Consider the following 57,671-nt stretch of genomic DNA (forward strand, 5'->3'; position numbering starts at 1 on the left):
ACGGCCCAGGCCGGGTTTCGGCCGTCCCACTTTGCCGGCTCCGTGCCGTGCCCGGTCGTCGAGAACCGCGACGTCCGGCGCTGCGAACGTCGCGGTTCTCGACCCGATCAGGAGACCGAGCTCGTGGTGCTCGACGTCGGCGGGCTCGTCGTGCTCGTCGAGGACGACGGCGGCGGTGTCGACGACGTGGTGGGCGGCGGCGTCGAGCTCGGGGTCGGGCTCGGCGTCGTCGTGGTGGTCGGCGGCGGGGTGGTCGTCGTGGGAGCCGGCGGGACCGTCGTCGGGGACGGCTCCGGCCGCGGGCGCTCGTGCGACGGCGGGCCGCAGTGCCAGTCGTAGTGCTCCCACGGCCGGTCGTGCCCGTTGCTGTGCCCGTTTCCGTGGCCATGACCGTGCCCATGACCGGGCGGCCACGGCGGTTCGCCGGTGTGGCCCGGCGGCCACCACGGCGGGCAGTCCGGCCGGGTGCTGGTCGTCGGCGGCGTCGTGCTCGTGGTCGGCGGCGGGGTCGGCTCCTCCGAGGGCTTCGGCGGCCACCACGGGAACCACGTGCGCAGCAGAACGGCCTGCTCGTCGCTCGCCTCGCCCAACCTCGCGGAGATCGGCACCCACACGTCGTGCTGCTTGCGGCCGTCGACCACCGCGGCCTCCGGGTCCTGCGTCGGCCACCACGGCCAACCCGGGTGGTGGTCGTGGTCGCTGGAGACCCACACCTCCCGGTAGAAGCCCTCGTTCGGCGCGAGGCTGTCGTCCGAGCAGGTCACGGCGTTGCCCGTGGCGGTGCAGCCGGCGGGCACGGCGTCGGCCTCGACGCCCTCCGGCAGGTGGGCCACGACCTCGGCGCGACCCGTGCTGGTGCCGGTGTTGCGCACGCCGATCGCGATCCGGCTGATGTCCATCCACGGCTGGTCCCAGGCCCAGGCGTGGAGATCGATGTCGTCGACCGGCTTCGGCGGTTCCGGTGGCCTCGGCGGTTCGGGTTCCGGCGCGGGCTGCACGATCACCGGCACGGCGGGCAGCCGCAGGGCGATCTGGGCGCCAGCGCTGATGTTCACGGTGATCTCACCGCCGGTCGCCGACTCGTCGGCCTGCACCAGGTAGCCGAAGACCATCGACTCGCCGGGGTTGAGGCCGCGGTCGGTGGTGCAGGTGACGGTGCCAGTCTGCCCGCTGCAGCGGACCCCCGGGGCACCGACGGCCTGCGTCCGCAGCGACCTCGGCGAAGCCGACGCGGGCGAGGTGCTCGCGGGCGCGGTCGAGGCCGACTGCGGGGTGGTGCTCGCCGGACCGGACGCCGCGCCCGGGAGCTGTGCGGTGACGCCGGGCGGCAGCGCCATCGTCGAGGTGATCGGCACGGACGGGCCGGTGCCGCTGTTGGTCAACCGGATCGGCACCGACACCGGCGGCCCCCCGGCGACCAGCTGCAACGGCTGCGACGGACCGGTGGCGTTGAGCGCGGGCGCCACGGCGGGAGGCGGCGCGGGAGCGGGTGCGGCCGGGGGCGCTGGAGCGGCGGGCGGAGCCGCAGGCGGTGCGGCGGGCGGCGCTGACGGAGGCGCCGGCGGCGCCGGTGGCGGCGCGGGAGCCGGTGCGGGCGCGGGCGGCGGCGCGGCCGGCGGAGTGGCGGGCGGAGTGGCCGGTGGCGCGGCGGGCTGCTGCGCGACCGGGATGGACCGGTCGGTTCCCGAGGTCATGGCCACCGCGATCGCGGCGGCGAGCACGGCGGTCGCGATACCCGCGGTCACCGCCTGGCGGGGACCGGAGCTGGCCGCGTCCCCGGCGGCGCCCGCGGCGCCGGCACCACCCGCCGCGCTGCCGGCGACCAGTGCTCCGGCGGCGGTGCCGGAGGAGGTGGCGGCGAGGTAACCGGTGGCGGTGGCGCCCAGGACCAGCGGCGCGATGATGACGCGCAGCGCACCGTTGACGTCGGCGAGCTCGGCGGCCAGCGCCCGGCAGCGGTCGCAGGTGTCCAGGTGCGTTTCGACCTGCGCGGTCTCCCGCTTGGACAGGCCCCCGCGAGTCCACGCGCCCAGGCGGTCGGCGGTGGCCCGGCACTGCTCCACACCGGGCCCGGCGGCCTCCAGCTGTCCGAGGTGGACCTGCAGGAAGGCCTGGCGGAGCCCTTCGCGGGCGCGGTAGGCCAGCGCGGACACGCCGTTGGGCGTCAGGCCGAGCAGCGGCGCGACGTCGGCGGGCGTCTGCCCCTCGATCTCGATGTGCCACAGCACGGTCTGCCAGCGCTCCGGCAGCCGGGAGAACGCCTGCGCGGCGAGGGTGCGCTCTAACCCGGCGACGGCGGTGTCGGTGAAGGGCACGCTGACGTCGGCACCGGAGACCTCGGCGACGTCGTCGGCCAGCTGCAGCTTGCGCTCGCGCCGCGTCCGGTCGTAGGCGGTGTGCCGCAGCGCGGTCAGCAGGTAGGCGCGGAACGCGGTGGTCGGACCCCGTCCTTCGCGCAGCGTGTCGAGGACTTTGGCGAACGCCTCGGAGACGAGGTCATCGGCCTCTGCCGCTGACTTGGCGACCTGGCGGGCCATGTTGTAGGCCGCGCTCACGTGCCGCTCGTAGAGCTGGGCGTACGCCTGCGACGAACCGCTGCGCACTTCTTCCAGCAGTTCACCGTCGCTGGGGCCCTGAACTTCTGCCGGGACAGTTGCCACGCCGCACCTTCCTCCCCGCAGGGGGCATGTCCTTGTCAGTCCTACCTGGGAGCTTTGGTCGGCGAAAACCACCCGAGGCGGATTCCGACGACAATTGTGATCCGAATCGTATTGGCAAAGCCAGCGAGTCCACCGTCATGGGCGACCACTTGCTACGTCTCGCTCACGAGTAGGCCCATCGGGGAGGGACGTTGAGCATGCGGGACTGGCCACTTAGGTGCGACACGTCGATAGCGCGGACGCTGCAGCGAGCGGTCCGTTTGCGCTGGCGAACGGCCAGCCTAGCAGCGGGGTGGCCGTTTCCCGGAGATTGGGAGGTGCCGGCCGTGGACGCCGTGTGCGCGGCCGTGGTGTCGGGGGCGGACTTGTCCGACCCGCTGGCCGAGCTGGGCGCGTCGCGCGCCGAAGCGGGAGTGGGTCTGGCGGGAACCCTGCACGACCTCGCCGCGCTGCACGCGGTGTCCGGCGAGGACTCCGACGGGTTGGTCTCGGCCGACCCGGACGCGGTGCCCGCCTCCTTGATCCGGATCACCGCGCTGGGCTGGGCGGACGCGGTCAGCGGGATGGCGGTCGGGCGCGAGGTCGAGGACCCGCTGACCGGGCTGAACACCGCCGACTACCTGCGCACCCGGCTGCACGAGATCTACCGGGAGTCCAGTTCCCGGGGGTCGACGGCCGACGAGGATTACGCGCTGATCACCGTGGCGCTGGGGGTGTCCACCGACGGCTACCCGCGGATGGTCGCGATGGTGCTCATCGCCGACGTGCTGCGCACGGTGTTCAGCGCCGGTGAGACCACGGCGCTGCTGCGCGCGGCCACGGCGGCCGTGCTGGCGCCCCGCGAGCCGGAGCTGCAGACCCGGTGCCTGCAGGCGCGCTGGATGATCGAGCACCGGCTGGCGGCCGATCCCGCGCTGCGCGATTGCGGACAGATCCGGTTCCAGGAGGAGCGGCTGCCGCGCGACCACGCGGGGGCGTGCGAGCTGCTGGCCGCCTTGTGATCGACAGCTGTGAACCAGGTCGCGTTGGTCCCTCCCGGTGCAGGTGTGAGGCGTGCGCAGCCTTAGGCTGAGCGGGTGGACCAGCGCACCGGAACCCCAGTCGTCGGCATGATCGGCGGTGGCCAGCTCGCCCGGATGACCCACCAGGCGGCCATTCCGCTCGGGCAGTCGTTGAAGGTGCTGGCGAACTCGGCTGACGAGTCCGCCGCGCTCGTGGCGTCGAACGTCGAGTTCGGGCACCACACCGATCTCGAGGCGTTGAAGACCTTCGCGCAGGGCTGCGACGTGGTCACCTTCGACCACGAGCACGTGCCCGGCGAGCACCTGCGCGCGCTGCAGGCCGCCGGGGTGTCGGTGCAGCCGGGCCCGGACGCCCTGCTGCACGCCCAGGACAAGCTGGTGATGCGCCGCAAGCTGGCCGAGCTGGGACTGCCGGTGCCGCCGTTCGCCGAGATCACCTCGGTCGACGACGTGCTCGCCTTCGGCGCCGAGCACGGTTTCCCGTGCGTGCTCAAGACCGCGCGCGGCGGCTACGACGGTCGCGGCGTGTGGATGCTCGACTCCGCCGAGGACGCCGAGCGCACCGTGGCCGAACTGCTGGACGGCGGCGTCCCGCTGCTGGCCGAGCAGCGGGTTCCGCTGCGCCGCGAGCTGGCCGCGCTGGTCGCGCGTTCGCCGTTCGGGCAGGGCGCGGTGTGGCCGCTGGTGGAGACCGTGCAGCAGGACGGCATCTGCGTGCAGGTGCTGGCCCCGGCCCCGGACGCTTCGCCGGAGCTGATCGAGCAGGCCCAGGACATCGCCCTCAACGTCGCCGAATCGCTGGGCGTGACGGGCGTTCTGGCGGTGGAGCTGTTCGAGACGGCCGACGGCCTGGTGATCAACGAGCTGGCGATGCGCCCGCACAACTCCGGGCACTGGACCATCGAGGGGTCCCGCACCTCGCAGTTCGAGCAGCACCTGCGCTCGGTGCTGGACTACCCGCTGGGCAGCACCGAGCTGACCGCGCCCGCCGTGGTGATGGCGAACCTGCTGGGCGCCGACGTCGAGCCGGAGATGGGCGTCGACGAGCGGCTGCACCACCTGTTCGCCCGCTACCCGCACGCCAAGGTGCACCTCTACGGCAAGAGCGAGCGCCCGGGCCGCAAGCTGGGGCACATCACCGTCCTCGGCGACGACCTCGCCGAGGTCCGCGAGCAGGCGAGGCTGGCCGCGCACTGGCTCTCGACCGGCGTGTGGCTCGACGGCCACGAAATTCACTGAAGTCCAGCAGGTTTCGAGATTTCTGGGAGGTTCTCCGCGTGAGTGAGCAGCCGCTCGTCGGAGTGATCATGGGCAGCGATTCCGACTGGCCGGTGATGCAGGCCGCCGGTGACGCCCTCACCGAGTTCGACGTCCCGTTCGAGGTCGGCGTCTACTCGGCGCACCGCACTCCGCAGCGGATGCTGGACTACGCGCGCGAGGCCGCCGACCGCGGGATCCGCGTGATCATCGCCGGCGCGGGCGGCGCCGCCCACCTGCCGGGCATGGTCGCCTCGGCCACCGTTCTGCCGGTGATCGGCGTCCCGGTGCCGCTGAAGCACCTCGACGGCATGGACTCGCTGCTCTCCATCGTCCAGATGCCCGCCGGTGTCCCGGTGGCCACGGTCTCGGTCGGCGGAGCCCGCAACGCGGGACTCCTCGCGGTCCGCACCCTCGCGACCGACTCCGGCGACCTCGGCACCCGTCTCCGCACCCGGATGGCCGAGTTCCAAGCCGACTTGGAATCGATGGTCCACGACAAGCACGAAGCCCTCCAGGCCAAGGCCAATCAGGGCTGAACCTCCCCGGGTGAACCAGGCCCCACCAACCCTCGCACCTCAGGTAACCGGATTACCGCAGTTTTCAGGCCCCGGATTACGGCGGTATTCAGGCCCCGGATTACGGCAGTTTTCAGGAGTCTGATTGCGGCGGTATTCGGGAGTCTGATTGCGGCGGTATTCAGGTCCCTGATTGCGGCGGTATTCGGTCGCTCCGTGTGGGGCCGAGGTGGGGACGTTGTCCTCGGTGCGGGTCAGCCGAGTTGGTTGACCATGACTGCTTCTTGGGCTGTGCCGATGCGGCCTTCGGTGTCGTAGAGGTCGGCGTGGGCCGTGCCGATCCCGGTGGGTTGGACGTCTCGGCGCATCTCCAGACCGAGCCACTCGCCTCGCATCTCGCGGTGCAGGTGGAGCGAGACGTCGGTGTTGATCCACGGGCCGAACAGCTCGCCGATCGGGCTGGCGGCGCTGATCGCGTCGGCGAGGATCGCCACGTGCGAGAGCGGGCTGAGGCGCTCGCCCGGCAGCAGCGGCAGCGGCATCCGCATCCACGCCCGGCTGGTGCCGGTGGCCGACTGGTCGGCGATCCACCGGACCTGCATCACGTCGTGCACGCCCCAGCGCAGGCCGAGCTCCGGTGGCAGCAGCGTGCGGTCCTCGATGCCCTCGGGTCCTGCGAACGGCACTCCGGCGTCGGGGCCCGGGCCGTCCAGGTCGGAGCGTCGCAGCAGGTGGGCGGTGGCGTTGGTGTGCAGCTTGCCGTCGATGTGCAGGCCGGCCTGGACGACCTGGAGCCGCTTGCCGGTGCGCAGCGGGCGCACCTCGATCGACAGCGGGACGCGCGGCACCGGTCGCATCAGGTCCACGGTGAGCCGGGCGACGATCAGGTCCGGATCGTCGTTGGCGGCCTCGATGGCGCGCGCGATCAGCCCCGCGACCGGGCCGCCGCCGGTCAGCTCGCCCCAGGGGTTCCCGGACGCCTCGTTGGGCACCAAGAACTCGCCCTCGACGCGGAACAGGGACTCGGCAGCACGCATGCCCTGAGGCTACCCGCGAGTAGGTAGGCGTTGCGGGTGGTTTGTGAGGGTGCTCTCAGAGGCCGAGCTCGACCGTCGTGCGCTCGTCGGCGCGGCGCTTGTCCAGGCGGGAGACGTCCGGGTTCGTGCAGTGCACCAGCGCGGCCTCCGCGGCGAGCACCGCGAGCAGCCCGTCCACGACACCGCCGGGCAGGGTCCAGTCCAAGGTGGACAGAACCCGGTCGTCGCGGCCGATGCCCAGCTCACCCGCGCGGCGCCGGGCGCGCTCGACCACCTCGTCCACCGACATCCCCAGCAGCGCGGGAGAACCGCCGGCGACCGGTGAGATCGGGCTGAAGTCGTCGCCGTGCACGCGGATGTCGGAGACGTAGTCGACGACACCGGTGGGCAGCTCGCGCAGCGGAGCTCCCAGCGGGTCCAGGCCCACCGCCGCGACGGTGTGCGCGCCCTCGCCGCGCGCGAGATCAGCCGCGGGCGCGAACGCCACCTCCGCGCCGCCGGCCTCGTCGGTCACGTGCGCACCGGCCCACCAGGAGCCCAGCAGCACGCCGACGGTCTGCCAGTGCGCGGGCAGCGACACCGCGACCGGCGCCCCCGGCTCCAGGTCCACCTCGTCCACCAGCCAGTTCGCCGTCTTGGCCGCCCAGTTCGCGGTGGTCGCGCGGGAGAGCTCGATGCGCGCGCCCGTGGCGTCGTCGTAGTGCGTGATCAACGGCTTGGGCGCGCCGCTGGCCAGCAGCGGGCCGAGGAGGGCCTGGGTGATGCTCATGCCCGCAGGCTAGTTCACGCAGGGGACGTCGCCGTCGGAGGTGATGGGTTGCCGCTTCGCGGTCCCGTCCAGCCGCAGACCCGGCTTGGGGGCCATGCCCGGCGGGTTGGCCGACAGTCCCGCGAAGAACCGCCGCACCGCCTCCCGGTCGATGGCCACGATGCTCTGACCGCGCTCGTCGCGCGCGCCCGCGCTGAGCACCGGCATCGTCACGAAGCTGACCCGCCCCGCGGCGAGCTGCTGCATCTGCTGCACGAAACCCAGCGCGTCCCAGGCCTCGTCGAGCTCCACGGTGCGCTGGGTGGCCGCGACCAGGTCGTTGACCACCGCCGGATCGGTGAGCGTGCCGGTGGACAGGACCTTGTTGGCCAGCCCCGCCATGAACACCTGCTGCCGCACGATGCGGTCCAGGTCGCCGCGCGGCAGGCCGTGCCGCTGGCGGACGAACGACAGGGCGTCGCCGCCGGTGACGGTCTGCCGCCCGGCGCTGAAGTCGGCGCCGGAGTCCTTGTCGCTGGTCGCGTTGTTCAGGCACACCTCGACACCGCCCACGGCATCGGTGAGCTCGAAGAACCCGAGCAGGTTGATCTCGGCGTAGTGGTCGATCCGCATGCCGGTCAGCGCCTGCACGGTCTGCACCAGCGCCCGCTGCCCGGCGACCTTCGCGCGGTGCTCGACCTCCGCTGCGGGCAGGTTCTCGCCCTCCAGCTCACCGGAGGTGGCCTTCTTGGTGAGCCCGTACACGGCGTTGATCTTGTCGGGTCGACCCGAAGGCGTCTCGGTGTAGGTGTCGCGCGGGATCGACACGGCCGTGGGCGGCGCGCCGCTGTGCGGGATGCGGATGAGCACCAGGCTGTCGGTGTTGAGGCCGCCGGTGGCTTCGGTGCGCAGCTGCTTGAGCACCCGCAGCGGCAGGGGGTTGCCCTGCGCGTCGGTGCGGCTGTCACTGCCGACCAGCAGCACGTCGGTGGCTCCGTCGTCCGGCGGGGGAGCGTCGGGCAGTTCGGCGAGCACCTTCGCGGAGCTGACCTCGCTGAGCCGGTTGGTCACGAACCAGCCGACGGCGCTGAGCCCCAGCACGACGACCGAGGCCAGCGCGACCGCGCTCCGGCCGACGATCCGGGCGGCGGAGCGGCGCCGGACGGGGGCGTTGCTGGTGCCGTCCGGTTCGGGGAGCTCCTGCCCCTGGTCCGGTTCGTCCACCACGCCCTCCCCCGAGTTGTGCGTCGATGATCCACGTTAACCGCCGCGGATCGGCCGCGAGGACGGAGGACGGGAACCTTTCTCTCATTTGTGATGCCCGGAACACGACGAAGCCCGCGCCGGCCGACCGGTGCGGGCTTCGCGGGTGCGGGTCAGGTCAGAACAGGACGCCCTGGGACGAGGGCTGCAAGGTGCCGACCTGGAGGCGCTTGAGCGGGATCTCGGTGACCGGCTCGTTGTTCAGGCCGTTGACCGGGGCGTTGACCGTGCCGCTCATGTCCGCGGGCGTGGCTGCGAAACCGCTGGTGACGTAGGTGTTCGGGTCGCCCTTGTCGCCCAGCTCGGCGTGCACGCCGGCGAAGGCGGTCCGGCCCGGCTCGAGGGTGATGTCCTGCGGGCCGCCGGGGATCTCGACGTTGCTGCTGGGGACTTCCTCGATCGGCTCGTCGGCCATGTTGGTGGGGGTCAGGTTCACCCAGCCGCCGAGCTCGCAGGCCTCGTCGGAGGTGTTGGTCATGGTCAGCAGGTACTGGCTCGGGTCGGGCTGGGCCTGCAGCTCGATCTCGAAGTCGGTCGCCGAGCAGTGGGACGCGGAGACGTCGTCGCCCTGCGCCGAGCCGACCCCGGCGGCGTTGGTCAGCGACGCGGCCTGGCCGCTGCACCCGGCGATCAGCAGCGTCCCGCCGAGCAGAGCGGTCGCGGCGCCGATGGTCCGAATTCGCTTCAACATCATGGATTCCTTTCCCCCAGAGCTGTGAGAACGGGCTTTCCCACCCGCTTTTGACCCGTAAGACGTGCCGGTGCACCACCGGTTGCTCCGAGTTGGGAAAGAATTTTGAGCAAGTCCGTGAACTGCGGAAACCGCGGTCGGGAGGAACGGGGGAAAGGGCGGGGAATCCCCTGGGGGATGTCCCCCGTTTTTCGCGCGTTCGGCGGCGGAAACGCGTTGGGGAACTGAGGAATCGAGGAACCGGGGAATTCGGGGAATGCGATTCGGACGTGGGAACCTCCCCGCCGCACGAGTGGCGGGGAGGTTCCCACGTGCCTCAGTCGATGCAGGGCACTCCGTCGGCGGTGATCGGGGCGTTGCCCGTGTCCGCCTGGGTGCGCAGCGGGGCGGCCTTGTTCAGGCCGTCGAGGCGGACGGTGGGCGCGCCGGCGAAGTTCTGCTTGCCGGGGCCCTTGTAGTCCTTGCCGATGTAGACCTCGGTGCTGCCCGCGGTGAGGTTGGGGCTGACCTCGGTGGGCAGGCCGCCGAGGGATTCGGCGACCATCTTGCCGACGTCCTCCTCGCCCTTGGCGTAGTAGACCACCGAGGAGCTGCGGGTCTCGGAGTTGGAGCTGCTGCCCTCCTGGAAGCCCTGGCTCGTCAGCTCCTCCAGCACGTTGGCGGCCAGACCGCTGATGCCGGAGGCGTTGTAGACGCTGGTGGTGATCTTCGTGGGCGACTTCAGCGTCGCGAGCTTCTGCGCGCGCTGCTGCGGCGGTAGCAGCAGATCGGCCGCGAACTGCTTGCTCTCGGCGATGTTGAGCGTGACGTCCTCCTGGCCGGAGTCGCCGACAAGGTGCACCGGGGCGCTGTAGAACTGCACGTTTCCACCGGCGATGCCCTGCATCTGCTCGGCGAAGCCGAGGATGTCGTTGGCCAGCGCCGGGTCCAGGGTGACGGACTTGTTGATCGCGTCGATCAGCGCGCTGAGCTTGCCCGGGTTGGCCAGCGTGCCCGAGGACAGGATCCGGTGGGCCAGCGCGGACATGAACACCTGCTGGCGCTTGCCGCGGGAGAGCTCGTTGAGCAGTCCGTGCCGCTGCCGGACGAAGGCGAGCGCGTCGGCGCCCTGGATCGTCTGCACGCCCTTCTTGAAGTTCGCGCCGGAGTAGCTGTCCTTGGTGGCCTCGTTGAGGCAGACCTCGACGCCGCCGACGGCCTTGGTGATCTCGTAGAAGCCGAGCAGGTTGACCTCGGCGTAGTGGTCGATGCTGACGCCGGTGAGCTTCTCCATGGTCTGCAGCAGCGCCTGCTTGCCGGCCAGCCGCGACTTGTCCTCGAGCTCCTTGGGGTCGGAGACCCCTTCTTCCTGCAGCTTGGAGCGCTCGGCGTCCTTGCCGCGGTTCATGGTCTCGGTGAGCTTGTGCTTGCCGTCGCCGAACCCGCTGTCGACCATCGTGTCGCGCGGGAAGGACATCGCGCTGGCGCTGTGCCCGCCGTTGGGGATGCGCACCAGGATCATCGCGTCGGTGAGGTCGCCGCCCTCCTGCGTGGTGTGCAGCTCTTGCAGGATCTGCTTGGGCAGCGGATTGCCCTGCGCGTCGGTGCGGCTGTCGTTGCCGATCAGCAGGATGTCGGTGGCGCCGTCGGGCGCGCTGAAGCCGTTGCCGATGACGTCGGCGGTGCCGGTGCCGCCCGCGCCGGGCCGGAACATCGCCCAGGCGAAGCCGGTGACGCACAGGACGATCACCGACAGCAGGGCGGTCAGCGTGCGGGCGCCGTTGCGGGCGGCCGTGCGCTGCCAGAACCCGCCCCGGCTCCAGACGTCGTCAGGAGGTAAGCCGGCATCACCGGATCGGGCGGAGTTTCTCGCCGGGTCCTTACGCTGAGCAGCGACGGGAGCGCTCTTCGCGGCACCTGCCGCACCGGCTTTCGCGGTGCCGGGGGCGCCGGTGCTACGGGCGCCCTGCGGCCGTCCGGCCGCAGCGCCGGAGCGGGCCGATCCGCCGCCCGATCCACGGGGCGGAACACCTCTGCCGGGCCGCCCATCAGGGCTCCCGGGCCGCCTCGGCCGGTCGTCCACGCGTTTCCTCCTCGGGGGCTGCGGGGGCGAGCGTTACACCTTCAGGAGTGATGTTGCCCGACTTCCTGAAGAAGGCTAACGGTGATCGACTCGGACCATGACGGGTCCCTCGGGATCCGGTGACATCACTCATAAGGGTGACGCACTCCTATAACTGTACGTAACGCGGGAGTCGATTCGGGCGGGCATCGGCGCATGTCAGACTGCCCTCGGCGGGTGGGCGCCTACTGCCCGCGCAGGACGAGGAAGAGGCGGAATGCGGATTCTGGTCACCGGTGGGGCCGGCTTCATCGGCTCGCACTACGTCAGGCAGCTGCTCGGCGGGGCGTATCCCGCGTTCAGCGGCGCCGAAGTGGTCGTGCTGGACAAGCTCACCTACGCCGGCAACGAGGCGAACCTGGCCGAGGTGGCCGACGATCCGCGACTGCGGCTGGTGCGCGGCGACATCTGCGACCGGGAGCTGCTCGCGGACGTGATGACCAGCGTCGACGTCGTGGTGCACTTCGCCGCCGAAACGCACGTGGACCGCTCCATCACCGGCTCGGACGCCTTCGTGATGACCAACGTGGTGGGCACCAACGCGCTGCTGCAGGCGGCGATGGAGGCCGGTGTCGGCAAGTTCGTCCACGTCTCGACCGACGAGGTCTACGGCACGATCGATACCGGTTCGTGGCCGGAAGATCATCTCCTCGAACCCAACTCGCCCTATTCGGCGGCCAAGGCCGGCTCGGACCTGATCGCCCGCGCCTACCACCGCACGCACGGGCTGCCGGTGTGCATCACGCGGTGCTCGAACAACTACGGCCCGTACCAGTTCCCCGAGAAGGTGCTGCCGCTGTTCATCACGAACCTGATGGACGGGCGCAAGGTCCCGCTCTACGGCGACGGCATGAACGTGCGCGACTGGCTGCACGTCGACGACCACTGCCGGGGCATCCAGCTGGTCGCCGAATCCGGTACGCCGGGCGAGATCTACAACATCGGCGGCGGCACCGAGCTGACCAACCGGGAGCTCACCGAGCGGCTGCTGGCCGAGTTCGGCACCGACTTCTCGATGGTCGAGCAGGTCGAGGACCGCAAGGGCCACGACCGCCGCTACTCGGTCGACCACACCAAGATCACCGAACAGCTCGGCTACGTCCCGCGGGTCGACTTCGAGACCGGGCTGCGCGAGACCATCGCCTGGTACCGGCAGAACCGCTCGTGGTGGGAGGCGCTGAAGGAGCGCGCGGCGGTGGCCCGGTGACCCGGCTGGCCGCGCTGGTCCCCGGCGGCAAGGGGCAGGTCGGCTCGGAGCTGTCGGCGATCCTGCGCTCCCGGCGCGGAACCCTGGTGCACGCACCGGGTTCGGCCGAGCTCGACATCACCGACGTCGAAGCGGTGCGCGATGCGGTCGAGGCCTTCGCCGAAGCGGCCCGCGACGCCGAACTGCGGCCCGTGGTGATCAACACCGCCGCCTACACCGCGGTCGACGCGGCCGAATCCGACCCCGACGGCGCCCACCAGGTCAACGTCGCGGGACCCGCCGCGCTGGCCGAGGCGTGCCGGGACGGCGACCTGCCGCTGCTGCAGGTCTCCACCGACTACGTCTTCCCCGGCGACGCCGACCGCCCGTACGAGCCCACCGACGGCACCGGGCCGCGCACGGTCTACGGCCGCACCAAGCTCGAAGGCGAGCGGGCGGTGCTGGAATCCGGTGCGCGCGCCTGGATCGTCCGCACCGCCTGGGTCTACGGCGCGCACGGCGGCAACTTCGTCAAGACCATGGCCCGGCTGGCCGCCCAGCGCGACGAGCTGTCCGTTGTGGACGATCAGATCGGCTCGCCCACCTGGGCCGCCGACCTGGCCGCCGGACTGCTGGAACTGGCCGAACCGGTCGCCGCCGGAGCCGGCCCGCAGCAGCGAGTGCTGCACTGCACCAACACCGGGAGCACCAGCTGGTTCGAGTTCGCCCGCGCGATCTTCAGCGAACTCGGCCTCGACCCGCAGCGGGTGAACCCCTGCACCAGCGCGGAGTACCCGACCAAGACCCCGCGCCCGGCCTACTCGGTGCTGTCCGAGAACGCCTGGCGAGAAGCGGGGCTGACCCCGCTGCGGCCCTGGCGCGACGCCCTGCGCCAGGCCTTCACCACCAACGCCGAAGCGTTCCGCCACCAGCGGTGACCCGAACTCCCATCATGCGATGGCGCGGAGGTAGGCGGCGTGGGTTCGGTTCGCGCAGCGCTGCCAGGTGAAGGACTTCGCGTGCGCCCGCCCCGCCTGCGGATCCGGGGGCGAGGCCAGGGCCTGGCGCAGCGCTTCGCGCAGTGCGAGCGGGTCCTCGGCCGGGGCGAAGGTCGCGTGACCGTCCGCGACCTCCCGCAGCGCGGGGAGGTCCGAGCACACCACCAGAACCCCGCAGGCCAGCGCCTCCAGCACCGGCAGCCCGAAGCCCTCCTCCCGCGACGGCAGCACCAGCGCACTCGCCCCGGCCACCACGCCGCGCAGCCGCTCGTCGGAGAGGTAACCGGTGCGGATCACGCCGTCGGCCTCGCGCGCGGCACCCGGGCCCGCGATGACCAGCGGCGGGAGGTCCGGCGCGAGCGCCGCGCGCAGGACGTCCAGCCCCTTGCGCGGCCCCTCCGCGCCGACGAACAGCAGGTACTCCGGCGGGATCCGGCCGTCGCGGACCGGCGCCGCCGAGAACCACTCCGGGTCCAGCCCCAGCGGCGTGACCGCGATCTTCTCCGGCGAGACGGCGAGGCGCTCGGCGACCTGATCGGCCACCGCCGCGGTCGGCGTGCACACCACCCGGGCCCGCTGCGCCGAAAGCCGCACCAGCGCGGGCAGATCCGGCTCGGCCAGCGACGGATCGTCCAGGAACGCCAGGTCGTGGATCGTCACCACACCGGCGGCGCGCACCGACGGGGGCAGCACGAAGTTCGTCCCGTGCACCACCTCGACGGGCCCGGACAGCATCTCGACCGGCGGAAAGCGCCCGCCGCGCCACAACATCCGCAATGCGCGCGCCGGGATCGGCGGCCCCACCACGTGCGTCCCGGCGGGTGCTTCGGTGCGCAACCGCCACCAGCCCCTGGTGCTGAAACCGATCAGCCGCACGTCCACATCGGACGCCAGCGCCGCCACCAGGGACGCGGTGTAGCGGCCGATCCCGGTGCGCGGGCCCAGCAGCGGCGTGGCGTCCAGCAGGACGCGCAGGTCAGCGGCCACCGAACCGTTCCCCGGCGATGCGCCGCAACCGGCCGGTCGCCCGCTTGGCCACCTCCGCGGGACCACCGGCGTCGAGGTACTCCCGGAGCAGCGCCAGGTCCCGGCGCGCCGACTCGACCCGGCCCGGCCGCGCGCTGCGCACCAGCGGCGCGGCGGCGGGGAGCCGGTCGGCGGCCGGGCGCGGATCGCGGCAGAACGCGGTCAGCGGCGCGAGCACCGACTCCCACGTGAACCGCTCCCGCACCGGCTCCATCCGGCGACGGCACTCGGCGGCGAACTCGGTGTCGTAGAGGACCTTCTCCAGCGCGTCGGCCAGCGCCTCCGGGTCCTCGGCGGGCACCACCACGCCGATCCCCTCAGCGCGCACCAGGTCGGCGAACGCATCGCCGTCGGTGGTGATCACCGGCAGCCCCGACCACAGGTAGTCCAGCACCCGGGTGCGGAAGGCGAACGTGGTCTCGACGTGCTCGAAGTGGGTGGTGACACCGCAGTCGGCGTCCAGCAGGAAGTTCTGCCGCTCCTGGTAGGGAACCCACGTCTCGTTGAAGAACACGAACTTGTCGGTCAGCCCCAGCCGCTGCGCCAGCGCCCGGGTCCGCTCCGCCATGCCCATCTCCGGCACGTCCGGGTTCGGGTGCTTCATGCCGAGGAAGAACAACCGCACGTCGCTGCGCCGCTGCGAGAGCCGGTCCACCGCGCGCAGCAGCGTCAACGGGTCGAACCAGCTGTAGACGCCCCCAGCCCACAGCACCACCTTGTCGTCGGCCGAAATCCCCGGCCTGGCGCCCTTGATCGCGGGCGCGGTGCGTTGCGGCGCCACCGACGGCAGCCCGAACGGCACCACCGACAGCAGCGAGCGCACCGTCGGGTCGTTGTCGTAGAGCCCGGGCGTCAACCGGCCGAGCGAGGCGAGGTGACCGAGCCAGAAGTGCCGCTGGCGCTCCGAGGCGCACAGGAAGAAGTCGCCGCGCTCCAACTGGGTGTTGAGCACGTCGGTGATCCCGGCGAGGTCCTTCGCACGGCGCTCGTCGTCGGTTTCCCGGCCCTGCTCCAGCAGTTCCAGGTGCATCGGGTCGTAGACGTCGCAGACCACGACCTTGGTGGAGTCGACGCGCTTGAGCGCGGGCACCATCTCCAGCACGTGGCCCTGCAGCACCACGACGTCGGCCCGCTCGACGTGCTCGGCCAGCTCGCGCGGCTTGGCCGCGAACACCTCGAACTCCGATTCCGGCGGATCCACCCGGGCGTTGACGCTGACCAGCCGGACCACGTGCTCGGCGGCCAGCACCTCGGCCATGTGCCAGGCGCGGATCGCCGGACCCGCCATCCGCTCGGTGACCGCGTCGCCGGTGATCACCACGATCTTGCGGGGGCGGCCGAACACCTCGTCCAGCTCGAAGGCCTCCACCAGCGCGTCGTGCGCGGCCAGGTAGCGGGGCAGCGGGTAGGCGGGCTCCATCGCCTTGCGCATCAGCGGCAGCAGGTCGGCGTCGGTGCGCACCCGCGCCCGCTGCTCCTGCTCGCGCGAGACCTTCAGCGACGGCAGCAGTTCCACGAACTGGTCGATCGCCAGCATCCCGGCCAGCGCGGAGCGGTCGACGGGAACCGGCGAGTCGTCGTCGGTCTCGCCGCGACGGGTGATCTCCAGCTGCGTCGGGTCGATCTCGCCACGCGCGGTGGCCCGCCGCACCGCCAGCGCCATCGCCGCCGGAAGCGCCTTGCCCAGCGTCTCCTCGGAGACGTTCTTGTACAGCGCGGCCAGCGCGTTGCGCTCCAGCAGGTAGTGCTCGCGCGACGAGGACACCTCGGCCATCGAGGCGTGGTGGCGGTGGAAGGTCAGCGACCTCGGCTCGTAGCGGACCCGCCAGCCGCGCAGGTTCAGCCGCCAGCCCAGGTCCACGTCCTCGTAGAACATGAAGAAGCGCTCGTCGAAGCCCTCCAGCGCCGCGAACAGCTCGGAGCGCACGAACAGCGCCGACCCGGTGCCGAACAGCACGTCGCGGGCCGCGTCGTGCGACCCGTCGTCGAGCTCACCGGCGTGCCGCTTGTAGCCCATGCCGAACCAGGTGAGGCCGCCGTCGACGAAGTCGATGCGCTTGCCGTCCCAGTCCAGGACCTTGCTCGCCACCGCGCCCACGGTCGGCTCGGCGCGCAGCACCTCCACGGCCGCGCGCACCCAGCTGCGGTCCGGGCGGGCGTCGTTGTTGAGGAACGCCAGGACCTGCCCGGACGCCTCGCGCGCGGCCAGGTTGCAGCCGCCCGCGAAACCGGTGTTGGTGGCGGACTCGATCAGCCGGGCCTCGGGCACGGCCTCGCGGATGCGCTGCGCGGAACCGTCACCGGAGGCGTTGTCGACGCACAGCACCTCCAGCTTGTCCGCCGGGTAGTCCAGCTCGTCGCGCACCGCGCGCAGGCAGGTGATGGTGTCGTCCGCGCCGCGGTAGTTGACGACGATCACGGAGACGACGGGCAGGTTCGCTTCGACCACGCCCCAAGCCTGCACCATCCCGTCTCCGCGCCGCCCGGGTGTTCGGTCAATTCGGTCGCCGGGTGCCCCTCCGCGGTCCTCGTCGAGCGCCGCGGGCGCGCCACCGGTCCGAGCGCCCGTCACCGAGGGCCGTCGGCGAGCAGCTCCCGCAGCCTCGGCGTGTAGAGGGCCGTGATGTCCTTGGCGCCCGCGAACGCGTCGAAGTAGATCGACGTCAGCTCCGGGTCCTGCTGAACCGCGCGCAGCAGGGCCAGGCGGTGCGCGTTCGGCGGCGCCATCCGCGCCACGGACAGTGTCGCCTCGTAGCCCGGGAGCAGGGCGCCGTCGCGCTCGGCGGCGAAGCGGCGCAGCGCCGCGTCCAGCCGCGACGGCGAGTCGAGCTCGCCGATGATGTGCCTGGCCAGCGACTCCGCCTGGGTGAACGCGTCGGTGATGCCGCGCGCGGTGATCGAATCCTTGTGGTGGCCGGCATCGCCCACCAGGGCCCAGCCCGCCCCGGCCGCCTCGCGGAAGAAGTTCTGCTGATCACCGCTGCCGCGCAACCGCTCCACCTGCTCCCCGCACCGCAACCGCTCGTGCAGCTGCGGCGCCGTCTCGCGAACCCGGTCGAGGTGGGCGCGCTGCGCGTCGGCGCGCACCGCGCGGAAGCGGGACTGCGGGAAGTAGGTCAGCACCAGCGTCGCGTGCCCGTGCGTCGGCGTGGCCGCCACCCAGCTGCCCGGCGTCTCGTAGATCTCCAGATCAGCGGGCACACCCGTCCAGTACGAGTAGTAGGCGCAGGTCAGCCGCTCGTCCCAGGTCGTGCACCCGGCACCGGCGTGCGCGGCCACCGAGGAGCGCATCCCGTCCGCGCCGATCACCAGCGCAGCCCGCTCGGTGAACGCCACTCCCCGGTGCTCGCCGCGCACCCCCACCACGCGGCCGCTGCCGTCGCGCAGCAGCCCGGTGACCCTGCACTTCTCCCGCAGCTCCGCGCCCGCGGCCACCGCCGCCCGAGCCAGCAGGTCGTCGAGCACGAACCGGCGCGGCGCGTAACCGGCCCGCTGACCGGCCACGCCCCGGCCGCACCCGGTCAGCTGCACGTCGGCGACCCGGTAGCGGACCTGCCGCAGCGGCGGGCACCCGGTGGCGCGCAACTCCTCCAGCAAACCCCACCGCGCGAGCGCCGCCACGCCGGGCTGGTGGATCACGTGCGTGGAGATCGTGTCGGACGGGAACTCGCCCCGGTCCAGCAGCAGCACCCGATGCCCCGCCCGGGCCAGCAGCATTGCGGTGGGCGAACCCGCGCAGCGGGCCCCCACGACGATCGCGTCGAACATCATCGCCTCACAGGTCGAGTTCGGTGCGCAACGCCCGGCGGTCCAGCTTGCCGTTGGCGTTGAGCGGGAGCCGGTCCAGCACCGTGATCCGGCGCGGCAGCATGTACGGCGGCAACCGGTCGCGCAGCCCGGCGTGCAGCGCGTCCGGTTCGCAGTCGCCCCCGACCGCGGCCGCCAGTTCCGGTTCGCCGTCGGTGGGCGCCGCCAGCACGATCGCGTCGCTCACCCCGGGCAGCGCCCGCAGCGCGGCCTCGATCTCGCCCAGCTCGATGCGGTGGCCGCGCACCTTCACCTGCTGATCGGTGCGTCCCAGGTGCAGCAGCAACCCGTCCTCGACCGTCACCAGGTCACCGGTGCGGTACCAGCCGCCCGGCGCGAAACGCCCCGCGTCGTCGGCCGCGTCGAGGTACCCGGCGAACCGCTGCGGCCCCCGCACGCACAGCTCGCCGCGCTCCGCCGGCCTGCCACCGGGATCCAGCAGCCGGAAATCCAGCGAGGGGAAGCACTCGCCGATCGGCGCGATCCCGTTCGGCGTGCCCGGCCACTCGGCTTCCTCGTCCGGCAGCCGGTATGCGGTGCAGGCGACGGTGAGCTCCGTCGGCCCGTAGAGGACTTCGACGTCGCTGTTCGGCGCCGCCCGCTTCCAGCTGCGCAGCGCCTCCAGCGGCACCGCCTCACCGCCGAAGATGCTGCACCGCAACGACGGCATCGCCCCCGGTCGGAGCGTGCCGAGCCGATCGGCGAAGGAGATCAGCGACGGCACCGAGAACCAGTGCGTCAACCGGAGCGCGTTGACCGCGCGCACCGGCGACAGCAGCGCTGCCTCCCGCGGCACCACCAGGGTCCCGCCCTGGCCGAGGGTGACGAAGATGTCGTGCACCGAACCGTCGAAGGTGAGCTCGAAGTTCCCCGAAACCCGGCTGCCGGGGCCGATCCCGTACCACGCGGCGACCTCGGTCAGGTACGCGTCGAGGTTGCCGTGCGAGATCGGCACCGCCTTCGGCGTTCCCGTCGACCCCGAGGTGCAGATGACGTAGGCGATGTCGCCCGGGTCCGCGGGAACCTCCCGCGCCCGGCCGAAGGGCTCGTCCGCGCCGGCGCGCAGCACGGGAACCTCCCACTCGCCTCCGGTGCAGGACTCCTCGGCCAGCAGCAGCTCGACCCCGGCCTCGGCCACCAGCTCCCGGATCCGCTCCGGCGGGTGCGCGGGGTTGAGGGGAACCACCGCCGCACCGGATCGCAGCACCGCCAGGTAACCGGCGTAGGCCAGCACCGAGCGGCTCGCCAGCAGCCCGACCCGCCGCGGCGCGCCCGCCGCGTGCAACCGCGCGGCCAGCCGCTCGACGAGTTCGCGCAGCTCCGCATAGGTGAGAGTGGTGGCGTCGACTTCCAGGGCGGGCTGATCGGGGAACCGGGCCGCGGCCCGCTCGAACCAGGCGTGCACGTTCATCGGGGCACCTCCGTCAGGTCTCGCGCCCAGCGGCACAGGTCCCGCACGGTGCGCAGCGACGCGAGCTCCTCGGGATCGACCTCGCGCCCCGTGCGCTGCTGCAGCTCCACCAGCAGCTGCAGCTTCGCCAGCGAATCGATGCCGATGTCGGAGAGCGTCGAGTCCTGGTCGAACCCGGTGCGCGCGTGCTTGCCCAGCAACCACTCCGCCGTGTCACCCCCGTCGGGCTCGTCGCCGGGCCAGTAGCGGCGCGTCTGCCACGGGTAGGTCGGCAGCGGCACATGCCTTCCCCGGCCGAACAGCCCGTCCCGGTCCACCGATTCGGAACCGAGGAAGCGGTCCAGCTCCGGAGTGCTGCCGGTGCTCAGCGCCTCGATGAGCTCTTGGTGCGTCGCCCCGATCGCCACCGCCCGGTGCTCGAAGCGGGTGCGCCGCAGCGCCGCGCTGCGGCAGATGTCGCGCACCGGCACCGCAGCGCCCGGACCGGCGAGGTGGTCGACGTAGGTCCGGGAGAGCTCGGCCAGCGCCTCCGGAGTGCGCGCCGACAGCACCAGCGGCCAGCGCGTCCCGTCATCGGGAACGCGCGGCTCGGGGTCGGCGCTGCGCAGCACCACGTGCGCGTTGAGCGCCGACGACCCCTGCGCCGACACCCCGGCGATCGCGCGGTCGGGGATGTCGGTGAGCTCCTGCGGGATCGACAACCCCGCCCAGTCCACGTCCGAGCGCGGCACCCCGGCGTGCAGGCTCGCCGGGACCTGCGAGTGCTCCAGGCACAACGCGGCCTTGATCAGCCCCACCAGGCCACCGGCGGCCTCCGCGTGCCCGAGGTTGGACTTCACCGAGCCGACCAGCAGCGGCCGCTGCGGTGGACGGGAGGCTCCCAGGACGCGGCCCAGCGCGGTCAGCTCCAGCGGATCCAGCAGCGGCGACCCGGCACCGTGCGCCTCCACGAAGTCCACGGCGGACGGGTCCACGCCCGCGTCCTGGTAGGCCCAGCGCAGCACGTCCACCTGGCCCTCCAGCGACGGGTTGAGCACCGCACCGCTGCTGCGACCGTCGTTGCCGACCGCGCTGCCCGCGATCACCGCGCGCACCCGATCCCCGTCGGCCAGCGCCGCCTCCAGCGGCTTGAGCACCACCACCGCCACCGCGTCGGACGGGGCGTGACCGTCGGCGTCGGCGCCGCCGAACCGGCTGCGGCCGTCCGCCGACATCGCACCGGCCTGCGACATCATCACGCCCTCGTCCGGGCGCAGCGGCAGGTTCACGCCCGCCACCAGCGCGACCGGGATCTCCCCGGACCGCAAGCAGCGCACCGCCTGGTGCACCGCCGTCAACGCCGACGAGCACGCCGTGTCGACCACCAGGCTCGGCCCGCGCAGGTCGAAGAAGTGCGACAACCGCGCGGGCAGCAGTGAGCGGACGTTTCCCAGCTGCGCCGCCGTCGCCGAGGAAAGGCCCCGCTGGAGCGCGGTTTCGAGGAAATCCGCTCGGGAATTGCCCACGAACACGCCGGTTCGGGTTCCGCGCAACCGCTCCGGCACGATCCCGGCGTCCTCGAGACCCTCCCACGCGCACATCAGCAGCAGCCGCTGCTGCGGATCGAGCGCGGTCGCCTCGGCCGCCGACATGCCGAAGAAACCCGCGTCGAAATCCGCAATGCCGTCGACGTACCCCGCCCGCGACCCGGCCAGCCCGCCCGGACCGCTGGTGCGCAGCGCCGCCGCGTCGTAGCGCTCCGCGGGGGTATCCGCGGTCGCGTCGACACCGGCGCGCAGCAGCTCCCACAGCCGGCCGGGATCGGTGGCCCCGGGAAGCCGGCAGGACATGCCCACGACGGCGACCGAACGCTGGTGAACTCCACTCGTAGTCATGCTCACGAAGTGTGTGCAGGTCGCTTACAACCCACTTGCACCGCGCTGACGCCCGGTCAGCGCCCCGCCCAGGCCGCCCACACCTCGCGACGGGAAACCCTCGCCGCACGCCCGATCCGCCACCGGGCCCGCAGCGCCGCGGGCAGCAGCAGGGCGACCTTCACCAGAACCCGCAGCCGCAGGGCGGCGCGCAGGTTCGGCGGCGGATGGGGCAGTTTCCGCCACGGCAGCAGCACCGTGATGGCCGCGAACCTCGCCAGCTCGCGCACCGCCACCCCCGCCGGCGCGCAGCGCAGCAGGGTGAGCAGGCGGTTCCCCTCGTTCCAGCGGTGGAACAGCGCAGAACCGGGCCGGGTGCTCGCCCCGTGCAGGTGCGTGCTGGTCGCCTCCGTGCGCACCACGTCGAAACCGGCCAGCCGCAACCGCCACGCGGTGTCGGTGTCCTCGTAGTAGCAGAAGAACTCGGCCGGAACGCCTCCCACCTCGCGCAGCACCTCGGTGCGCAGCAGCGCGGCCCCGCCGCAGAACCCGAAGACCGCGCCGGTCCCGGTGGCGTCGGCCCCGTGCCCGTCGGCGGTCAACCGCACACCGGTCGACTGCACCTCGCCGTCCGGCGTCAGCAGCACCGACGTGGCCGCCGCCGCGGTCGGAGTGCGCGAGAGGTTCCCCTCCACCACTTCCAGCCAGTCGGGGGCGGGCGCGGCGTCGTCGTTGAGCCAGGCCACGAAAGGCGTGGCCACCTCGGGCAGCGCGGCGGCCAGACCGCCCGCGTAGCCGACGTTGCGGGGCAGCCGCAGCACCTCGACATCGGGGTGGGCGGCGAGCAGTGGGGCGGTGCCGTCGTCGGAGGCGTTGTCGACCACCAGCGTGCGGTGCGGACGCGACTGGGCCGACAACGCCGCCAAGCAAGCGTCGATGTGCGCACGTCCGCGCCACGTGATCACGATGACCGTGGTGCGCACCTCGTCTGAAGCCACGGGGGAAACCTAGCGCCACGCGCTCGCGGCGTTCCAGCACGTGCGAAGCTGAGCGGGTGCCCGAGCTGGTTGCCATCGCCGAGCAGCTGCTTGCCCCGGTCCCCGGCGGCACCGGCCGCTACACCCGGGAACTGCTGCGCGCCCTCGCGGCCACGACCCCCGACGGCTGGACGGTGACCAGCGTCGTCAGCCGCAGCGGCGATCCGGAGCAGGCCCGTGTGCCGGGCGTCGGAGGACCTCGCGTGCTGCCGCTGCCGCGCCGCGCGCTGATCGCCGCGTGGGAACGCGGCCTCCCGCTGCGGCCAGGCGGTGACTCGGTGCACGCGATGACCCCGCTCGCCCCGCCGCGCAGGCGCGGACGCGGCCTGGTCGTCACCGTGCACGACACCGTCCCCTGGACCCACCCGGAAACCCTCACCCCGCGCGGAGTCAGCTGGCACCGGCGCATGATCACCAGAGCCGCCCGCAACGCCGACGCCCTGGTGGTGCCGACCCGAGCGGTGGCCGACGACCTGTCAGGGCGGATCGCGCTCACCACCCGCCCCCAGGTGATCTCCGAGGGCGTGAGCCCCGAGCTGTTGGCCGAGCCCCCCGCCTCCCGCCCCGGTCTGCCGGACCGATACCTGCTGGCCATCGGCACCATCGAGCCCCGCAAGGGCTTCCAGCACCTCATCCGCGCCCTCGCCGAACCGAACGCCCCCGACATCCCGCTGCTCGTCGTGGGCCGCCCCGGCTGGGGCGATCTCGACCTGCCCGCGCTCGCCGCCGACAGCGGCTACCGCCACCTCCGGCTGCTCACCGACATCACCGACGCGGAACTGTCCGGCCTGCTGCGCGGCGCCACGGCCCTGGTCGTCCCGAGCCTCGCCGAAGGCTTCGGCCTCCCGCTGCTGGAAGCCATGTCCCTCGGCGTCCCCGTCGTCCACTCCGACGCCCCGGCCCTGACCGAGGTCGCGGGCGGAGCAGGCGTCGAAGTCCCCAGAGCTGACCCGCCCGCCCTGGCGGCGGCGCTCCGCCGCCTCGTCGACGACCCCCAGCACCGCACCCACCTGGCCACCGCCGGAACCCGCCGGGCAGCGCAGTTCAGCTGGGAAGAATCCGCCCATCAGATCTGGCAGCTGCACCGCACCCTCGCCAACGCCTGACCCTCCCCGCGCCGAGAACCGCGGTTCTCGCACCCGGACCGCCGTGGCCGGGAGTGACAGGAAGGTTCCCTTGCTCACAGGGGCGTGGTGTCAAGGGCACCTTTTTCACGTACTGGGCACGGCGGCGGGAACGTTCGCCGTACTCTTTCCTGGTGCACAGAGGCGAACCGCACATCCTCATCGACGCCACCGCGGTGCCCGCGGACCGAGGCGGCGTCGGACGGTATGTCGATTCCCTGCTCGCGGCCCTGGATTCGGACGGCGCGCGGGTCACCGCGGCGTGCCAGCCGCGCGACGCCGCGCTGTACGCGAAGCTCGCGCCGAACGCGCGGATCATCCCTGCCGCCGAAGCCGTGGCGACCCGCACCGCGCGGTTGACCTGGGAGCAGACCACGCTGCCGGTGCTGGTCAAGAGGCTCGGCGCGGACGTGCTGCACTCGCCGCACTACACGACGCCGCTGGCCAACCCCGCCGCCTCCGTGGTGACGCTGCACGACGCGACCTTCTTCACCAACCGCCGCGTGCACTCACCGGTCAAGGCCGGTTTCTTCCGGGCCTGGACGCGGACCGCGCTGCGCCGCGCCGAGATCTGCGTGGTCCCCAGCCAGGCCACCGCCGCCGAGCTCGCGCGCACCGTCGGGGCCGACCGCAACCGGATGGCCGTCAGCTACCACGGCGTCGACCCCGACCGCTTCCACCCGCCGACGCCCGAGGAGATCGAGGCCGTCCGCGACCGGCTGAACCTCTTCGACCAGCCCTACGTCGCCTTCCTCGGGGCCCTCGAACCGCGCAAGAACGTTCCCGCGCTCATCCGCGGCTTCACCCAGGCCTGCCAGGGGCGTCGCGGTGACGCACCCGCCCTGGTGCTGGCCGGGCAGCCCGGCTGGGACACCAAGGTCGAGCGCGCCCTGGAATCGGTGCCGCACCGGATCCGGGTGATCAGGGCCGGGTACCTGCCGTTCGACCAGCTCGCCGGGTTCCTCGGCGGCGCGCGGCTGGTCGCCTACCCGAGCCTCGGCGAAGGCTTCGGGCTGCCGGTCCTGGAAGCGATGGCCTGCGGGGCGCCGGTGCTGACCACCCGCCGGTTGAGCCTGCCCGAGGTCGGTGGCGACGCCGTCGCCTACTGCGGAGTGCGGCCCACCGACATCGCCGCCGGCCTGCGGGAACTCCTCGACGACCCGGCCCGCCGGTCGGCCCTGGCCGCCGCCGCGCAACTGCGGGCCAAGGAGTTCACCTGGGGCGCCTGCGCGACCCAGCACCGCGAGGCCTACGACCGAGCTCACCACGCCCGCACCCGATGACCCTTCGGCGAGCGCGTTGCAGCAGAATGTGACGGCGTGACCAACCCGCGCACCTACGGCGACGAGCTCGCCGTCGTCACCGTGACCTACTCGCCCGGCGAGACGCTGCAGCGCTTCATCGACACCCTCGACAAGGCGACCCAGCGGCCGGTTCGCGTGATCCTCGCCGACAACGGTTCGCAGGACGGTGCGCCGCAGCGGGCGGCGCAGCAGCACGACCACGTCGAATTCGTGCCCACCGGCGGCAACCTCGGCTACGGCGGCGGCGCCAACCGGGGGGTCGCCGCGCTCGGGTCCGAGCACGGCTGGGTGGTCATCGCCAACCCCGACCTGGAGTGGGGTGCGGGTTCCCTCGACGAGCTGATCGCCGCGGCCGGGCGCTGGCCGCGCGGTGGTGCTTTCGGCCCGCTGATCACCGAACCCAACGGCGAGGTCTACCCCTCGGCGCGGCTGCTGCCGTCGATCGGACGTGGCGTCGGACACGCCGCTTTCGTCAAGATCTGGCCCGGCAACCCCTGGACGCGCGCCTACCGGCAGTCCGAGTCGGGGCGCAGCGAGCGCACCGCCGGCTGGCTGTCGGGATCCTGCCTGCTGATGCGGCGGGAGGCGTTCGACTCCGTCGACGGGTTCGACCCGCGCTACTTCATGTACTTCGAGGACGTCGACCTCGGCGACCGGCTGGGCAAGGCGGGCTGGCTCAACGTTTACGTGCCCAGCGCCGAGATCATGCACATCGGCGGCGCCTCGACGTCCAAGGCGTCCAAGCGGATGCTCACCGAGCACCACCGATCCGCCTACCGCTACCTCGCCGACCGCTACCAGGGCCTCAAGTGGGCCCCGCTGCGCCTCGCGCTGAAGATCGGCCTGACCCTGCGCGCCAAGATCCAGGCGCGCTGATCGTCTCAGGCTGTTCCTGGTCGCTTTGCGTGGCGGTGCGGGTGGCGGAAACCCCCGAACGGGAAAGACCAGCGGCTTCGTGGACTCCGTGCGCCGCTCCTTGAGTATGCCGATACGCGGCGTCCCGGCGCACTCGCCACGAAGCCGCTCAGAAATCCCCCGCAGGGGAGGGCACCGCGGTGCCGGCTGCCAGGGTGGTGAAAGAGGATGCGGCTCCGCCGCATCAACGGGCTCTAGTACTGCTGCGGGTACTGCTGCTGGACCGGCTGCGAGCCCAGCGGCCCGAACTCGTTCGGGTTGCGCTGCGCCTGGTAGGGGTTCGGCGGCAGGGCCTGCTGCTGTTGCCCGTAGTCCTCGGTCGGCCACCCGGTGTGCGGATCGACCGTGGGGAACTGCGGCTGCTGCTGGTTCTGCTGGGGCGGCATCGACTGGCCGGCCGCGGGCAGCATGTTCGTGTCCGTGTCGGCGGCGGCGCTGTTGACGACGTCGCGCGGGATCCGCACGGTGTTCGCCGCATCCATCGGCGAGGTGGCGTTGTCCGGTGTGACGACGAACGCGCCGCGTGCCCGCGCGCGAGCAAGTGCTTCGTCGGCTCGGAGGCGCGGGTCCATGTGGATGCCCTCTCAGTCGTTCGCAGTCGGTGGTGCCGAGCCCGGCGAAGAACCGGGTGTGGCGTTGAACCGGGCACGGCCATCGGGCACGGGCCCAGTGTCATTATGCCGGTGCCACTGCCAGAGTATTCCCCCCCAATGGGTTTTCGTCATCGATCTAGGTCAGGTAGGGAGGACGACGCCGATGTCCGCGGATGCGCAGACCCCGGCCGAGCCGCGCCAGAACGCGGAAGCGGTCGTGCTGGTGGGCGGGCGGGGGGTTCGGCTCCGGCCTCTGACCCTGTCCGCGCCGAAGCCGATGTTGCCGACCGCCGGCGTGCCGTTCCTGGCCCACCTGCTGTCCCGCATCCGCGCGATCGGCATCGAGCACGTGGTGCTCGGCACCTCCTACAAGGCCGAGGTCTTCGAGGAGCACTTCGGTGACGGATCCGACCTGGGCCTGCACATAGAGTACGTCGTGGAGTCCGAGCCGCTGGACACCGCGGGAGCCATCCGCAACGTCGCCGACCGGCTCAGCGCCGACGACGTGCTGGTGTTCAACGGCGACATCCTCTCCGGCGTGAACCTCGCCGAACTCCTCGACACCCACCGCGAGACCGCGGCCGACGTCACCCTGCACCTGGTGAAGGTCGACGATCCGCGCCGCTTCGGCTGCGTTCCCACCGACGCCGACGGGCGGGTCACCGACTTCCTGGAGAAGACCGAGAACCCGCCGGTCGACCAGATCAACGCGGGCTGCTACGTCTTCCGCAGAGAGGTGATCAACAGCATCCCCGCGGGCAGACCGGTGTCGGTCGAGCGCGAGACCTTCCCGGGACTGCTGGCCGGCGGTGCCCGCGTGCAGGGCCACGTCGACTCGTCGTACTGGCTGGACATGGGAACCCCTGCCGCGTTCGTGCGCGGCAGCGTCGACCTCGTCCTGGGCAACGCCCCCTCCGGCGCGCTGCCCGGCCCGACCGGTCGGGCGCTGGTGCTCACCGGCGCGGCGGTCGCCGAGGACGCGGTGGTCGACGGCGGCAGCACCGCCGGCGCGCGGTGCGAGATCGGTTCCCGCGCCCAGGTCAGCGCCTCGGTGCTCTTCGACGGCGTGGTGGTCGAGGACGGCGCGATCATTGAGCGCTGCGTGGTGGGAACCGGAGCCCGGGTGGGCGCCGGTGCTGTGCTGCGGGACGCGGTGATCGGCGACGGAGCGGTGATCGGCGCAGGCTGCGAGCTGGTCGAGGGGATCCGGATCTGGCCGGGCGTCGAGCTGCCGCCGAGCGGAGTACGGTTCTCGGCGGATTGAGCGACATGGACCAACCCCTCACCCGCGACTGGCACCACGACTACCCGCTCGACCTGCTGCGGGTCCTGTCCCCGCTGCGCCGCGGCAACGGCGACCCGACAACCCGCGTCGAGCAGGGCGAGCTGTGGTGGGCCAGCACCACCGCGCACGGCCCGGCGACGTTGCGCCTGCGCCGCGCGACCGGGAGGACCGTTCGCGCATCGGCCTGGGGACCGGGCGCGGAAGCGGTGCTGGCGGGAGTCCCCGACCTGCTGGGCGCCTCCGACGACGACAGCGGCTTCGCCCCCGCCCACGACGTCGTCACGCGCGGCGTGCGGGCGGCCTCGGGGATGCGCCTGTGCTCGTCGGGGCGGGTGTGGGACGTCCTCGTCGCCGCGATCCTGGAGCAGAAGGTCACCAACCGGGAGGCTTGGCGCTCGTGGCGGGAGCTGTGCCGCCGCTTCGGCCACCCGGCACCGGGGCCGGTGGAGAAGCTGTGGACCGCGCCTGACCCGCAGCAGGTCCGGCAGATCCGGGACTGGGAGTGGCACCGCGCGGGCACCGACGGAGCCCGCCGCCGCACCCTGCTCGCCGCGGCCTCGTCGGCGCGCAGCCTGGAGAAGGCGGTCGCGCTGCGCGGCGAGGCGGGCCGGGACCTCCTGCAGAAGATCCCCGGCATCGGCCCCTGGACGGCGGCCGAGGTCGCGCAGCGGGCCTGGGGCGACCCCGACGCGGTCAGCGTCGGCGACTTCCACCTGCCCACGATCGTCGGCACCGCCCTGGTCGGCCACCCCCTCGACGACGAGGGGATGCTCCAAGCCCTCAGCCCCTACGAAGGCCACCGCCACCGGGCCGTCCGCTACCTCGCCGCAGCAGGCGTCAACCGCCCCCGCCACGCCCCACGCCTGCCCGTGCGCAACTACCGGTCCTTCTGAGCGGGCGCTTTCGCTCTTGCGCCACTACGGAAGCCATGACATGCCCGAGGTCATGGAGTCAGGGCACTGGGAGGACGAACCGGTAGAGCCCGACCCGATGATCACCACGTCACTGCGCTTGCCGAAATCGCTGCTGGATCAGGTTCGCGAACGAGCCGCAGCCGAGGACGTGAAGCCGACGGCGTGGATCAGAGGGCTGATCGAGTCCGCGCTGGAGCGCTCCGAGCCGAATGGTGTCGAAGCACGGCTCCGGCGCCTGGAGGACGCCGTCTTCAACGAAACGGCCTGAGCCGGTCAGGCCAGCGCCGCGGTGAACAGCGGGCCCAGGTCCGTGTTCTCCGGGGGAGTGGTCAGCGGCCACCAGCGCAGGTCGAGGGACTCGTCGCTGCGGGTGGGTTCGGCGTCGGCCGGGGCGCGGACCACGTAGCGGACGTCGAAGTGACGGGTCGGCTTGCCCAGCGAGCAGGTGATCGGGTGGACGTCCAGGTGCACCGGCTCCGGATCCACCACCAGGTCCGTCATCCCGGACTCCTCGGTGGCCTCGCGCAGCGCCGCACCGGCGAGCGTGTCGTCCTCGGGTTCGCAGTGCCCGCCCAGCTGCAGCCACCGGCCGACCCGTGGGTGCAGCGTGAGCAGCACGTTGTCGCCCGCCGCGTCCAGCAGCACCGCCGAGGCCGTGACGTGGCCCGGCTCGCAGGCGCGCAGGCACGCGTCGTCGCGGGCGTCGAGCAGCGTCAGGAACGCCTGGCGCAGCGCCTCCTGCTGCGGGTCCACCGGGCGCCAGTCGCCCAGCACCCGGGTCGCGTCGGCGTGCGGTCCGCTCACAGCTCCACCAATCCGTCGTCGAGATCGCGCGGCGGTCGCGGGCCTTCGGCCGGGGTGGCCGGGTGCCCGACCGCCACGGCACCGAGGGGTTCCCAGTTCTCCGGCAGGTCCAGGGCCGCGCGCACCACGCCGGGGCAGAACATCGTCGAGGACACCCAGCACGAGCCGAGCTCCTCGGCCGCCAGCGACACCAGCAGTCCCTGCACCGCGGCACCGCCCGCGACGGTGAACATCTGCCGTTCCGCGTCCGAGCGGGCCTCGTCCGGGTAGTCGTGGGCGCCGTCGTGCACCAGGAACGGCAGCACCACCTCGGGCGCCGCGTACAGCAGGTCGCCTCGGGTGACGCGGCGTCGCGCGGCCTGCTCGGACAGCCCGTCGCCGCGCAGGTCCTCCAGCCACGCGGTGCGCATCGCGTCGAGCAGCTTGATCCGCAGCGCGCGATCGCGCAGCCACACGAACCGCACCGGGCGCGTGTGGTGCGGGGCCGGAGCCGTCAGCGCCGCGCCGACCGCGCGCCGCACCGCTGCCTCGTCCACCGGGGTGTCGGCGAACTCGCGCACCGACCGGCGCACCAGCACCGCCTCACGGCGGCCCTGCGCGATCGCCTCGGCGGTCCCCAGGTGGAACAGGTCCTCCTCGACCGGGCGGGCGAGGTCTCGCGCCGTCGAACCGTCGTCCACAGTGGTCAGTCCGCGCACCACGGCGACCGGGACGCCGCCGAGCTTGCCCTTCACCAGGTCCGCGGCACCGGCGATCTCGTCGGCGATCGCGACCTCGGTGACGGCGAGCTCGTTGCCCTGCGAGTCCGTGCTGCCCGCGTAGCGGTGCAGCACCGGCAGCCCGGCGGAGCCGATGGCCGCATCGGTCTGGCCGACCCGCCAGGCCCGGCCCATCGTGTCGGTCACCACCACCGCGACCCGCACGCCCAGCCGCTCGGCGATGCCCTCCCGCAGCCTCCTCGCCGAGGAGTCCGGGTCTTCCGGCAGCAACGCGATCTGGTCCTGCGCGACGTTCGAGGCGTCCACCCCGGACGCGGCCTGCACGATGCCGAGCTTGTTCTGCGTGATCAGCGTCCGGCCCTTGCGGGCCAGCACCGACATCGCCTCCGACAGCACGAGCTCCCGGCGCAGCGCGTCGCGCTGCTCGGGGTCCGCGGGCGCGGTGACCATCCGGCCCTCGACCTTGGACACGATCTTGCTGGTGACGACCAGGACGTCACCATCGCTCAACCACGGGGCCGCAGCCGAGATCGACGCCGCCAGATCGTCCCCCTCGACGAACTCCGGCAACCCCTGCACGGCGAACAGCTGAAGCCCCCCGGCAGCCGCGTGGTCCTGAGGCCGGTTCTCGCTCATGCCACCTCCGCAACTCGCGGGACACCCGCACCCGGTCGGCGGACATGAGCGGGGGCAAGCCGATTCTCGCTCATGCCACCTCCGAAGCCACGTCGAACGCCGCCTCGGCCATCGCCGCGGTGGCGTCCACATCGGACATCAGCAGCGGCACCGACCGCACCTTCACGCCCGGCACGTCAGCGGTGTCGTCGCTGTGCACCAGCCAGCCGTCCAGGATTCCTCCCGCGTCGCCGCGCGCGCCGTAGTGGCGGCCGACCGCCTCCGCCGAGGTCTCCACGCCGATCGCGCTCAGGCACGCGTCGGCCATGCCGCGCAGCGGCTTGCCGCCGATGATCGGGGACAGGCCCACCACAGCGGCCTTCGTCTCGCGCAGCGCGTTGCGGAAACCGGGCACCGCCAGCAGCGTTCCGATGCTCACCACGGGGTTCGACGGGGCCAGCAGCACCACGTCGGCCTGCGCGATGGAGTCCAGCACCTCGGCCGTCGGCTTGGCCTCGTCGGCGCCGACCGGCACGATCGCGTGCGCCTTCGGCTCCGCGCGGTACCGCACCCACCACTCCTGGAAGTGCACCGCGCGGCTCTCGCCGGACTCCGGGTCGTCGATCGCCACGTGCGTCTCGACCCGGTCGTCGGTCACCGGCAGCAGCCGAACCCCGGGCTGCCAGCGGTCGCACAGCGCCTCGGTGACCGCCGACAGCGAGTAGCCGGCGCGCAGCATCCGGGACCGCACCAGGTGGGTCGCGATGTCGCGGTCACCCAGGCCGAACCACGTCGGCTCGGCGCCGTAGGCCGCGAGCTCCTCCTTGACCGACCAGGTCTCGTCGACCCGGCCCCAGCCCTTCGCGGTGTCGATGCCGTCGGCGAGCGTGTACATGCAGGTGTCGAGGTCCGGGCAGACCCGCAACCCGTGCATCCACACGTCGTCGCCCACGTTGACCACCGCGGTGACCTCGTGCTCGGAACTGTCCGCCGCACCGATGGCGGGCAGCCCGAGCGCCGCCTTGACTCCGAGCAGGAAACGGGCGCCACCGACGCCGCCGACCAGAACTACGACCTTCACAACACCGATCCTCGCACGCCCGGGGGAACCCGGACCTGTGAACCCGGACGCTCCCGACCCGTGGACTCACAGCCCGCCGAAGATGCTCCGGAACAGGCTCTGGCCGAGGGAGGTCATGGCCGAGTCGCCGCCGACGAGGTCGAACACGAAGTAGGCGAGCTCGAAGAACCAGCTGCCGACCAGCGGCACACCGATCAGCAGCAGGAACAGCACCAGCGGAGCCCACGGCCGCGCCTTCTCGCCGAACCGCCGGGCCGGGGCTGACAGCCACGGTTCGATCGCGCCGTAACCGTCGAGCCCGGGCACCGGCAGGATGTTCAGCACGAACGCGATCACCTGCAGGAACGCCAGGTAGGACAGTCCGGCCGTCAGCCCGATCGGCATCGGGACGAGTGCGATCACCGCCGTGAGGATCATCCCCAGCACGAGGTTCGTCAGTGGTCCCGCCAGCGAGACCATCGACTCGACGCGGCGGCCGCGCAGCGCGGCGTGGTTGATCCACACCGCACCGCCGGGCAGCGGGATACCGCCGATGGCCACGAAGATCAGCGGCAGGATGATGCTCAGCACTGGATCGGTGTAGCGGCGCGGGTCCAGCGTCAGGTAGCCCTTCGCGCGCACCGACCAGTCGCCACCCCGGTAGGCCGTCGCCGCGTGCCCGAACTCGTGCAGGCACAGCGAAGTGGCCCAGCCACCCAGCACGAGCAGGATCACGCCGCCGGTCAGGGCCGCGGTGTTGGTGAAGGTCGTCAGCACGCCACCGAGCGCGGTGACCGCGACGATGCCGAGGAACAGCGGGCTGACCCGCACGGCGGAGGTAGTCACGCCGCAAGTCTCCACGACCCGCCGCTGGCGTGTTGATCGGATTCGGCAGGCGCTGATCGACGCGGGGTGATATTAATGATCTTGGCGCAGCACGATGCGCCGTACGGAGCACAAGCGCTGTGCCGAACGCGCAGAGCCGATTGGCGCGGCCGGGCCTGGGATTCCGAAGATCCGGATGTCCCTCTACGGATGGTCTCGGCTTGACCGCAAGGAGCTACACGGGTGTAATCACAGCAGTGTCATTCGCTGCTGAAATTCGAACGCCTCGCTGCGGCAGGCGGTCACGGCGGCGTTCGGTCGGGTGCGGGAGAACCCGGTCGGACACGAGGTCGATCGGCACTTCGTCGGCGGTGAGAGGGCGACGAGGTGAACGGTCGGCGACGGCGCCGCCGTCGATGCGTTCTGGTCCCGCCAGCGGGACCGAAGACCTGCGAGCAGGAGTGCGTCCTGTTCCGGTCCTGGGGAGGACCGGTGGGATAAACGGGGAGATATCGGGGGAGTCATGTGGGAATCAGGAGATAGCCGTCTCGCGGAGCGCGGGGACGCCACCACCGCGCTCGCGGAGTTCGACGCGCTGGCCGAGCTCTTCGAGATGGAAGAGGAGCAGGAGTGGCAGGAGCGCGCGCTGTGCGCTCAAACCGATCCGGAAGCCTTCTTCCCGGAGAAGGGCGGATCCACTCGCGAGGCCAAGCGCATCTGCTCCGGCTGCGAAGTCCGTTCCGAGTGCCTGGAATACGCGTTGCAGCACGACGAGCGCTTCGGCATCTGGGGAGGTCTCTCCGAGCGCGAGCGCCGCAAGCTCAAACGCCGCGCGGTCTGACGGACCACGCCGCTCGTGCTGTCGGTACCGCTGGGGAGGCGGTCCGCGCGGTTTCCCGAGCGGGCTGACGTCGCCGCTTCGCCGCTGGGCTTTCCGCGTGCATTACCGTTCGGGCCGTAGGGGTTCGGACGAGCGGGAGGACCAGCGCGGGTGGACGAGCCGTCGAAGTCGCGGTTTCAGGGCTTGAAGTCGTTGCGCCGCATCGCCTTCCAGCGAAGCGGCCAGAACGGGCAGCCGACGCCCTCACCGCGCGAGTCGTCGGAGGACCCGGGCGCCGCGGAGGTTCCGGAGCCGGAGAGCCGCTCGTCGCGCGCCCGCGCGCTGGACGTGCTGCGTTCGCCCGGGACCGCGATGGTCGCCGCGCTCGTGGTTTTCGCGCTCGTCAGCGCACTGGTCACCGGTCGTCTCGGCGGAGCGCTGGCGGGCGGTCGGCTGCTGCCGACCGCTGATCTGGCCACCACCTGGGGCGACTACCTCAACGCCTGGCACGCCGTCAGCGGCGGCACGGGATCGCCCGCGTCGCCCTCGCTGGCCGTGCTGGCGCTGCTCGGCTCCGTCCTAGGTGGACCGTCGGTGGTCGTCGGCGCGCTGCTGCTGTTCGGGGTTCCGCTCGCCGGGCTGAGCACCTACCTCGCCGCCCGCGCGCTCGACGTCACCCCGCTGCGCCGCGCCCTGGTCGCCGGCGCCTACGCGCTGCTGCCGGTGGCCGCGATCTCGGCCGGGCAGGGGCGCCTCGACGTCGTCGTCGTGCACGTCCTCGTCCCGCCGCTGCTGGCCGGGATCGCCGCGGTGATCCGGCGTTCCGACGGCCAGTGGCTCGGCACCGCCTGCCTCACCGCGTTCGGGCTGGCCGTGCTCGGCGCGTTCGCCCCGCTGGTGCAGCTGGCGCTGATCGTGCTCGCGCTGCTCGCCCACGTCCTGGTGCCCGGCAACGGGCTGCGCGGACGGCGCCGGGCCGCCGGGCTGGTCGCGCTGGTGCTGCTGTCGGTGGCCTGCCTGCTGCCGTGGCCGGTGCAGCTGCTCAACCACCCCGAGGTGCTGGTGCACGGGCTCGGCGCCCGCACCGCGGAGCAGCCCGCGTCGGTGCTGCTGGCGACGCTCAGCCCCGACGGCTCGCTGCCGAGCGCGCTCGGCGCGCTGCTGGTGCTGGCCGCGATCCTGGCGCTGGCGATCTGCTTCGACGTCCGGATGCTGGCCGGTGCCGGGGTCGCCCTGCTCGGCTGGCTGGTGGCCGTCGTCATCGGCACCGTGTCCGTCGAGCCGCTGACCGGTGGCGTCGCGAGCCCCGGCTGGACCGGCGGCCCGCTGGTGCTGGTCGCGGCGGGATGCGCCTGGATCGTGCTGGTCGCGAAGATGCCCTCGCTGAGCTGGAAGATCACCGCGCCGGTGCTGGCGGCCGGGTTGCTGGCGCTGGGCGCGGCCTCGGCGATCGGCACCGCCTCGGGCCCGCTGCAGGTCCACCAGGCGGCACCGGCGACGGGCACCCGGCTGGTGCTGGAGGCGGGACCGCAGCCCGCCCGGTTGGTCACCGGCGAAGGCCCCCGCTTCGGCGACGACGACCTGGCCCCGGCCGGATCCGCCGCCGACTGGCTGCGCCAGGTCGACGAGGACCTGAGCAGCGATGACAGCGCCCGGGTGCGCCGGGCGCTGGCCGCGGTGGCCGCCAGGGGAGCCGACCACGTGATCGTGCCGGCGAACTCGCAGCTGCCCGAGCTCGCCTACGACATGGTCGTCGACGACGGCAGGCTCACCGGCCCGAGCCGCGAGCTGCGGCTGCTGGTGCCCGCGACCCCGGTGAAGCTCGTCGGTCCTGACCTGGCGCGGCAGGCCCAGACCGAACCCGGCCCCGCGCCGGAGGCCCGCCCGCTGCCGGTGGGGGCCGAACCGCCCTCGTTCACCGTGCGGATCTCCGAGGGCGGCGCCGGGCGCGCGCTGGTGATCGGCGCCGAGAACGAGCCCGGCTGGTACGCCGAGGTCAACGGCAAGCGGGTCCCGCTGGCCACCGCCTGGGGTCACCAGGTCGCGGTGCCGCTGCCCGAGCAGGCCGCCGAGGTCCAGGTGGGCTACACCGAGCTGCCGCGCACCACGCTGCTGGTGGTGCAGGCCGCCGTGGTGCTGTTCACGGTCATCGCCGCCATCCCGGGCCGCCGCCGGGCGCTCACTGCCCTTCGATGACGTCCGGGTCCAGGCCCAGGTAGGTGGCGACCTGCTCGACGAGGACGTCGTGCAGCAGGTCGGCCATGTCCGTGCCGTCGCGGGCGCGGGCCTCCAGCGGCCTGCGGTAGAGCACGATGCGCGCGCGGGTGGGCAGGCCGCGCTTGTCCACGCCCGCCGGGATGAGCCTGGCGAGCGGCACGTTGGCGTCGACCACCACGTCGTCGTCCCAGGTCACCTTCTCCGGAGCGGTGTTGCTGATCTCCGGGACCTCGTCGACGGCCACGTCGAGCTGGGTCAGTTCGGCGTGCCAGCGCTGCTCGATGGGTTCGAGCGCCTCCAGCACCAGCGCGTCGAAGCGTTGCGAACGGCTGCGCGATACCGGGACCGAGGAGGGGTACAGCGGTCCGCGCAGGCCACGGCCGCGCCGGTCCCGCCTGGAGCGGGTTCGACGCCGAGATCCACGTGCGGTCACCACGGGCTGAGGGTACGCCCTTCGCAACCCTGGCCGGGACAGCCGCCACGGGGATTTCGGGTGGTGATCACTACCGGCTGTTCGCCGAAAGCAGACACCCGATCAGGGCGGCCGGAGGCAGGGTGGAAACTGGTGTTCGGCGTGGCTCGTGAAAGAGATTCCGCGTGCCTGCGCCGCGAGGTGGACAGGAGGCGCTATCGTGCGTGTCGTGCGGAGCGTGAGGCGGTGCTCGCGGACCGGGTGTGTCAACCCGGCCGTCGCCACGCTCACTTATGCCTATGCGGACTCGACCGCGGTCGTGGGCCCGCTCGCCACCTATGCCGAACCGCACAGCTACGACCTGTGCGAGGCGCACGCGCTGCGGCTGACCGTCCCCAACGGCTGGGAGGTCGTCCGGCACGAAGGCGAGTTCGCGCCACCGACCCCGTCCGATGACGACCTGACCGCGCTCGCCGAGGCGGTGCGCGAAGCGGGCAGACCGGACAGGCCGGTGGAACCGCAGGTCAGCGCCCCAGGAGCCGGGCGCCGTGGCCACCTGCGGGCGCTGCCCGACCCGGTGGACGAGTGAACAGATCGTGACGAACAGCTCTGGTCAAACCGGATGCTGCCAACGACCCGCCGATCGCCGGTAGGCTGCCAACCACGTTGGTTGGGAACCGGGGAGGGTGCAGCGTGCGGGACCTGTCGGGGATCGTCAAGGCTTACGACATCCGCGGGGTGGTCGGCGACGGACTGGACGCCGACGTCGTGCGGGAGATCGGAGCGGCGTTCACCAGACTGGTCGGTGGACCGGCCGTGGTGATCGGCCACGACATGCGGGACTCCTCGCCGGGACTGGCGCAGGCGTTCGCCGACGGTGTCACCGGTCAGGGCGTCGACGTCATCAACATCGGCCTGGCCAGCACCGACATGCTCTACTTCGCCTCCGGCAAGCTGGAGCTGCCCGGTGCGATGTTCACCGCCAGCCACAACCCCGCCGAGTACAACGGCATCAAGCTCTGCCGCGCGGGCGCCGCGCCCGTGGGCCAGGACAGCGGCCTGTCGGAGATCCAGGAGCTCGTCGGCCACGGCGTTCCCGAGTTCCTCGGCGCGAAGGGTTCGACCAGCGAGCGCGACATGGTCGCCGAGTACTCGGCCTACCTGCTCGACCTGGTGAAGCTGCGCGACATCCGCCCGCTGAAGATCGTCGTCGACGCGGGCAACGGCATGGGCGGGCACACCGTGCCCACCGTGTTCGCCGACCTGCCGGTCGAACTCGTGCCGATGTACTTCGAGCTCGACGGCTCGTTCCCGAACCACGAGGCCAACCCGCTGGACCCGGCCAACATCGTCGACCTGCAGGCCAAGGTCCGCGAGGTCGGCGCCGACGTGGGCCTGGCCTTCGACGGCGACGCCGACCGCTGCTTCGTGGTCGACGAGCGCGCCGAACCGGTCACCCCGAGCGCGATCACCGCGCTGGTCGCCGCCCGCGAGCTGGGCAAGGAGCCCGGCGGGACGATCATCCACAACCTGATCACCTCCAAGGTCGTGCCCGAGATCGTCACCGAGCTCGGCGGCAAGCCGGTGCGCACCCGCGTGGGCCACTCGTTCATCAAGCAGACGATGGCCGAGACCGGCGCGATCTTCGGCGGCGAGCACTCCGCGCACTACTACTTCCGCGACTTCTGGCGCGCCGACTCCGGGATGCTGGCCGCGCTGCACGTGCTGGCCGCCCTCGGCGGTCAGGACAAGCCGCTGTCGGAACTGATGGCCGACTACTCCCGCTACGCCGCCAGCGGCGAGATCAACTCCACCGTCGACGACCAGCAGGCCCGGATGCGAGCCGTCGCCGACGTCTTCGGTGACCGGAATGGCGCTTCTGTCGACGAGCTCGACGGGCTTACCGTGGAGCTGTCGGACGGATCGTGGTTCAACCTGCGCCCGTCCAACACCGAGCCGCTGCTCCGGCTCAACGTCGAGGCGAGCGACACTGAGGCCATGACCGCGCTGCGCGACGAGGTACTCGCGGTCATCCGCGGGTGAACCTGACGAGTGACACTCGCCGAAGCGCGCGAGTTTGGGAGGAAGACGTGGCCGTTGACCTGGAAGCGCAGTTGCTGGAGATCCTGGCCTGCCCGTGCGAGCAGCACGGTGCGCTGCGGCCCGGCCTGGCCGACGACGCGCAGGCCGACTACCTGACCTGCACCTCCTGCGGTCGCGGTTTCCCGGTGCGGGACGGCATTCCGGTGCTGCTGCTGGAAGAGGCCGTCGGGGGCGGGTCTCCCGGCGGCGCCGGGGAGGGGTGAGCTTCCGGTGCTGGACGACACGCTCCTCGACGATCCGGCCAGGCTGGCCGACGTCGATTCCGGCGGCCTGCTGAGGCTGGCCGCGCTCTCCGGCGCGCAGGTGCGCGCCACCGCCGAGACCGCTGCCGAAGCGGGCCTGGACGACCTGGCCGACGAACGCCCGCGCGCGGTCGTGCTGCTGACCAGGCCCGGTGTGGGGGTGAGCGTGGCGCGGCTGCTGGTCGCGCTGGCCGGCTCCCGCTGCCCGGTGCCGGTGGTGGTCTCCGACGAGCTGCCGTCCTGGGTGGGCGCGCTGGACGCGGTCTTCGCCCACACCGACGACGTCGGTGACGTCACCCTCGCCGAATCCGTGGCCACCGCCTGCCGCCGAGGCGCCAGCGTCGTGCTCGCCGTGCCCGCCGAGGGGCCGGTGGCCGCTGCCGGTGCCGGTCGGGCGAAGGTCCTGGTGCCGCGCGTGCCCGTGCCGCCCGCGCTGGCGTTCGCCTACGTCTTCGCCGCGGGCATCAGCACCTTCCGGGCGCTGGGCCTGCTGGACTTCGACGCCGAGGAACTCGCCGAGGCGCTCGACAAGGAGGCCGAGCGCGCCCACCCCAGCCACGAGGCGCTGAGCAACCCCGCCAAGTCGCTGGCGCTGCGGATGGCCGACCGCACCCCGCTGCTGTGGGGCCTGGACCCGATCTCGGCCGCCGTGGCCGCTCACGCCTCGTTCGCGCTGGGCGCGCACGCGGGCGTGCCCGGCCACGTCGCCGAGTACCCGCAGGCGGTCGTGCAGCGCGGGCTGCACCGCGCCGCCGCTTCCGTCGGCTCCGAGGCCGACATCTTCGCCGACCCCGAGGACGAGGCCGGGGCGCTGCTGCGGGTCTTCCTGATCGGCACGCGCCACAACGATCAGGGGGAGGTGTTCGAACGGTCCGCGTTGCGGGACCTGCCCGGTGCCGACGTGGTCACACCGGGGGACACGGTGCGCGCCGACCCGCTGCTGCGCGCCGCCGTCCTGGCCGCCCGCTTCGACCTGGCCGCCGTGTACCTGGGCCTGGCCGCGGGCACGCTCAACGGGCCCGGCTGGCCGGCCCTGGCCATGAGCTGAGGCCGACTGCACGGCATCGAAAATCCGGGAAGCCCCCGATGCCGCACGCCCGCGGGCGCGATGTGCTGGCCGGGCGAGCAAGCGCGAGAACGAGGAAGCGAGAACGACTGTGGAGCTACTGCGCAACGCGGTGCGCCCCTACGCGTGGGGTTCGCGCACCGCTATTGCGGATCTGCTCGGTCGGCCCGTCCCCACACCGCACCCGGAGGCAGAGCTGTGGATGGGCGCCCACCCCGGTGACCCGTCCCGGGTGCTGCGCTCCGGCGGCGACGAGGTCTCGCTGCTGTCGCTGCTCGACTCCGAGCCCGCCCACCACCTCGGCGACGAGTGCGTGCGCCGCTGGGGCGGCAGGCTGCCGTTCCTGATGAAGGTCCTCGCCGCCGACGAGCCGCTGAGCCTGCAGGCCCACCCCTCCGCCGAGCAGGCCGCCGAGGGGTTCCAGCGGGAGGAGCGGGCCGGCATCGCGCGCAACGCGCCGAACCGCAACTACCCGGACCCGACCGCCAAGCCCGAGCTGATCTGCGCGCTCACCGAGTTCCACGCGCTGGCCGGGTTCCGCGACGCCCAGCGCACGGTCCGGCTGCTGGACGCCCTGGACGTGCCGAGCCTGCGCGCGCACCGCGAGCTGCTGGCCGCGCAACCGGACGCCAGCGGGCTGCGCGCGCTGTTCACGACCTGGATCACGCTGCCCGAGCACTACCTCCGGGACGTGCTGCCGGAGCTGCTGGAGGCCTGCGTCGCGCACGTCAAGGAGCGCGGTGAGTTCGCGCTGGAGTGCCGCACGGTGCTGGAGCTCGGCGAGGCCTACCCGCACGACGCCGGGGTGCTGGCGAGCCTGCTGCTGAACCGGCTGGTGCTGCAGCCGGGCGAGGCGATCTTCCTGCCGGCCGGGAACCTGCACGCCTACCTGCACGGCACCGGCATCGAAATCCTCGCCAACTCCGACAACATCCTGCGCTGCGGGTTGACGCCGAAGCACGTGGACGTGCCGGAGCTGCTGAAGGTGCTGGACTTCGCCTGCGGCGACATGCGGGTCCTCAAGGGCGAGTCGCTGGACGCCAACCTCACCGCCTACCGCACCCCGGCCGACGAGTTCGAGCTGTCCAGGCTGGACTGGACGCCGGCCGAGTCGGGCACCGTCCACCTGGACTCGCCGGGCCCGCAGATCCTGCTGTGCACCAAGGGCAGCGTCCGGTTGACCAGCGGTCACCGCGGCAACGGCTCGCTGCCGCACGAGCTGGTCCTGCAGCGCGGCCACTCGGTGTGGCTGGCCGCCAGCGACCCGGCCGTGGAAGTCCGCCCGGCCGAACTGGACTCGGACGGCCAAGCCCAGGTCTTCCGGGCCGCCGCCGGGTCGTTCTGAGAGCGATCTCGCCCCACACTTGCGTCCAGTCCGCCCCTTCCCGGCCTGGGCGCCCGGTAGATTCCTCCCGACATCGCAGCCGGATCGTGTGGAGGAGATCGTGTCAGCAGGGGGCGGGACCAAGGCCATCCTGGCCGCATTGGCCGCGAACGCGGGCATCGCGCTGGCCAAGTTCGGTGGATTCCTGTTCACCGGTTCGTCGTCGATGCTGGCGGAATCGGTGCACTCACTGGCCGACACCTCCAACCAGGGGTTGCTGCTGCTCGGCCAGAGGACCTCGCGGCGCAAGGCCAGCGAGGACCACCCCTTCGGCTACGGCCGCGACCGGTACTTCTACTCGTTCGTCGTGGCGCTGATGCTGTTCACGCTGGGCTCGGTGTTCGCGCTCTACGAGGGCATCCACAAGATCGAGCACCCCGAGCCGCTGGAGTCGGCGTGGGTGGCGGTGCTCATCCTGGTGATCGCGATCGGCCTGGAGACCTTCAGCTTCCGGACCGCCATCAAGGAGTCGCGCGAGATCAAGGGGAAGTTGGGCTGGTGGCAGTTCATCCGCCAGGCCAAAACGCCTGAGCTGCCGGTGGTCCTGCTGGAGGACCTCGGCGCGCTGATCGGCCTGGTGCTCGCGCTCGGCGGTGTCGGGCTGACCGTGCTGACCGGCAACGCGATCTTCGACGGCATCGGCACCGCGTGCATCGGTGTGCTGCTGGGCGTGATCGCGGTGGTGCTGATCGTGGAGACCAAGAGCCTGCTCATCGGTGAGGGCGTGAGCCGCGACGTGCTCGACGAGATCATCGGGCAGGTGGAGTCCGAGCGGGTGGAGCGGGTCATCCACATCCGCACCCAGTACCTCGGTCCCGACGAGCTGCTGATCGCCGCGAAGATCGGTCTCGCCCCGTCGCTCTCGGTTGCGGACGTGGCTGCCGAGATCGATGGTGCAGAGCAGCGGATTCGGGAGAAGGTTCCGGCGGCTCGCCTGATTTACCTGGAACCGGATCTCGACCGTGGCCGCACGACCACGGCCTGACACAAGACACCGCTTTGTCATCACGACGGGTTAACGAAAACGGTGGCGAACACTGGCCGCCCGTTACCCGGAGCGACATGAGCGGGTTAGGGTGCGTTCACCGCGCGACACTTGGGACTTGATGAGGAGGCGACAGTGCCAGGCACTGGGCTGTGGCGAACCAAGTCGGTAGAGCAATCCATTCTCGACACCGACGAACCGGACACCAAACTACGCAAAAATCTGGGCACCTGGGACCTGATCGTCTTCGGCGTATCGGTCGTGATCGGTGCCGGCATCTTCACGCTCGCAGCACGCACGGCGGGTGACGTCTCCGGACCGTCGGTGTCGCTGGCCTTCGTGCTCGCCGCGATCGCCTGCGGCCTCGCCGCGCTGTGCTACGCCGAGTTCGCCTCGACGGTGCCGGTCGCGGGCAGCGCCTACACCTACTCCTACGCCACGTTCGGCGAGTTCATCGCCTGGATCATCGGCTGGGACCTGATCCTGGAGTTCGCGGTCGCCGCCGCGGCCGTGGCCAAGGGCTGGTCGGTGTACCTGGAGCAGGTGCTCGAACTGATCGGCGTGGCCGTGCCCACGGTGCTGCCGCTCGGGCCGCTGCAGTTCGACTGGGGCGCGCTGCTGCTGGTCGTGGTGCTGTCCACGCTGCTGGCGGTCGGCACGAAGCTGTCCGCCCGGGTCTCGCTGGTCATCACCATCATCAAGGTGGCCGTCGTGCTGCTGGTGATCGTGGTGGGCCTGGCCTACATCAACGCGGACAACTACACGCCTTTCATCCCGCCGGCGCAGCAGGCCACTGAGGACAGCCCGGCGATCGAGCAGTCGCTGCTGTCGCTGATCCTCGGCGGCCAGACCAGCAACTACGGCGTGTTCGGCCTGCTGGCCGGTGCCTCGCTGGTGTTCTTCGCGTTCATCGGTTTCGACATCGTCGCGACCACCGCGGAGGAGACCAAGAACCCGCAGAAGAGCGCTCCGCGCGGCATCCTGGGCAGCCTGGCCATCGTCACGGTTCTGTACGTGGCGGTCGCGCTGGTCGTGACCGGCATGGTGCCCTACACCGACTTGGCGACCGCCGAGGACGGCACCCGCTCCACGCTGGCGACCGCGTTCGCGCAGCACGGCATCACCTGGGCGGCGGCGATCATCTCCGTCGGCGCGCTGGCCGGTCTGACCACTGTGGTCATGGTGCTGCTGCTGGGCCAGACCCGCGTGCTGTTCGCGATGTCGCGCGACGGCCTGATGCCGCAGGGCCTGGCCAAGACCTCCAGCAAGGGCACGCCGGCCCGCGCGACCATCCTGGTCGGCGTGGTGGTCGTCCTGGCCGCGGCCTTCTTCCCGGCGGACAAGCTGGAGGAGATGGTCAACGTCGGCACGCTGTTCGCGTTCGTCCTGGTCTCGCTGGGCGTGATCGTGCTGCGGCGGACCCGTCCGGACCTGCCGCGAGGCTTCAAGGCCCCGCTGGTCCCGCTGGTGCCGATCCTGGCGATCCTCGCCTGCCTGTGGCTGATGCTGAACCTGACCGCTCTGACCTGGGTCCGGTTCCTGATCTGGATGGCCGCCGGCGTGGTGATCTACTTCGTCTACGGCCGGTCGCACTCGCGGCTGGGCAAGAGCGACGTCGCCAACGGCGGATCCGTCACCGGCTAGCGGCGAGCGAGCACGCGAGAGCGGCGCCATCCCCGTCCGGGGGTGGCGCCGCTCTTCGCGTTCCAGGGCCTCTTCGAGCTGTTGCCTCCAGCGGGCGGTTTTCCGCTGAAACCGACCGGACAAAGAGGACGTCGTGGCGGGAGCTGTCCGCTGGTGACGGGGACCGTCGCCGCCTCAGCGGTATCCGCGGCTGAGGTGCGAAGCGCCCCTCGCGCGTGGTGCGAGGGGCGCGGTCGAGCAGGCAGGAACTGGAGCCCGGCGGCGGGTCGCTGCAGGTCAGCTGTCGCTGGAGCGGAGGGAGGAGCCCCGCTCCCACGGGGCGATGCGGCCGCGGGGCTCGGTGATCTCCGGGAGCACCGACGGCTCCGAGCGGGGCTCGGAGTCCTGCTGGGCCGGCAGCTCCGGGGCGTCCTCCGCGGTCTCCGCCTGCTCCTCGTGCGACTGCTGCTGCGGGACCTCGGCCTCGGCCGCTCCCTTGCGCAACGACCGGATCGACCTGCCGCGCTTGGACTTGGCCGCGGTCTCGCCCGGTGCGCGCTGGGGCAGCTCCTCGACCGAGTCGGAGATCGACCCGCCGTCGTCGCCCTGCGGCTCCAGCGACGTCCCGGAACCGATCGCGCGAGGATCGGGCGCGGACGGGATCTGCGGGGCCTCCGGCGTCGACAGCGGCAGCGCCGCACCGCGAACCGGCCGCTCCAGGCCCGCCGCCATCGCCACCGCGCGATCCCACTCCGGATCACCGCTGTAGTCCGAATGCCCCAGCACGCCAGGGAGCCACCGGCGGCACGAGAACGGCCCCCGCTGCGGATCCGGCAGCCAGTGGTCGCCACCGAGCACCAGAGCACCCGTCGGACCGCGCGTCGCCGCGGGCAAGGGGCCCTCCGTGCCGTCGCCGCGCAGCCCGACACCGATCAGCATCCCGTTGTAGACCTGCCGGTTCCAGGTGGTCACGGCCCCGCCCAGCGAGTCCGTCCCCCGGCACAGCGACCGCCACCGGTCGCCCAACCCACCGGCCAGGTCCCGCAGCGCCGAGTGCGGCACCACGCCCGGGAAGGCGCGCGGATAAGCCCACTGCAGCTGCGAACCCGCCGTCACCAGGCCCACGCGCTCGCGGTCGGACTCCGGCAGCGTCTCCAGCAACCGTGCGGCCGCGACCGCCGCCAGCAGGCTGCCCTGGCTGTGACCGACCAGCACCACGCGCGTGTTGGGGTCCGACAGGTGCTCGGTGGCGCGGTCGGCGAGCTCCGGGATCACCTTCAGCGCGTAGCACGGCGGCACCACTGGGTGCGCCTCGCGCGGCCAGAACAACGCCAGATCGCCCAGCACGCCCAGGTAGCGGGCGGTGTCCCGCTTCGTCGCCGCGAGGAAGACCATGCGCAGCAACCCGACCGCCAGACCGGCCAGCGCGATCACGCCGATCGCGCTCAACCACGAGGTCCGCGGCATCCCGGCGAACCGGGCCGCCAGGCTCGCAGCCGTGCTGACCGTCAGCACCCCGGCGATCACCAGGAACAACTGGTGCGAGTAGCGGCGCTGCAGGTCGGCGAACTTCCAGGCGCTCGCGGCCTTGCGCTGGTCCTCCTTGCGGCCGGCGTGCAGCAGCGCCACCTCGTCCGGGATGGGGTCGCCGTCCTCGCTGCGCCGGAACCGCCGGACCAGCAGCCACGGCACCGCCACCAGCAGCGCGACGGCCAGCAGCACCACGGCGGTGCCCCAGAAGATCGTCACGTCGTCGAACGCCGCGGGCAGCTGCAGCGGAGCCGCGCCAGGGGACCGCGGCACGCTCAGCGTCTGCCGGACGCTGAGCGCCAGACCCGCGCCGAAACCGTTGCCCAGCATCGCCGCCAGCATCAGCACCGGCGCGCTCATCCAGCCACCGGCCCACGGCCGCAGCTGCTTCGGCGAGGACTTCCACTCGCTGCGCGCCAGCAGCGAAGCCGGGACCAGCAGCACCGCGACCGCCACGCAGGTCAGCACCAGCAGCGCGGTGATGGTGTCGATCGTCGCGCCGGAACCGGGCAAGGGACCCACCAGCTCACCCGGCAGCAGCGCCACCGACGCGACCAGCGCACCCGCGACCGACATCAGCACCTGCCGGGACCGCCGCCCGAGCAGCGCCCGGAAAACCCTGCTGGTCTCCCGCATCCCCGCCGGATCGTCCAACCCCGCGGTGCCCACGACCGAGACCACCAGCAGCGCCGCCGCCACCAGCCAGCGGGGGTCGAAGCTCCACGACAGGGGGCCGCCCAGCGCCACCAGGGCCACAGTGGACAACGCCGCCGCCACGTGCAGCGCGCGCAGCGCGGGAGTGTCCGGATCGGACACCACGTTGCCGCCCGGCAGCATCGGCGCCAACGCCGAGTGCTGCGGACTGTCGTCCTTCGGCGCCGAAACCCGCCAGGACACAGTGGACAGCCGGTGCATCAGCACCACGACCAGCACCACCGGGAGCAGCAGCACGACCGAGCGCAGCACGTCGACACCGCGCAGCGCCTCCGGCACGAAACCCATGCACCGCGCGCCGGGCGCCAGGCACTGCGCGGCCACCAGGTCGAGCCCGATCACGGTCAGCTGCGCGACCATCAGCATCGTCAGCAGCAGCGCGGAGATCCGCAGCAGCCCGCGCAGCGCCGAGCACAACCAGCGGCTGACCGGGTTGTCGGTGCGCGTCGGCGGCAGCATCCAGTGCGCCATGTTGGCCAGCGCGAACGGGAACAGCAGCGCCCAGGTGGCCTTCGCCAGCCCACCCGAGGTCATCGCGCCCCACACGTAGCCCTCGACGATCCGGGGCACCGAGCGATCACCGGCGTTGAGCATCGGGCCCGGAACGGGACGCCGCAGCCGGTCGGCCGGCCGCATGATGCGCCCCACGCCGTCCCCGGCCACGTCCACCGACGCCACCGAGTCGGTCAGCTCGTCGCCGGTGGTGCCGAGGATGCCGTGCACGCGCAGCTCAACGACGCGGGTGTCGGGCCCGGGTACTTGCACAGGGGTCCTCCCGAGCAGGTCGTGATCATCGAACGCCGTGGTGATTCTCCATCGCGAGCCCGCACATGGCGACCTCTACGCGAACGATTGTGATCGTCCCGGCAGGTGCTGTCATGATTTCGATCGTTTTGCGGAGCTGCACCGGTGTCGGCGAAAGGTGCCCGCCGGCCTCGGCTAACGTTTCCGACGTGGGACGACTCATCGTCATCGAGGGACTGGACGGCGCCGGGAAGCGCACTCTGGCCAGGGGGATCACCGCGGAGCTGACCGCCAGGGGGCGCACCGTGTCGAGCGCGGCGTTCCCGCGCTACAGCGAGGACGTGCACGCCGAACTCGTCGCAGAAGCCCTGCGCGGCGAGCACGGCGACCTCGGGTCCTCGGTGCACGGCATGGCCGTCCTCTACGCGCTGGACCGCAGGGCGGCGGCCGACGCGCTGCGCGCCGACCTCGACGCCCACGACGTCGTGCTGCTGGACCGCTACGTCGCCTCCAACGCCGCCTACGGCGCCGCGCGGCTGCACCAGCACGCCGACGGCGAGTTCACCGCCTGGGTCCGCGACCTGGAGATCACCCGGTTCGGGCTGCCCGAACCGGACCTGCAGATCCTGCTGCGGGTGCCCGCCGAGGTCGCCGCCGGCCGCGCCGAGCACCGCGAGCGCACCGAAGCCGACCGGGCCCGCGACCGCTTCGAATCCGACACCCCGCTCCAGCAGCGCTGCGCCGAGGTCTACGCCGAGCTCGCCGACGCCGGCTGGTGGAGCCGGTGGGTCGTCGTCGACGGCGCCGCCGACGTCGACTTCGGGGCCCTGGTCGACGCGCACGTCCTGAGCTGAGGCTTGAAGTCCACACCACAGCGATGCTGCTCCATTCGGCGGTACTGGTTCCGCTAATCCGGTGTCGAGTTCGCGACCTGCGACGACACCCGGCGGGTGGATGCACGGACGCCAAGTGACAAGTGCAACGATGTGGTGCATGAAGGCACGCGTGCTCGTGGTGGACGATGATCCGGCCCTGGCCGAAATGCTGACCATCGTGCTCCGGGGAGAGGGGTTCGAGACGGCCGTCGTCAGCGACGGCACCAAGGCGATGCCCGCCTTGCGCGAGCTCAAACCCGACCTGGTCCTGCTGGACCTGATGCTGCCCGGCATGAACGGCATCGACGTTTGCAAGGCGATCCGGACCGAGTCCGTGGTGCCCATCGTCATGCTCACCGCCAAGAGCGACACGGTGGACGTCGTCCTCGGCTTGGAGTCCGGCGCCGACGACTACATCGTCAAGCCCTTCAAGCCCAAGGAGCTCGTCGCCCGGTTGCGCGCCCGGCTGCGCCGCACCGACGCCGAGCCCGCCGAGGTCCTCACCATCGGCGATGTGATCATCGACGTCCCCGGCCACGAGGTCACCCGCGACGGCCAGCCGATCGCGCTGACCCCGCTGGAGTTCGACCTGCTGGTCGCGCTGGCCCGCAAGCCGCGCCAGGTGTTCACCCGCGAAGTGCTGCTCGAACAGGTCTGGGGCTACCGGCACGCGGCCGACACCCGCCTGGTCAACGTGCACGTGCAGCGCCTGCGCTCCAAGGTCGAGCGCGACCCGGAACGCCCCGAGGTCGTGCTCACGGTCCGCGGTGTCGGCTACAAAGCCGGCCCCCCGTGATGAATCTTGTTCCAGTGGTTGCTTTGCTTGGCGGTGCGGGTAGCGGAACCTGAGACGCCGTCTGGACTCCGTGCGCCACTCCTTGAGTATGTCAATACGCGGCGTCGCGGCGTACTCGCCAGACGACGTCTCAGAACCCGCGGCGGTGCCGGCTGCGAGGGTGGGGTACAGAGGAAGCGGCTCCGCCGCTTGCCGGTGGTGTCGAAGCAGGTGCTGCCCAAAGGACGGTTGCCGTGAGCGTGTGGACGCGCCAGAGCCGCTGGTTGCGGTGGGTGAGCGGTCGTGTCCGCGAGGAGACGCGCGCCCGCTGGCACCGCTTCGAGGCGCTGTGGCGGCGGTCGATGCAGCTGCGCGTGGTGGTCAGCACCCTCGCGCTGTCGCTGGCCGTGGTGATCGTGCTGGGCATGGTGCTGCAGTGGCAGATCACCTCGCAGCTGCTGGACTCCAAGGAGCGCGCCGCGATCCAGCAGGCCGAGGTCAGCCTGCCGATCCTGGAACGCGAGCTCACCGCCGTCGACCCCAACTCCGACAGCGTCGCCGAGCAGCTGCAGGCCGCGCTGAACCGGCTGACCACCTCCTCGTCCGGCCAGTCGACCACCGAGACCGTCGCGGGCGCCTTCACCCCGGTCCTGGTCGACGGCCGAGCTCCCGGTGAGCGCAGCAAGCAGCCCGCGGCCGGTCCCATCGAGGACGTGCCGGAGGACCTGCGCGGATTCGTCGAGCGCGGCCAGCTCGCCACCAAGATCTACACGGTGCAGCGCGACAACGGCCCGGTCACGATGGTCATCGTCGGCACCCCGGTGTCCAGCGCGACCCGCCCGCTGCAGATCTACCTGCTGTTCCCGCTGACCGCCGAGCAGACCACCCTCGCCGTCATGCAGCGGACCCTGCTGGTCAGCGCCATCGTGCTGCTGGCGCTGCTGGGCGCGATCACCAACCTGGTGACCCGCCAGGTGGTGCGCCCGGTGCGGCAGGCCGCGCAGATCGCCGAGCAGCTCGCCGAAGGCGACCTGGACAAGCGGATGCGGGTGATCGGCGAGGACGACGTCGCGCGGCTCGCCGAGTCGTTCAACGAGATGGCCGACAGCCTCAAGCAGCAGATCACCCAGCTGGAGGAGTTCGGCCAGCTGCAGCGCCGCTTCACCTCCGACGTCTCGCACGAGCTGCGGACCCCGCTGACCACGGTCCGGATGGCCGCCGACGTGCTGCACGCCTCCCGCGAGGAGTTCCCGCCCGGCCTGTCCCGCTCCACCGAGCTGCTCGTCGACGAGCTCGACCGGTTCGAACTGCTGCTGGCCGACCTGCTGGAGATCTCCCGGCTCGACGCGGGCGTGGCCGACCTGGCCGCCGAGAAGCTCGACCTGCACGAGATCTCCGAGCGCGCCGCCGAATCGGTGCGCGCCATCGCCGACACCAGCGGCGTCGAACTCCGCGTGTTCGCACCCGCCGACGGCACCGACCTCAACATCGTCGCCGACGCCCGCCGCGTCGAGCGCATCATGCGCAACCTCGTCGCCAACGCCATCGACCACGCCGAAGGCGGCCCCGTCGAGCTGCGCTTCGGCGGCAACGAGCAGGCCGTCGCGGTCACCGTCCGGGACTACGGCGTGGGCCTGCGCAGCGGCGAGGCCGAGCTGGTGTTCACCCGCTTCTGGCGCGCCGACCCCTCCCGGAACCGGCGCAGCGGCGGCACCGGGCTCGGCCTGTCGATCAGCCTGGAGGACGCCCGGCTGCACGGCGGCACCCTCGACGCCTGGGGCGAACCGGGCGAGGGCTCCTGCTTCCGGCTGACGCTGCCGCGCAAGCCCGGCAAGGAACCCGAGACCAGCCCGCTGTCGCTGCCCAGCACCCGGCGCATCGCCGCCCCCGAAGCCCTGCTGGCCACCGGGGTGGAACGACCGTCCGAAGGGGAGGGCGAGCAGGAGGTCCGCGACCAAGGGCCCGCCCGCCTCACCGAAGAGTCCTGGGAGGAGAAGTGATGGGCGCGCACCGATCACGCCGGCTGGCGGCCCTGCTGGTCCTGCTGCTGTCGGTGTCGGCCTGCGCGTCGATCCCGGAGAGCTCCGAACCCAAGGCGGTCAAGGAGGTCGACGGCAGCAACACCACGACCCCGATCAACCCGCCGCCGGACGACATCGACCCGCTGGCGCTGGTGCGCAGCTTCGTCGACAAGGCCGCCTCGCCCGCCAGCAACCACGAGTCCGCCCGCAAGCACCTGGCGCCGGCGATCGAGCGGAACTGGACCCCGCCGCCGGGCATGCTGATCGTGGAGAACGTCGACACCATCCCGGCCACCCCGCCGCAGCCGCTGCCCGAGGGCGTGCAGCTGGTGACGCTGCGGGCCGACCGGGTCGGCAGGCTGCTGGCCGATTCCTCCTTCGTGCCCGAGTCCGGCGAGCTCACCGTGGACGTGCGGGTGGAGCGCCAGGGCAACGGCCAGTGGCGGATCACCAACCCGCCTCAGGAGATGGTCGTCAGCAAGACGTCCTTCAGCGGCATCTTCCGGCCGGTCCCGGTCTACTTCCTCGACCACGACCTCACCGGCGTCGCCCCCGACCTGCGCTACGTGGTGTCCCAGCCGGCCAGCACGATGCCGCGCCGGGTCATCGACCTGCTCACCTCCGGTCCGTCGGAGGGCATGCGGCAGGCGATGCGCACCGCCATCCCGCAGGGCGTGCACCCCAAGACCAACACCAGCGAGGCCGCCGACGGCGCGCTGGAGGTCAACCTCAGCCAGCTCGGCGAGGTCACGCCCGACACCCGCAGGCTGATCGCCGCGCAGATCGTCTACACGCTCGAAGGCGTCAGCAGCGCGCGCGTGCGCATCAAGGAGGAGGGCATGCCGCTGCTCTCCGACGGCAAGGACCTGCGGCCCACCGACCTGGTGAACTACGAGACCGACAACCTGCAGCGCCCCGACCTGCCCGGCCTGGCCGTGGTCGACGAGCGCGTCCTGGTGCTCGACCGGCAGGCCCGGCCGATCTCCGGACCCGCCGGTTCCGGCGAGTACGACGTGGTCCGCGCCGGCCGGTCGCCGCACGGCGACAAGCTCTCCGCGGTCACCCGGCGGCCGGGCGGTGTGGCGCTGCGCGTGGGCGACTTCGGCGAGCAGCTCGCCGAGATGCCCACCGTCGGCAACTACATGAGCAAGCCGACCTGGCGCGGCGAGGAGGAGACCTGGACCGTTGTCGACGGCCGTGACGTGGTGCGCGTGGTCGACACCGGCGGCGAGTGGACGCCGCAGACCGTCGACACCCGAGCGCTGCCGCCCGGCAGGCCCATCACCGACCTGCGGTTGTCCCGCGACGGCACCCGCGCCGCGGCGGTGATCGACGGCCACGTGGTGATCGCCGGCATCGCCGAGCAGGACGGTCACGCCGTGCTGCAGCGACCGGTCGTGCTGCGCGCACCGCAGGACACGCGGGTCACGGGCGTCGAGTGGCGGCAGGACGAATCGCTCGTGGCGATCACAGACAGCAACAACTTCCCGGTCTTCGACCTGTCGGTGGACGGCTTCCGGTGGGAGCCCTACACCACGGCCAACCTGGGCCAGCCGCTGACCGCGGTCACCGTCGGCCCGGGCGGGCAGGTGGTGGTCGCCGACCGCCACGGGATCTGGCAGGCGCAGGACACCGACGACGTCTGGTCCTTGATGGACGCCCCGATCGGGGGCGCGTCGATCCCGTTCTACCCGGGCTGATCGGCCGACACGCGCCGGTGAGTCGGGTCGGCGATCGCGCCATGATCGGCCGGTGCTCACCCGACTTCGCGAAGCGATCTCCGGCCTGGTCGACCTGCTGCTGCCGCAGCACTGCGTCGGCTGCGACGTCGCGGGCACCGCGTGGTGCCGGGAGTGCGCGGGCGCGCTGGGCGCGCTCCGCCGGGTGCACCGGCCGCTGCTCGGCGACGCGCCGCCGGTGTTCGCCCTCGGCCGGTACCGGGGCACGGCGCGCCGGGCGGTGCTGGCCTACAAGGAGTCGAACCGCCGCGATCTCGCCGCTCCGCTGGGCGCGCAGCTGGCCGTCGCGCTCCGCTCGATCACCAGCGACCGCCCGCCGGGGGACGAGTGGTGGCTGGTCCCGGCGCCGTCGCGAGCCGTGGCGTCGCGACGGCGCGGCGGTGCCCACATGGCCCGGATCGCGCACCACGCGGCCACCGAGCTGACCGCCGCGAGGATGCCGGCGCGGGTGGCGGACTGCTTGGTGATCGCGCCGGGCGCCGCGGACTCGGCGGGGCTCACCCCGCAGCAGCGGCTCGACAACCTCTCCGGGCGGGTGCTGCCGCGCCCGCGAGGCCTGCCGCCGCCCGGCGCGCAGATCGCGCTGCTCGACGACGTGGTGACGACCGGCGCGACGGTCGCCGGCGCCGTGTCCACCCTCGATGCCGCGCAGCGTCCGGTCGCGCTGGTGCTGGTCCTGACCGCGACGGCGGGTTGAGCTCCTCGGGTGAAAACGTGAAACCTGATCGGACCAGGAACCGAACGGACCCCGCGTTCGTTCTCCGGGTGTGAGCTGGGTGAACAGTCTGGTCGCCACCCTGCGCAGAGCGACGACGCTACTTACCCGAACGGGTGAAACACCCTTTCGGCGGCTCACTCCGGGCACGCTTGCCACGCAGCGTGATCTGGTGCTTTCGGCTGCAAACATCACTCTCGGTGGATGCTTGACTTCGTCCGTCTGAGGGGGTGTCACAAATCGATAAACCGAGCTAACGTGGCGAACCAATCCGGCCGACCGAGGCGGAGGGAAGGAGCGAAAACCCGTGTCCCTGGCGCCTTAAGCGAGCTGATCTCCTTTTCAAAGGCGCCCCCGTGCACACCTCGCCTACGGAGCATGCAAGGAACGGAGGTCGTGAATGGATATCGTCGTCAAGGGTCGTAACGTTCAGGTTCCCGATCACTACCGGGAGCACGTCAACACCAAGATGACCCGGCTTGAGCGGTACAACCGGAAGGCCATCCGGGCGGAAGTGGAACTGTTCCACGAGAAGAACCCCCGCCAGGCCAAGAACTGCCAGCGAGTCGAGATCACTCTGAAGGGCAAAGGCGCTCCCATCCGCGCCGAAGCCTGTGCAGGCGACTTCTACGCCGCGCTCGACGCCGCGACGACCAAGCTGGAGAGCAGGCTCCGGCGCATGCACGACCGTAGAAAGGTGCACTACGGACAGCACAACCCCACTTCCGTGGCAGAGGCGACCGCAGCGATGGCGGACCGGTCGGTCGTGACCGGCTCGATCGGATCCGCATCCGGCGCGGCCGAAGGCCGCACCGCGCTGCTCGAAGCGCCCCAGGAAGCCCCCGAGCACGCCGCCGAGGTGCCGGGACAGCGCATGACCGAAGAGGACGAGTACGCCCCCGGGCAGATCGTGCGCGAGAAAGAGCACTCGGCCAAACCGATGACCGTTGACGAGGCCCTCTACCAGATGGAACTGGTGGGGCACGACTTCTACCTGTTCGCGGATGCCGACAGCGGCCGCCCCAGCGTCGTCTACCGCAGGAAGGGATTCGACTACGGCGTGCTCCGGCTCGCCGAGGCCTAGGAGGAGAAAGCGGCTGACGCCGCTCGCCCGACGCGGAAGGGCGAGTCTGCGCCACGCCCGACCCACACGGCTGTCCCCCGCGTACGGTGGTTCGCGGGGGACAGCCGTGCGTTGCGGTCCGCCAACGCTGGAACGACACAGGGCACACCCCCACAGCCAGCTCTAATACGATGGCCACAAAGCGTCCGTGACGGACGCGTCACGATCAGCTAGCGAGGTCGACCGGATGGTCCTGTCCCGACTGCTCCGCGCCGGCGAGGGCAAGATGCTCAAGCGCCTGCGCGCCATCGCAGCGCACATCAACGAGCTCGAAGACACCGTCGTCGGTTTGTCCGATACCGAGCTGCGGGGCAAGACAGACGAGTTCAAGCGCCGCTACAGCGACGGCGAGTCGCTGGACGAGCTGCTTCCCGAAGCTTTCGCCATCGCCCGGGAGGGCGCCAAGCGCACCCTCGGCCAGCGCCACTTCGACGTGCAGCTGATGGGCGGTGCCGCCCTGCACCTGGGCAACATCGCCGAGATGAAGACCGGTGAGGGCAAGACCCTGACCTGCGTGCTGCCCGCCTACCTCAACGCCATCACCGGCGAAGGCGTGCACGTGGTCACAGTCAACGACTACCTCGCCAAGCGCGACGCCGAGTGGATGGGCCGCGTGCACCGCTTCCTCGGCCTCGAGGTCGGCGCGATCCTCGCCGAGATGACCCCCGAGCAGCGCCGCCAGGCCTACGCCGCGGACATCACCTACGGCACCAACAACGAGTTCGGCTTCGACTACCTGCGCGACAACATGGCCTGGAGCCTCGCCGACTGCGTGCAACGCGGCCACCACTTCGCCGTGGTCGACGAGGTCGACTCCATCCTCATCGACGAGGCCCGGACGCCGCTGATCATCTCCGGCCCCGCCGACCAGTCGTCCCGCTGGTACCAGGAGTTCGCCCGGCTCGCCCCCCTCCTCAAGCGCGACGAGCACTACGAGGTCGACGAGCGCAAGCGCACCGTCGGCGTCACCGAAGAGGGCGTGTCGATCATCGAGGACCAGCTCGGCATCGAGAACCTCTACGAGGCCGCCAACACGCCGCTGGTCGGCTACCTCAACAACGCGCTCAAGGCCAAGGAGCTCTACCAGCGCGACAAGGACTACATCGTCCGCGACGGCGAGGTGTCCATCGTCGACGAGTTCACCGGCCGAATCCTGGCCGGCCGCCGCTACAACGAGGGCATGCACCAGGCGATCGAGGCCAAGGAAGGCGTCGAGATCAAGGCCGAGAACCAGACCCTGGCCACGATCACGCTGCAGAACTTCTTCCGCCTCTACGACAAGCTGGGCGGCATGACCGGTACCGCCGAGACCGAGGCGGCCGAGTTCCACGGCACCTACAAGCTCGGCGTGGTGCCCATCCCCACCAACGAGCCGATGGCCCGCCTGGACCAGCCCGACCTGGTCTACAAGGGAGAGCCCGCCAAGTTCGAGGCCGTCGCCGACGACATCGCCGAGCGCCACGAGAAGGGCCAGCCGGTCCTGGTCGGCACCACCAGCGTCGAGCGCTCCGAGTACCTGTCGAAGCTGCTCACCAAGCGCGGCATCCCGCACAACGTGCTCAACGCGAAGAACCACCAGCGCGAGGCCGCGATCATCGCCGAGGCCGGTCGCCTGGGCGCGGTCACCGTAGCCACCAACATGGCCGGTCGCGGTACCGACATCGTGCTGGGCGGCAACACCGACCACCTCGCCGACGCCGAACTGCGCCAGCGCGGCCTGGACCCGGTGGAGCACCGCGAGCAGTACGAGGCCGAGTGGCCCGCCGTGGTCGAGAAGATCAAGGCGCAGGTCGACGCCGAAGCCGACCGCGTCCGCGAATCCGGCGGCCTCTACGTGCTGGGCACCGAGCGGCACGAGTCCCGCCGCATCGACAACCAGCTGCGCGGTCGTTCCGGCCGTCAGGGCGACCCGGGCGAGTCCCGCTTCTACCTGTCGCTGGGCGACGAGCTCATGCGCCGCTTCAACTCCGCGATGGTCGAGACCGTCATGACGCGCCTGAAGGTGCCCGACGACGTCCCGATCGAGCACAAGATGGTCTCCCGCGCGATCCGCAGCGCTCAGACGCAGGTCGAGCAGCAGAACATGGAGATCCGCAAGAACGTCCTCAAGTACGACGAGGTGATGAACCAGCAGCGCACCGTCATCTACGACGAGCGCCGCCGGGTCCTGGCCGGTGAGGACCTGCACGACCAGGTCATGCACATGCTCAACGACGTCATCACCGCCTACGTCGACGCCGAGACCTCCGCCGGCTACGCCGAGGACTGGGACTTCGAGAAGCTGTGGAAGGCCCTGGGTTCGCTGTACCCGGTCGGCCTCAGCTGGGAGAGGCTGGTCGAGGAGGACGACGACCTCAGCAAGGAGCACCTCCTCGAGCTGATCACCGCCGACGCCAAGGAGGCCTACGCCAAGCGCGAGGCCGAGGTCGACGGCAAGGTCGGCCCGGGCGCGATGCGGGAGCTGGAGCGGCGCGTGCTGCTCAGCGTCCTGGACCGCAAGTGGCGCGAGCACCTCTACGAGATGGACTACCTCAAGGAGGGCATCGGCCTGCGCGCGATGGCGCAGCGCGACCCGCTGATCGAGTACCGCCGCGAGGGCTTCGACATGTTCGGCGCCATGCTGGACGCGTTGAAGGAGGAGTCGGTCGGCTTCCTGTTCAACGTCCAGGTCGAGGCCGCCGAACCCGAACCGGCCCCGGAACAGCCCGCTGTGCCGGTCTCGGTGAGCCAGGCGGGCAACGGAGTCCCCGAGGTCCCGCAGACTCCGCAGGTCCCGCAGGCGGGCGCTCAGCCCCAGGGCGCACGTGCCCGGCGCGCCAAGCCCGCCTCGGCCGGCCCGGCGCTGAGCCAGCTCGCCGGTGGTCCCGCCGAGGGCGAGCAGCCCCCGACCGCGCTGCGCGGCGGTGGCCTGCAGGCACCGGAGAACCAGCGGCTGAGCTACTCCGGCCCGAGCGAGACCGGTGACGTGCAGACCAACCAGGCCGCGGACGGCCCCGAGGCCCGTGGCGGCACCCGCCGCGAACGTCGAGCCGCAGCCCGAGCCGACAACAAGAAGAAGAAGCGCTGACGCACCCTCAACGCGAAGGGCCCCGGATCTTCTCGATCCGGGGCCCTTCGCTTCTCGGTCGCGGCGGAAGCCGCCGAGATCACGAGTTGGGGCGCTTGCCGTGGTTGGCCTTGTTCTTGCGCCGGTCCTTCTTCTTGCGCGCGCGCTTGCCCATAAGGCGACTCCCTCGAAAGTCGAGCTTCACTCCAGACCGGTGACCGCGAGTGATCAACTGACACCCGGTCTCCGCTGGGATTTCGAGGTTCCAGTCTGCCATGTCCGATACCTGCCGTCGGCGGGTGGTGGCGCTCGTGGTTTCCTAAGCGGGGGCCGATGGCCGCCGTGACGAGGAGGAAGAGATGGCCGAGGAGCCGACCGGAGGGCCTGCTTGTCCACGCTGAGTGATCTTCTCGCCGAACACACGGGACTGTCCGGCACCGCCGCCGACCACCTGCAGCTGGTGGTCGCCGAGTGGCAGCTGCTGAGCGACCTGTCGTTCGCGGATTTCATCATGTGGGTGCCGATCGGCCCGTCGGAGGCACCGGAGGACCGCTTCCTGTGCGTCGCGCAGGCCCGTCCCACGACGGCGCCCACCGCGCACCCGGAGGACGTGGTCGGCTCCGAGGTCACCCAGGACGACCACCCGCAGCTGCGGCGGGCCGCCCTGGAGGGCCGCATCTGCCGCGAGGAGGACCCGCGCTGGCACCTGGGAGTGCCGGTCCGGCGCGAGACCATCCCGGTGAAGCTGGGCGACGAGATCGTGG

48 protein-coding genes (1 of these 48 running past the window's edge) are annotated in these 57,671 nt (G+C 71.8%); 28 read left to right on the forward strand and 20 right to left on the reverse strand.

Features of this window, described 5'->3' with window-relative positions; all coding sequences use genetic code 11:
- Nucleotides 1-107: 107 nt before the first annotated feature.
- On the reverse strand, nt 108-2,660 hold the full coding sequence (locus R4I43_RS12065; protein ID WP_324265684.1) for a sigma-70 family RNA polymerase sigma factor: 2,553 nt from the start codon (nt 2,658-2,660) through the stop codon (nt 108-110).
- A 326-nt stretch (nt 2,661-2,986) separates the two neighbouring features.
- On the opposite strand from R4I43_RS12065, the gene R4I43_RS12070 reads away from it, so the two are divergent.
- The 3 genes from R4I43_RS12070 to purE all read left to right on the forward strand — a co-directional run bounded on the left by R4I43_RS12070 (nt 2,987) and on the right by purE (nt 5,478).
- Nucleotides 2,987-3,661: a hypothetical protein gene (locus R4I43_RS12070; RefSeq protein ID WP_324265685.1), complete on the forward strand. Its 675-nt coding sequence runs from the start codon at nt 2,987-2,989 to the stop codon at nt 3,659-3,661.
- A gap of 75 nt (nt 3,662-3,736) precedes the next feature.
- Nucleotides 3,737-4,921, forward strand: a complete 1,185-nt coding sequence (locus R4I43_RS12075) for a 5-(carboxyamino)imidazole ribonucleotide synthase (RefSeq protein WP_324265686.1) — start codon at nt 3,737-3,739, stop codon at nt 4,919-4,921.
- A 68-nt stretch (nt 4,922-4,989) separates the two neighbouring features.
- Nucleotides 4,990-5,478 carry a 5-(carboxyamino)imidazole ribonucleotide mutase gene (purE, locus tag R4I43_RS12080; protein WP_324265880.1) on the forward strand — a complete coding sequence of 163 codons (489 nt, stop codon included), beginning with the start codon at nt 4,990-4,992 and terminating at the stop codon, nt 5,476-5,478.
- 233 nt (nt 5,479-5,711) lie between these two features.
- Here the strand turns inward: purE and R4I43_RS12085 are convergent, their stop codons facing one another.
- The 5 genes from R4I43_RS12085 to R4I43_RS12105 form a co-directional block, all read right to left on the reverse strand.
- Nucleotides 5,712-6,494: a thioesterase family protein gene (locus R4I43_RS12085; protein ID WP_324265687.1), complete on the reverse strand. Its 783-nt coding sequence runs from the start codon at nt 6,492-6,494 to the stop codon at nt 5,712-5,714.
- A gap of 55 nt (nt 6,495-6,549) precedes the next feature.
- Nucleotides 6,550-7,263: a TIGR03089 family protein gene (locus tag R4I43_RS12090; RefSeq protein ID WP_324265688.1), complete on the reverse strand. Its 714-nt coding sequence runs from the start codon at nt 7,261-7,263 to the stop codon at nt 6,550-6,552.
- Between the two features lie 9 nt (nt 7,264-7,272).
- Nucleotides 7,273-8,466 (reverse strand): LCP family protein, encoded by a 1,194-nt coding sequence (locus R4I43_RS12095; RefSeq protein WP_324265689.1) that lies wholly within the window; start codon nt 8,464-8,466, stop codon nt 7,273-7,275.
- Between the two features lie 157 nt (nt 8,467-8,623).
- Nucleotides 8,624-9,196 carry a DUF4232 domain-containing protein gene (locus R4I43_RS12100; protein ID WP_324265690.1) on the reverse strand — a complete coding sequence of 191 codons (573 nt, stop codon included), beginning with the start codon at nt 9,194-9,196 and terminating at the stop codon, nt 8,624-8,626.
- A 316-nt stretch (nt 9,197-9,512) separates the two neighbouring features.
- Complete coding sequence (locus R4I43_RS12105) at nt 9,513-11,258, reverse strand: LCP family protein (RefSeq protein ID WP_324265691.1); 1,746 nt, start codon at nt 11,256-11,258, stop codon at nt 9,513-9,515.
- 256 nt (nt 11,259-11,514) lie between these two features.
- Between R4I43_RS12105 and rfbB the strand changes: the two genes are divergently transcribed.
- Both rfbB and rfbD read left to right on the forward strand, forming a co-directional pair.
- The gene (gene rfbB, locus R4I43_RS12110; protein WP_324265692.1) at nt 11,515-12,504 is read left to right on the forward strand and encodes a dTDP-glucose 4,6-dehydratase; all 990 of its coding nucleotides are present in this window, start codon (nt 11,515-11,517) and stop codon (nt 12,502-12,504) included.
- On the forward strand, nt 12,501-13,421 hold the full coding sequence (gene rfbD, locus R4I43_RS12115) for a dTDP-4-dehydrorhamnose reductase (protein WP_324265693.1): 921 nt from the start codon (nt 12,501-12,503) through the stop codon (nt 13,419-13,421). The genes rfbB and rfbD overlap by 4 nt, the downstream gene beginning before the upstream one ends.
- A 12-nt stretch (nt 13,422-13,433) precedes the next feature.
- Here rfbD and R4I43_RS12120 read toward each other — a convergent pair whose 3' ends face one another.
- The 6 genes from R4I43_RS12120 to R4I43_RS12145 all read right to left on the reverse strand — a co-directional run bounded on the left by R4I43_RS12120 (nt 13,434) and on the right by R4I43_RS12145 (nt 22,576).
- Nucleotides 13,434-14,468: a glycosyltransferase family 4 protein gene (locus R4I43_RS12120; RefSeq protein ID WP_324265694.1), complete on the reverse strand. Its 1,035-nt coding sequence runs from the start codon at nt 14,466-14,468 to the stop codon at nt 13,434-13,436.
- Entirely contained in the window at nt 14,458-16,974 is a 2,517-nt protein-coding gene (locus tag R4I43_RS12125) for a glycosyltransferase (RefSeq protein WP_324265695.1), read from the reverse strand. Before R4I43_RS12125 ends, R4I43_RS12120 begins: the two co-directional genes overlap by 11 nt.
- A 101-nt stretch (nt 16,975-17,075) precedes the next feature.
- Complete coding sequence (locus R4I43_RS12130; protein WP_324265696.1) at nt 17,076-18,278, reverse strand: FAD-dependent oxidoreductase; 1,203 nt, start codon at nt 18,276-18,278, stop codon at nt 17,076-17,078.
- Nucleotides 18,279-18,282: 4 nt separating this feature from the next.
- Complete coding sequence (locus R4I43_RS12135; RefSeq protein WP_324265697.1) at nt 18,283-19,725, reverse strand: AMP-binding protein; 1,443 nt, start codon at nt 19,723-19,725, stop codon at nt 18,283-18,285.
- Nucleotides 19,722-21,599: a beta-ketoacyl synthase N-terminal-like domain-containing protein gene (locus tag R4I43_RS12140; RefSeq protein WP_324265698.1), complete on the reverse strand. Its 1,878-nt coding sequence runs from the start codon at nt 21,597-21,599 to the stop codon at nt 19,722-19,724. The genes R4I43_RS12135 and R4I43_RS12140 overlap by 4 nt, the downstream gene beginning before the upstream one ends.
- Before the next feature lie 56 nt (nt 21,600-21,655).
- On the reverse strand, nt 21,656-22,576 hold the full coding sequence (locus tag R4I43_RS12145; protein WP_324265699.1) for a glycosyltransferase family 2 protein: 921 nt from the start codon (nt 22,574-22,576) through the stop codon (nt 21,656-21,658).
- A gap of 56 nt (nt 22,577-22,632) precedes the next feature.
- Here R4I43_RS12145 and R4I43_RS12150 point away from each other — a divergent pair, with 56 nt between their 5' ends.
- From R4I43_RS12150 to R4I43_RS12160, 3 genes are all read left to right on the forward strand, one after another.
- Nucleotides 22,633-23,721: a glycosyltransferase family 4 protein gene (locus R4I43_RS12150; RefSeq protein WP_324265700.1), complete on the forward strand. Its 1,089-nt coding sequence runs from the start codon at nt 22,633-22,635 to the stop codon at nt 23,719-23,721.
- 173 nt (nt 23,722-23,894) lie between these two features.
- A complete protein-coding gene (locus R4I43_RS12155; RefSeq protein ID WP_324265881.1) occupies nt 23,895-25,022 on the forward strand; it encodes a glycosyltransferase family 4 protein in 1,128 nt (375 codons plus the stop codon).
- Nucleotides 25,023-25,058: 36 nt separating this feature from the next.
- Nucleotides 25,059-25,919 (forward strand): glycosyltransferase family 2 protein, encoded by an 861-nt coding sequence (locus R4I43_RS12160; RefSeq protein WP_324265701.1) that lies wholly within the window; start codon nt 25,059-25,061, stop codon nt 25,917-25,919.
- Between the two features lie 233 nt (nt 25,920-26,152).
- Here R4I43_RS12160 and R4I43_RS12165 read toward each other — a convergent pair whose 3' ends face one another.
- Nucleotides 26,153-26,530, reverse strand: a complete 378-nt coding sequence (locus tag R4I43_RS12165) for a hypothetical protein (RefSeq protein WP_324265702.1) — start codon at nt 26,528-26,530, stop codon at nt 26,153-26,155.
- 184 nt (nt 26,531-26,714) lie between these two features.
- Between R4I43_RS12165 and manB the strand changes: the two genes are divergently transcribed.
- Genes manB through R4I43_RS12180 form a run of 3 tightly spaced genes read left to right on the forward strand, consistent with a single transcriptional unit; the run spans nt 26,715 to nt 29,018 of the window.
- Nucleotides 26,715-27,815 carry a mannose-1-phosphate guanylyltransferase gene (gene manB, locus R4I43_RS12170; protein ID WP_324265703.1) on the forward strand — a complete coding sequence of 367 codons (1,101 nt, stop codon included), beginning with the start codon at nt 26,715-26,717 and terminating at the stop codon, nt 27,813-27,815.
- Between the two features lie 5 nt (nt 27,816-27,820).
- Entirely contained in the window at nt 27,821-28,729 is a 909-nt protein-coding gene (locus tag R4I43_RS12175; protein ID WP_324265704.1) for a DNA-3-methyladenine glycosylase family protein, read from the forward strand.
- A gap of 40 nt (nt 28,730-28,769) precedes the next feature.
- The gene (locus tag R4I43_RS12180; RefSeq protein ID WP_324265705.1) at nt 28,770-29,018 is read left to right on the forward strand and encodes a hypothetical protein; all 249 of its coding nucleotides are present in this window, start codon (nt 28,770-28,772) and stop codon (nt 29,016-29,018) included.
- Between the two features lie 5 nt (nt 29,019-29,023).
- Here the strand turns inward: R4I43_RS12180 and R4I43_RS12185 are convergent, their stop codons facing one another.
- From R4I43_RS12185 to R4I43_RS12200, 4 genes are all read right to left on the reverse strand, one after another.
- Entirely contained in the window at nt 29,024-29,554 is a 531-nt protein-coding gene (locus tag R4I43_RS12185; RefSeq protein ID WP_407691232.1) for an NUDIX hydrolase, read from the reverse strand.
- On the reverse strand, nt 29,551-30,909 hold the full coding sequence (locus R4I43_RS12190; protein ID WP_324265706.1) for a coenzyme F420-0:L-glutamate ligase: 1,359 nt from the start codon (nt 30,907-30,909) through the stop codon (nt 29,551-29,553). Before R4I43_RS12190 ends, R4I43_RS12185 begins: the two co-directional genes overlap by 4 nt.
- A gap of 70 nt (nt 30,910-30,979) precedes the next feature.
- Nucleotides 30,980-31,969, reverse strand: coding sequence for a 2-phospho-L-lactate transferase (gene cofD, locus R4I43_RS12195; RefSeq protein ID WP_324265707.1), 990 nt, complete (start codon nt 31,967-31,969; stop codon nt 30,980-30,982).
- Nucleotides 31,970-32,035: 66 nt separating this feature from the next.
- Nucleotides 32,036-32,794, reverse strand: coding sequence for a site-2 protease family protein (locus R4I43_RS12200; RefSeq protein WP_324265708.1), 759 nt, complete (start codon nt 32,792-32,794; stop codon nt 32,036-32,038).
- 592 nt (nt 32,795-33,386) lie between these two features.
- Here R4I43_RS12200 and R4I43_RS12205 point away from each other — a divergent pair.
- Both R4I43_RS12205 and R4I43_RS12210 read left to right on the forward strand, forming a co-directional pair.
- The gene (locus R4I43_RS12205; RefSeq protein ID WP_093414649.1) at nt 33,387-33,614 is read left to right on the forward strand and encodes a WhiB family transcriptional regulator; all 228 of its coding nucleotides are present in this window, start codon (nt 33,387-33,389) and stop codon (nt 33,612-33,614) included.
- A 150-nt stretch (nt 33,615-33,764) separates the two neighbouring features.
- A complete protein-coding gene (locus R4I43_RS12210; protein WP_324265709.1) occupies nt 33,765-35,789 on the forward strand; it encodes a hypothetical protein in 2,025 nt (674 codons plus the stop codon).
- On the opposite strand, the gene R4I43_RS12215 is transcribed toward R4I43_RS12210, so the two are convergent.
- Nucleotides 35,773-36,246: a metallopeptidase family protein gene (locus tag R4I43_RS12215; protein WP_324265710.1), complete on the reverse strand. Its 474-nt coding sequence runs from the start codon at nt 36,244-36,246 to the stop codon at nt 35,773-35,775. The two genes, R4I43_RS12210 and R4I43_RS12215, sit on opposite strands and share 17 nt — an antisense overlap.
- A gap of 205 nt (nt 36,247-36,451) precedes the next feature.
- Here R4I43_RS12215 and R4I43_RS12220 point away from each other — a divergent pair, with 205 nt between their 5' ends.
- The 7 genes from R4I43_RS12220 to R4I43_RS12250 all read left to right on the forward strand — a co-directional run bounded on the left by R4I43_RS12220 (nt 36,452) and on the right by R4I43_RS12250 (nt 43,646).
- A complete protein-coding gene (locus tag R4I43_RS12220; protein ID WP_199740590.1) occupies nt 36,452-36,811 on the forward strand; it encodes a DUF3499 domain-containing protein in 360 nt (119 codons plus the stop codon).
- A 104-nt stretch (nt 36,812-36,915) separates the two neighbouring features.
- Nucleotides 36,916-38,265 carry a phosphomannomutase/phosphoglucomutase gene (locus R4I43_RS12225; RefSeq protein WP_324265711.1) on the forward strand — a complete coding sequence of 450 codons (1,350 nt, stop codon included), beginning with the start codon at nt 36,916-36,918 and terminating at the stop codon, nt 38,263-38,265.
- Nucleotides 38,266-38,312: 47 nt separating this feature from the next.
- A complete protein-coding gene (locus R4I43_RS12230; RefSeq protein ID WP_324265712.1) occupies nt 38,313-38,528 on the forward strand; it encodes a Trm112 family protein in 216 nt (71 codons plus the stop codon).
- Nucleotides 38,529-38,535: 7 nt separating this feature from the next.
- Nucleotides 38,536-39,615: a hypothetical protein gene (locus R4I43_RS12235; RefSeq protein ID WP_324265713.1), complete on the forward strand. Its 1,080-nt coding sequence runs from the start codon at nt 38,536-38,538 to the stop codon at nt 39,613-39,615.
- A 109-nt stretch (nt 39,616-39,724) separates the two neighbouring features.
- Nucleotides 39,725-40,978, forward strand: coding sequence for a mannose-6-phosphate isomerase, class I (gene manA, locus R4I43_RS12240; RefSeq protein WP_324265714.1), 1,254 nt, complete (start codon nt 39,725-39,727; stop codon nt 40,976-40,978).
- A 100-nt stretch (nt 40,979-41,078) separates the two neighbouring features.
- Nucleotides 41,079-42,002 carry a cation diffusion facilitator family transporter gene (locus R4I43_RS12245; RefSeq protein WP_324265715.1) on the forward strand — a complete coding sequence of 308 codons (924 nt, stop codon included), beginning with the start codon at nt 41,079-41,081 and terminating at the stop codon, nt 42,000-42,002.
- A gap of 135 nt (nt 42,003-42,137) precedes the next feature.
- Nucleotides 42,138-43,646, forward strand: coding sequence for an amino acid permease (locus tag R4I43_RS12250; protein WP_324265716.1), 1,509 nt, complete (start codon nt 42,138-42,140; stop codon nt 43,644-43,646).
- A gap of 276 nt (nt 43,647-43,922) precedes the next feature.
- On the opposite strand, the gene R4I43_RS12255 is transcribed toward R4I43_RS12250, so the two are convergent.
- On the reverse strand, nt 43,923-46,634 hold the full coding sequence (locus tag R4I43_RS12255) for a hypothetical protein (RefSeq protein WP_324265717.1): 2,712 nt from the start codon (nt 46,632-46,634) through the stop codon (nt 43,923-43,925).
- A gap of 188 nt (nt 46,635-46,822) precedes the next feature.
- Here R4I43_RS12255 and R4I43_RS12260 point away from each other — a divergent pair, with 188 nt between their 5' ends.
- The 7 genes from R4I43_RS12260 (at nt 46,823) to secA (ending at nt 56,928) form a co-directional block, all read left to right on the forward strand.
- Entirely contained in the window at nt 46,823-47,467 is a 645-nt protein-coding gene (locus R4I43_RS12260; protein ID WP_324265718.1) for a dTMP kinase, read from the forward strand.
- A gap of 139 nt (nt 47,468-47,606) precedes the next feature.
- On the forward strand, nt 47,607-48,284 hold the full coding sequence (gene mtrA / locus R4I43_RS12265; protein WP_132672453.1) for an MtrAB system response regulator MtrA: 678 nt from the start codon (nt 47,607-47,609) through the stop codon (nt 48,282-48,284).
- Between the two features lie 239 nt (nt 48,285-48,523).
- Entirely contained in the window at nt 48,524-50,263 is a 1,740-nt protein-coding gene (gene mtrB / locus R4I43_RS12270) for an MtrAB system histidine kinase MtrB (RefSeq protein ID WP_407691238.1), read from the forward strand.
- On the forward strand, nt 50,263-51,984 hold the full coding sequence (locus tag R4I43_RS12275) for an LpqB family beta-propeller domain-containing protein (RefSeq protein WP_324265719.1): 1,722 nt from the start codon (nt 50,263-50,265) through the stop codon (nt 51,982-51,984). Before mtrB ends, R4I43_RS12275 begins: the two co-directional genes overlap by 1 nt.
- Nucleotides 51,985-52,036: 52 nt before the next feature.
- Complete coding sequence (locus R4I43_RS12280) at nt 52,037-52,720, forward strand: ComF family protein (protein WP_324265720.1); 684 nt, start codon at nt 52,037-52,039, stop codon at nt 52,718-52,720.
- 418 nt (nt 52,721-53,138) lie between these two features.
- A complete protein-coding gene (hpf, locus tag R4I43_RS12285) occupies nt 53,139-53,822 on the forward strand; it encodes a ribosome hibernation-promoting factor, HPF/YfiA family (protein WP_324265721.1) in 684 nt (227 codons plus the stop codon).
- A 226-nt stretch (nt 53,823-54,048) separates the two neighbouring features.
- A complete protein-coding gene (gene secA, locus R4I43_RS12290; protein WP_324265884.1) occupies nt 54,049-56,928 on the forward strand; it encodes a preprotein translocase subunit SecA in 2,880 nt (959 codons plus the stop codon).
- Nucleotides 56,929-57,007: 79 nt separating this feature from the next.
- On the opposite strand, the gene R4I43_RS34305 is transcribed toward secA, so the two are convergent.
- Nucleotides 57,008-57,082, reverse strand: coding sequence for a 50S ribosomal protein bL37 (locus R4I43_RS34305; protein ID WP_372448851.1), 75 nt, complete (start codon nt 57,080-57,082; stop codon nt 57,008-57,010).
- A gap of 213 nt (nt 57,083-57,295) precedes the next feature.
- On the opposite strand from R4I43_RS34305, the gene R4I43_RS12300 reads away from it, so the two are divergent.
- Nucleotides 57,296-57,671 carry the 5' portion of a PAS domain-containing sensor histidine kinase gene (locus R4I43_RS12300; protein WP_093413760.1) on the forward strand. It continues 1,118 nt past the right edge of the window, so only the first 376 of its 1,494 coding nucleotides appear in the window; it begins with the start codon at nt 57,296-57,298; its stop codon lies off the right edge, out of view.

It is taken from the genome of Saccharopolyspora mangrovi (assembly GCF_035320975.1).
Classification (GTDB): domain Bacteria; phylum Actinomycetota; class Actinomycetes; order Mycobacteriales; family Pseudonocardiaceae; genus Saccharopolyspora; species Saccharopolyspora mangrovi.

Coding starts and splice junctions, on each gene's coding strand:
- purE (WP_324265880.1), top strand. CDS start 4,990: ATGGGCAGCGATTCCGACTGGCCGGTGATGCAGGCCGCCGGTGACGCC.
- R4I43_RS12085 (WP_324265687.1), bottom strand. CDS start 6,494: ATGCGTGCTGCCGAGTCCCTGTTCCGCGTCGAGGGCGAGTTCTTGGTG.
- R4I43_RS12090 (WP_324265688.1), bottom strand. CDS start 7,263: ATGAGCATCACCCAGGCCCTCCTCGGCCCGCTGCTGGCCAGCGGCGCG.
- R4I43_RS12100 (WP_324265690.1), bottom strand. CDS start 9,196: ATGTTGAAGCGAATTCGGACCATCGGCGCCGCGACCGCTCTGCTCGGC.
- rfbB (WP_324265692.1), top strand. CDS start 11,515: ATGCGGATTCTGGTCACCGGTGGGGCCGGCTTCATCGGCTCGCACTAC.
- R4I43_RS12125 (WP_324265695.1), bottom strand. CDS start 16,974: ATGGTGCAGGCTTGGGGCGTGGTCGAAGCGAACCTGCCCGTCGTCTCC.
- R4I43_RS12130 (WP_324265696.1), bottom strand. CDS start 18,278: ATGATGTTCGACGCGATCGTCGTGGGGGCCCGCTGCGCGGGTTCGCCC.
- R4I43_RS12135 (WP_324265697.1), bottom strand. CDS start 19,725: ATGAACGTGCACGCCTGGTTCGAGCGGGCCGCGGCCCGGTTCCCCGAT.
- R4I43_RS12140 (WP_324265698.1), bottom strand. CDS start 21,599: ATGACTACGAGTGGAGTTCACCAGCGTTCGGTCGCCGTCGTGGGCATG.
- R4I43_RS12165 (WP_324265702.1), bottom strand. CDS start 26,530: ATGGACCCGCGCCTCCGAGCCGACGAAGCACTTGCTCGCGCGCGGGCA.
- manB (WP_324265703.1), top strand. CDS start 26,715: ATGTCCGCGGATGCGCAGACCCCGGCCGAGCCGCGCCAGAACGCGGAA.
- R4I43_RS12175 (WP_324265704.1), top strand. CDS start 27,821: ATGGACCAACCCCTCACCCGCGACTGGCACCACGACTACCCGCTCGAC.
- R4I43_RS12180 (WP_324265705.1), top strand. CDS start 28,770: ATGCCCGAGGTCATGGAGTCAGGGCACTGGGAGGACGAACCGGTAGAG.
- R4I43_RS12190 (WP_324265706.1), bottom strand. CDS start 30,909: ATGAGCGAGAACCGGCCTCAGGACCACGCGGCTGCCGGGGGGCTTCAG.
- R4I43_RS12205 (WP_093414649.1), top strand. CDS start 33,387: ATGGAAGAGGAGCAGGAGTGGCAGGAGCGCGCGCTGTGCGCTCAAACC.
- mtrA (WP_132672453.1), top strand. CDS start 47,607: ATGAAGGCACGCGTGCTCGTGGTGGACGATGATCCGGCCCTGGCCGAA.
- R4I43_RS12275 (WP_324265719.1), top strand. CDS start 50,263: ATGGGCGCGCACCGATCACGCCGGCTGGCGGCCCTGCTGGTCCTGCTG.
- hpf (WP_324265721.1), top strand. CDS start 53,139: ATGGATATCGTCGTCAAGGGTCGTAACGTTCAGGTTCCCGATCACTAC.
- secA (WP_324265884.1), top strand. CDS start 54,049: ATGGTCCTGTCCCGACTGCTCCGCGCCGGCGAGGGCAAGATGCTCAAG.